Here is a 57,009-nt window from a genome sequence, read left to right as displayed (position 1 = left end):
CCCACGCGCGAGACCTCGCTGCTGGTGCTGGACCGTTTGGAAGACTACGTCCGCTACGACATCGAACCACCGGCGGCCTACAAGGAGGCCTACGCACAGCTCAGGCAGAACCGCCTGGAATCGCAGCGGCGCATCACCATTCAGCACACCGACCAGATTGTGCGCGAGTTCGAACAAAAGGTCGCCTGGTGGGAAAAGAGCTATCCGAAATCCGGTTTACCAAAACAGAGCGACTTCAAGGCGACCGGTGAAGTGTCGGCCGATGCTGCGCCAGAGTCGATCCGGGCCGCGCGCTCGGCGTACGCACCGCCTGCGCCTGCACCTATGCCGCTGGCGGCGCCCGCGTTAAGCTATGGACGAACGGACGCGCAACGCGCGGAAACCACCGCCAAGCCAAAGGCGGTCCCGGTCGGCGAAGCAAACACCGCCAGCATCCAGCTCAAGAAGTGGTCACCCAACGAGCCGTATCGCGCACGCATGAAATCCGCCAAGGCGGCCGACCTGTATGCAATCTACCTGGACGAGAAGCCGAACTACACCAACAGCAGCGCCTTCTTCCTCGACAGCGCCGACATGCTGATCGAACAAGGCCAGCGCGACCTGGCGCTGCGCGTGCTCTCGAACCTGGCCGAGATGAACCTGGAAAACCGCCAGGTCTTGCGCATCCTCGGCTACCGCCTGCTGCAGGCCGGTGAACCGGCGCTGGCGATCCCGGTCTTCCAGCAGGTGCTGCGGCTGGCCGAGGAAGAACCGCAATCGTATCGCGACCTCGGACTAGCCTACGCCGCCGCAGGCCAGGTGCAGCCAGCGGTCGACCAGCTTGCGGAGGTGCTCAATCGCCCGTGGGATGGCCGCTTCGCCGAAATCGAACTGGTGACGCTGGCGGAGCTCAACGCCATCGTCGCCAAGGCTACTGTCAAGCCAGATACCAGCCGCATCGATCGACGCCTGCTGCGCAACCTGCCGCTGGCCTTGCGGGCAGTGCTGACCTGGGACGCCGACAACACCGACATCGATTTATGGGTCACCGATCCGAATGGGGAGAAATGCTACTACGCCAACCGCTATACCTACCAGGGCGGCCGCATGTCGCGCGACTTCACCGGCGGCTACGGGCCGGAGGAATTCTCCTTACGGGTGGCCAAGCCGGGCAAGTACCGGGTGGAGGTCAATTCGTTCGGGCACCGGCAGCAGATCGTGGCGGGCGCCACCACCGTGCAGCTGCGTCTCAGCACCGGCTTCGGCACGCCGAAGCAGCGCGACCAGATGGTGACGCTGCGCCTGCGCGACACCGGCAGCACGGTACTGGTGGGGGAATTCGAGGTTAATTGATCGCGTCGAGCTGCTGCCGTAGTTCAGGCGGCACCTCGGCATCCGGATAGCGCATGCGGAACTTCAACCATTCCGCCTGCGCCTCTTTCGTTTGGCCGGCCTTCAGCATGTCCGTCATGCGCGCCAGCCAGGCCGGCGCAGACAAGGGCTCCGCCGCTGGCGCGCTCCGCATCGACACCGGCGCCGCAGCGGAATAGCCCAGCACCGTCTGAAGTGGTTTGGATGGTGGCGGCGCTGCCATTGCGCTATCCGCGATGGCGATATCGGCGACGGGGGCCGGCTGCATCACAGGCCTAACGACTGACCGCTTCACCTGCGCCAGCTTCGGCGCGGGCGGCGGTGGCGCAGATACGGTAGCGGAAGGCGCTTGCTCCTCCGGACTCGCGACTGCTATTTTTGCATCCTCCGGTGCAGCCTCCTGCGAGACCACCGCGCGTTCAACCTCCGGTCCGAACGCCTCCGGCATCAAACCGCGCACCACAAACAAGGCCAGCACCATGCTGGCGGCAAGGCCGAGTGGAACCCGAGCCCGCCGCAGATAATGGCGCGCCGGCGGTGCGGCAGGCGCAGCATCATGCGGCGCGTCGTTGGCCGACGCACCCGGCACGGCAGCAGCGCCCAGATCCGAGGCCGCCCGCGCCAGGATGGCGGCGGACAAAGCCTCCGGCACCTGCGGCTGCGGCAACTCCCGCAACTGACGCGCCAGATCCCCCTCGCCTTTGAGGAAGTCTTTAAACTCCGCGTCTTCAGTGTGATCATGTGGATTCATGCTCTCGCCTCTTCGGCCGCCGGCGCCAACTCCTGCCGCAATTTGCGCATCGCGTAACGCAGGCGGCTCTTTACGGTCTCCACCGGCGCCGCCACCAGTTCCGCGATTTCTTCCAGGCTCATGCCGTTGAACTGCTGTAGCACCAGCGCCTCGCGCTGGTCCACCGGCAGCAACCGTATCATCGCATGCAAACGGCTGGTCTGCTGCTTGCGTTCCAATTGGCCGTCGGGCGCGGGACTGTCCTGTGCGGCGTCGGCCACGTGATCGAACCAGTCGTCCTCGCCGCCGTCGCTGGCGAGCAGCACGCGCTCGTTCAAGCGTATCAGGTCGATCAGGCGGTTGCGGGCGATCTGAAAAAGATAGGTGCGGAAGCTGGCGCCCGGCTCGTAGCGCGCGCGGGCCTGGTGCAGATTGGCCCAGCTGTCCTGCATGATGTCGTTGACCCACTCCCGGCGCGGCGATCGCCATGCCAAAAACAGGTACAAACCCTGGCTGTGCCGCCGATACAGTTCCGCGAACGCCGCCAGATCGCCATCGCGATAGCTGAGCATCAGGACTTCATCGGATCGTGGCGCGGACATGGCGCAATGATAACGCAAGCGTCAGGCCACGAAAGTCGGCGTATTGTTACCAAATATTGCTGGTCCCGAAAGCCCGTTACATCGTCCAGGTGCGCATGCCGATCCAACCGATCGACCACGCATAAGCGGCGATGACCAGTATCCCCGCCGATGTGAGCCCGGCATGCCAACGCACCAGCCGGCTGGCATGCCTGGTCCTCACCGCATGCCACACGCCCGCCGCCGCCAGCAGCGGGAAGGTCACGCTGCACAACAAAATCGGCAGTGAAAGCAGGCTCGGCGCGGCGAGCATTGCCATGGTCCCTATGCCTCCGGATATGCCGATCAAGGGCAAGATGAAGGTGCCGCACAAGCTGCCAAAGGCCAGCAGCGGCATGACCCGCACCTTCCAGCCGCCCTTCGCCTGCAGGGTCTTGCGATACGCGGCTACGCCCCAGACAGGCAAAGCCAACAGGCCGAACACGCCGCCAAGCAGAGCCAGCGCAGCCACTACGGCATAACTGGCGATGCGCCACGTGGCTTCACGCTTGCGGTCGCCCAGACCGCCCGACAGCAGGTAGGTCTCTCCGTCTTGCACGGCGAAGGCCAGGCTGGCCGCTTCCCGGTCGGCGCGGCGGAAGGTGTGTTTGCCGGTCGGCAGATAAGGCTTGCCACCGATACGCAGGCCACCATCGACCAGGGTAACCCGCGACATGCCCAAGACTTCCGCATAGGGGCGCATCAGGTTCTTGGCCGGCGTTACATTGCGATAAAAGCCGGTCAGCGCCGCGAGTTCCCCTTGCTCGACGGCGAACAAGGGCGCTGGAGATGGCGCCTGCTTGCGGCTCAGGTAAGCCTGGATCAGGCCGGTCACAGGCGTCCGGAAATCGACGCCTTCGCCGCCATTGGCCAGCACCACATAGCCACTGCCTTGCGCAGCCGAATAGCCGTAGACGGAGGTAAAGGAATCGATCTCGCCGTTGTGCCCACGAAAGCCCTGCCCGGCCTCGCTCAGCGGGAAGTTGCCCAGGCCGTAGCCTTCGCCCAGCCCGGCTCGCGCGGCCAGCGAGGACTCGCCATGCTCGATGCGCGCGACTGCCTGCGGCGACAGAATCCGCTGTCCATCGACCGTGCCCCTGCCCACAAAGAACAGAACCAGGCGCGCTAACTCCCGCACACTGGTGGCCAACGATCCGGACGGCGGCATGATGATGTGCTGGTATGGCGTGGGCGCACCATCGGGCGCGTAGCTCTTGGCTAGCCTGGACGCCAGTTCGGGTGTCAGCGTGAAATCGGCGCTCGCCATGCCCATCGGCCGCAGCACGTGCTCACGCTCGTAGGCGGCGAAGTCCTGTCCCGCGACTTTTTCCAGCACATAGCCAGCCACCGCCGGGCCTGCATTCGTATAGACGGCGAACTGACCTGGCCGCCAGCGACTGACGTACTCCGGACTGGCGAACTCGACCCCGCGCCGTACCGACCAGCCGGGTCCGTTCTGCAGCTCGACGCGCGCACTGATGTCTGACCAGCCCGTTGTATGTTCGAGCAAGTGAACGAGCCGCACCGGGTCGCTTTGTTCCCATGGATTGTTGAAGCTGATTTCGGGCGTCAGGTCGGCCAGACGCGCGTCCAGTTTCAGTTTGCCGTTTTCGACCAGCTGCATGATGGCGATGCTGGTGAAGCTCTTGGAAATCGAGGCGGCGCGGAAAATCGTATCGGGCGTGACCTGTACGCCGCCGGCCTTGTCCGCCACGCCATAGCCCTTGAGCAGGACAACCTTGCCGTCCTCCACCACGGCGAGTGCCGCGCCCGGAATGCCGCGCTGCGCAAACATTTTCGCCAAGCGCTGGTCCAGCTCTTGCAGCGAGGATGGCGCGGGTTCTGCGGCGATGGCCGCCGTCGAGCTGGCCATCGCCAACAACAGCGCGCCGAGCAAACGGCAGGGTTTTGCACGGATAGTGCTGGGCAGGCCGTGATCTGGCGACGATGGCATCGGTGCTCCATTGATTTAGTGTAGTGTACTAGTGAAGTAGCACAGTATCGCAATCATAGAGCATCTTGGTTGAAATGCAAGCCAATTTTTAAGGTTCGTCGCAGATTGCCGGGATGAACTTATTCCCGCGCCATTGGCATGCTCAGGGCGGGTCCCGTTTTTTCGACTTTTACTAAAACGCGATAACCACTACTACCCAATGCTAACCACCGATATTTCGTGCGGGTTTGCGATATTTTCGGAACTAAACGCTGCTAAGTGGCTCTAACGAATATAGGTGGTAGAAATTAGTACCGCTTAGCGTTCGGCGAGGAAATTTTAGTAAGTGTTAGCGCACTGTAGTACTGGTCAGTAGTGGTTAGCAGCGCTTAGTAAGAACCGATTTTAGGGAGCCCCCCCACCATGTCCACGTATAGCCTCCATTTCCCGATCCGCGTGCCCGACGATGTGCTGGTCGAATTGGGCAAATTCACAGGTACTTTCTGGTCGGATTCCTTTGCCCAGGAGCCCTTCGTTATCGAGGCAATTCGCAACTATATCAACCCCGCGCCGCCGGCCCCGCAGCAGCCCGTTGAGGCGACCGAGGCGGGATACCAATGGAAGCAGGTTTTCCTTCCCGAGGGGACAAGGCTGCGCGCCAGCTTCGGCCGCCAGCCCTATTTCGCCACAGTAGTGGGGGCGGAAATCAAGTACGACGGGCACGCAGTATCGCCGTCTTGTTTTGCGAACCTCTACGGCAGCGGCAACCGCAATGCCTGGAAAGCCGTCTGGCTGCGCCTTCCCGGCAGTAACGAGTGGCTGCTGGCCGACGTCTGCCGCTCGGCGCGCAAAGCGGCGATAGCGCGTTTGCACGGGGATGGCGTGCAGGCAGACGGCCAGCGTTCACCGGCGCCAGAACGGCCATCGCACGACGTGGCAGGTATTGAGCGCGTCAGCATCCCACAGCGGTCGACGGTTCGCCAAACCGGGCCACGCCCAAGCGAAAGCCGCCCATCTAACGATCCGGCTGCGCCGCAAGACAATGGCACTCAACATAGGTCCGGCTCCGGACGAAGCGCCCGCCGCAGGAAGCGCCGTGCGGCGAAACAAATTCCCGGAAATCCGTGAAGTACCATTTTTAAGCCTTAGTAGATTTCGCGGCGCAGACGCTGCATTTGCTGTTCGTGACGTTCCACCCAGCGGCGGGCGTCGTCCAGCTGCCGCTCCAGTTGCCGGATATAGTCGATCAGATCGCGCCGCTCCTGCTCGCGGCGTGCGTCCTGTTTCCGTGTATCGTCGTTGACCACGCGGTCCTTGGCCTCCAGGTTCGAGCGGATCTCGCGCAGCAGCCGATCCAGTCGACGGTGCGCGTCATTCAGGCGTCCCGATATCTCGTTGGCGTCGTCAACCGCCTGGCGATGCTTGGCCGCGGCCACTTCATAATCCTGCCCGCTGACATAGGCGTGCTTTAGCTGGTTGCGCAATTCGACGCGGCAAACGTCGACCGCCATGCCGCTGTTGGTGCGGCCACGCTCGAAGGCATTCTCCGGCAAGCAGTATTTGGCGTTCTGCGCATCCCATGCGGCCGTGTACAGTTCGCGGGTCGCCGCGATAACGAACACGCCATTGCGGCCGGCATTGGCAATGCGGTCGTCCAGCATGAAGGGCTTGCCGTAGCCGTCGTCGGCGCCGGCCTGGCGCCAATAGTCGGTCAGGCGCGCTTCCCAAGCCTGGCGGTACTCGGATTCGAAAATCTTCAAGCCCTTGGCGCGAGCCTCCTTGCTGCGCGCGGCGAAGTCCGTGCCGCTAACTGCATCTTGCGTGCCGAGATTGCGCCAGTAGTTGACGATCTCCCCGTTCCAGGCGGCGCGGTAGGCTTCTTCCTGCACCTGCACGCCGGCGCTGCGGGCCTTGGCAGCACGGTCGCGGAAGGCGCTGTCCGGCGTGCCGTTGCGCGCGTCGGTGTAGCCGGCGTCCTGCCAGAAGGTGCGGTTGCCGATCTGCCAGCCATCGGTGTAGGCGGCTTCGTCGAAGCGCAGCTGCATGCCGGCGGCATTTGCGCGGGCTGCGTCCCTCTGGGTCGACAAGGGCTGACCGTCGGTGCCAGAGCGTTTGCCCAGCCCTTTCCAGTAATCGGAATTTCCGATCGTCCAACCGGCATCGTAGGCGGGACGGTTCAAAGGTGTCTTGTGTTTGCGGACCTCGTCGCTGGCGACGTGCGCGTCATATTGCGGCTGGAGTCCCTTGCCGCCATCCTGCTGGCCTAGCTGCGACCACAGGTCCCAGTTACCCTGCGCCCAACCGGCGATGTACTGCGCCTCGGCGCCGATGGCGGCGGGCTTCTTGTCATCGGCGTGATCGTCGCAGAAATCCTTGCGCTCGACGTAGTCGGACGGCTCGCCCGACACACCGTCCTTATGCCCGATGGCGGCCCAGTCGCCGACTTTGCAATCGGCGATGCGCTGCATGGTGGATTGGCAGCCGGCCAGCAGCAGCGGCACGGCGAGGAACAGCGGTCGAAAACGGGTCAGATAGTTCATGGCGGCTTTTGAGAGTTTCAGCGGCCCGATTATATGGCATAAATAACAAAGAAAATATACGTCACTCCCTTACATCGGCAAAGCTTACCGCGACCAGCAATCCCGGCCCATCCTTGCGATTGGCCAGCTGGATGCGCCCCTGGTTACGCGCGGCGGCGCGTTCCGCGATGGCCAGGCCCAAACCGCTGCCCGCCTGGTCCTGGTCCGGCAGACGGAAGAAACGTTCGAATACTTTGCGCTGCATTTCCGGCTCGATGCCCGGCCCCTGGTCGGCGACCGAGAGGACAATGCGGCCATCCGCCTGGACCACGGCCACCGTCACGCGGCCGCCTTCCGGCGAATATTTGACCGCGTTGCTGACCAGGTTATCGATCAGGGACGCCATGCTTTCAAGGTGCATAGCCAGTATGCAGCGCTCCGGCGCTTGCAATTCAATTTCGACATGGCGCGTCGCGGCGATCTGCCCGGCCAGCGCCAGCCGGTCCGCCACCAGTTCTACCAAGTCGCGCGGCACCAGGCTGGCGTGGTCCCGATCGCCGCCCGAGCGGGCCAACGCCAGCAACTGGTGCACCGTGTGTGTGGCGCGCTGCACGCCTGTACGCAAGCCCTGCCCCGCTTCCTCCAACCGCTGTGCGGTGCGTGTCGTGGTCAGTGTATCGGCGTTGATCTGGATGATGGACAGCGGCGTCTTGAGCTCGTGCGCCGCATCGACCAGGAATTCCCGCTCACGCTCCAGCCTTTCGGTCAGCCGCTCCATCAGGCGATTGACCGATCCGACCAGCGGCGACAACTCCAGGTACGGCGATGGCGCCAACGGCGACAGGTCGGTGGCCGAGCGTTCCTCGATTTCGCCGACGATGGACTTCAACGGCCGCAGCCCAACGCGAATGATGAACCACGCCGGCAGCAGCAGGAACGGTACGCTGAACAGCAGCGGCGCGAAATAGTAGCCGATGCTGGACACCTGCAGCATCCACTCGCCGATCACCTCCGTTGCCATGCGCACGGTGACGCCGGTGGCGGGATCATCTTCGACCGACACCACCCAGCCTTCCTTGAGCGGCTGCGCATGCGGACCGGCGGCGGCATCGGTGGGCGGCAGGCCCGCGTCCGGCGAGGCGTAGACCAGCTGCCCATGCCGCCACACCTGCGTTTGCAGCGCCGGGATGTACCAGCCCAGCTCCGTGTAGAGCGCGTAGTGCAGCTGCTCCATCTTGCGCACCAGCGGCTTGACCTGCTCCGGCGGACGCTCGCCCACGGTTTGCATCAGCACGATGATGCGCAAGGCGCTGGCGCGCAGTTCGCGTTGCATGTCGCGCCGTTTGCTGGTGCGGGTTTCATAGACGTCCAACGCCAAATTCGCCAGCCAGATCAGCATCATCACCGAGATGAAGCCAAACAGCAGGCGCTTGAACAGCGAACGATTGTGCATCGTCATTTGTCGACCACGTAGCCTACGCCGCGCACGGTGCGGATATAGCCCTCGCCGATTTTCTGCCGCAGGTGCGACATGTGGACATCGAGCGCCGCGCCCTCGCTGTGCGGCAGCGCGCGCGATTCCAGCTCGCGCCGGGTCAGCACGCGGTCCGGGTAGCGCATCAGCGCGTGCAGCAGCGCGAATTCGGTTTTCGACAGGATGACGTTGGCGCCGGCGCGAGTCAGCAGCATGCGCTTATCATCCAGCACCAGGTCCTTGACCTTCCACACCGGCTCACCGGATTCACTCCAGCCGGTGGCGCGCCGCATCACCGCGCGCAGCCGCGCCAGCAGTTCCGTGACGACGAATGGCTTGACCAGGTAATCGTCGGCGCCGCGATCCAGGCCATTCAAACGGTCTTCCAGGCTGTCGCGCGCGGTGATGACCAGGATGGGCAGCGTGTGGCCGGCCGAGCGCAGTTCGCGCAGCACGTCGATGCCGTTCCCGTCCGGCAGCCCAAGGTCCAGCAGCACGGCGTCGAACGGCTCGTTCTCCACCCAATGACGGGCGTCGCTGGCGCGGCGCACCCAGATCACTTCCTGTCCCGCATCCTGCAAGGCCGCTTGCAGGGCCTTGCCCAATTCCAGGTCGTCTTCGACCAGGCAAATCTTCATATGTGCCACCTTATTCGTGAAGCCCGTATCTACGCATCTTCCTGCCGAACTGTCAATCGTCTGCGCGCCACAACGTTAGGCAAACCTTAAGGTTCCTTTTGGATGGCGTTAAGGAAGACTGGGGACAATCTGCCCACACTAAAAACCAGGGAGACCAGATGGACAGCAACGCAGGGATCAAAACGACACTCACGCCTATCGCTACGGCGGTGGGATTGATGCTGGCATGCGCAGCCGCGCCGGCGATGGCGCAACAGCAGGTCGGCGACAGCGTCGCCCTTCCGCTCGAACAGGTGGTGGTCACCGGCATCCGCGCATCCCTGCAGCAGGCGCTGACCCGCAAGCGCAATAGCGATACGCTGTCCGAAGTGGTGTCCGCCGAGGACATCGGCAAGATGCCCGACAAGAACGTGGCCGACGCCATCCAGCGCGTACCGGGCGTGAACATCTCGTCCTCCGCCGGCGGCGAAGGCGGTTTCGCCGAAAATGACCGCGTCAGCATCCGCGGCACCAGCTCCAGCCTGACGCAGACGCAGGTCAACGGCCATGCGATCGGCACCGGCGACTGGTTCGTGCTCGACCAGGCCGGCGCCGTGGGACGCAGCGTCAGCTACGCGCTGCTGCCGTCGGAGATCGTCAGCGCCGTCACGGTGCAGAAAAGCCAGCAGGCCGACATGGTCGAAGGCGGCGTGGCCGGCTCGGTCAACATCGAGACCCGCAAGCCGCTCGATTTCAAAAAGCAGTTGACGATCGAAGGCACGGTGCAGGCCATCTACTCCGACCTGCCGAGCAAGACCGATCCGCAAATGAATGCGCTGATCGGCTGGAAGAACGACGCCAAGACCTTCGGCGTGCTGGTCCAGCTATTCTCTGAGAAGCGCCACGAACGCCGCGACGGCCAGGAGTTCTACGGTTACACCGCCATCGCCGCCGACAGCAACGCCGCCAAGGCGCACCCGGAACTGGCTGGCATCCTGGCGCCGGCCGGCATCAGCGCCTCGCTGTTCGAGCAGACCCGCAAGCGCACCGGCGGCGCCTTCGACCTGCAATTCAAGCCAAGCAAGGACCTGACCTTCGACATCAACGGCTTCAGCTCGCAGCTGGACGCGGCCAACTACAACCGCAGCTTCTACAACAACATCGCCGCCAACATCAACGCCACCAATCCGGATACCGGCGCTTCGGTCGGCGTGATCCCGTCGGCCTACACCATCAAGAGCGGCACGCTGGTGGCAGCCACCATACCGGCATCGCAATACCCCGCCGTCAGCGCCACCCAGACCTACAACTCCTCGCTGTACTCGGCCTTCGGCGACCAGATCTACCGCCCCGGCTCCTCGTCCTCGTCGGCCTACCTTGACCTGGATGGCAGCTACAAGGTCAATCAGGACCTGCGCATCAGCGGCAGCGTGGGCTACACGCGCGGCTCCGGCAAGACCCCGGCCGATATCGGCTACGAGGCAGGCCTGACCGGCGCCGGTTCCAGCTACACGCTGAACGGCATGTCGCCGGCCACCATGACCTTCCCCGGCGCGGACACGTCCAAGTTCACCAACTACGTCACCGCTTCGGCGTGGGGGTCGCACGTCATCACCAAGGACAGCGAAAAATACGCGCAGGCCGACGGCGAATTGCGGCTCGATCGCGGCGTCCTGGAATCGGCCAAGTTCGGCGTGCGCTTTGCCGAGCACCATCGCAGCGTGAGCCAGCCGGAGAACCGCGGTTGCAAGGCCTGCGACGGCACCACCTCGGCGCCGCAGCCGGCGTGGAACGGCGCCACCTACCCATCCAACTTCGGCAACGGCATCACCAACAGCGCAAACTTCCTGCGCAAAGTTTGGCAGATCAATCCGGGCGACATCGCCGCCTGGGCGGCCAAATACGACCTGGCAGGCGGACCGACCACCGAGAACTGGGCCGGCGAAATGGACGTCAAGGAGAAATCCAGCGCCATCTACGGCATGGTCAACCTGGCCGGCGACGGCTGGCGCGGCAACGTGGGCGCGCGCTATGTGCACACCAACCAGGCCACCATCACCAACATCCCCGGCGGCGACCATCCCATCGGCCAGGACAATGTGAACGGCGTCTACACGCCAACGCTGAACCAGACCGGTTACAACGACTTCCTGCCAAGCGCGAACTTCAAGTTCGACCTGTCGCCCAACCTGGTGGCGCGCACCGCCGTCGCCAAGACGATGGCGCGCCCCGACTTCAGCGCCATGGTTGGCGCGGTCACGCTGAATGACACCAACGTGACCGGCAGCAGCGGCAACCCTAACCTGAAGCCGGTCCGCTCGACCAACTACGACGTCGCGCTGGAATGGTACTTCGCGCCGAAAGCGCTGCTGTCGGCCGGCGTGTTCTACATGGACATGTCGTCCTACGTCACCTACGGCACGGCCAACCTCACCTACTTCAACAACTCGTTCAAGCGCTTCGACAGCTACGCCATCTCTTCGCCGACCAATATCAGCGCCAAGAACAAGGGCGTGGAGCTGGCCTACCAGCAGCACCTGTTCGGCGGCGTCGGCGTGCTGGCCAACTACACCTACACCGACGGCAGCGCGGCCGACGGCAAGCCGGTAGTCGGCAATTCCAAGAACACCTACAATGCCGAGACCTACTACGAGGACGACCGCTTGAGCGCCCGCCTGGCCTACACCTATCGCTCCAGCTTCTCCGGCGGCTTGTACAACAGCTTCCCGCAGGTGATGGCGGGAACCGGCAACCTGGCGGCGTCGATCAACTACAAGATCAACGAGAACCTGTCGGTCACCTTCGATGCGCTGAACCTCAACAACGCCGTGCTGCGCTACTACGGCGAGAACAAGGACCAGCCGATCGCCTCGTATTCGAACGGCCGCCAATACTACCTGGGACTACGTGGCAAACTCTAAACCCGCGCGGATACTGGCGATCGACGCCTTCCGCGGCATCACCATCCTGGTCATGATCTTCGTGAACACGCTGGCCGGCGTGCGCGGCATGCCGGCCTGGATGGAGCATGCGGCGGCGGACGCCGACGCCATGACCTTTCCGGACGTGGTGTTCCCTGCCTTCCTGTTCATCGTCGGCATGTCGATCCCGTTCGCCATGGCGCAGCGGCAGGCAGCCGGCGATACGGCGGCGCAGCGCTGGCGGCACGTGCTTGCGCGCGCCGCCGGGCTGCTGGTGTTGGGCGTGTTCATGGTCAACGCGGAGGATGGCTACAACGAAGCCGCGATGGGCATGTCCATCCATCTGTGGTCGCTGTTGTTCTACGGCTGCGCGATGCTGGTGTGGGCGGTCTACCGTTTCGAGAACAAGACCCTCGCCGTGGCCTTGCGCGCGGTGGGCGCGGCCGGCCTGCTGGCCCTGGCGCTGGCGTTCCGCGGCGGCCCAGATGGCAGCCTGCGCCTGGCGCCGCAATGGTGGGGCATCCTGGGACTGATAGGCTGGGCGTACCTGTACAGCACCGTGGCATGGTCGCTGACGCGGGCCCGCCTGCTGCCGCTCGGCGCATTGGTGCTGGCCTGTACAGGCCTGTACTGTGCGGCCCATACACCAGCACTACTATCGTCCGCACCGCTACTGGGTGCGCAGGCCGAGAACGCGGTACACACATCGATCGCGCTGTGCGGTTTGCTGACATCCTTGATCTTCTTCGGCCGGGGGCGGGACAAACCATTCCGCGACGCGCTGTTGCTGGCGCTGGCCTTGGCCGTGCTGGCTTACGTGCTGCGACCGTACTTCAGGATATCGAAGATCTACGCCACGCCAAGTTGGGCGCTGTACAGCGCCACCATCTGCGTGCTGCTGTTCGCGGCGCTGTATTGGGTGGTCGATGTGAGGCGGCTGAACGGCTGGACCGCGTTCTTTCGGCCGGCGGCGGCCAACCCGCTGCTGGTCTACATCATTCCCTACATCGTCTATGCGCTGATGCAGCTGCTGCACCTGGCCTTGCCGGACGTACTGGGCTCCGGCTTGCCGGGCTTCCTCTGGGCCCTCGCCTACGCCATGATCGTCATGGCGCTGGCGGCTGGCCTCAACCGCACGCATTTCACATTGCAGCTTTAAACTCTTAAACTATGCGTATCAATTCTATCGACGCGGTGCGCGGCCTGACGGTGGCCGCCATGCTGCTGGTGAACGACGCCGGCGACTGGTCGCACGTCTACCCCTGGCTGGACCACGCCGAATGGCATGGCTGCACGCCGCCGGACTTCATCTTCCCCATCTTCATGCTGATCGTGGGTGTCTCCATCAATCTGGCGATCGCCCCCCGCCTGGACGCGGGCGCGCAGGCCGCGCCGCTGGCGCGCTCGGTGCTGTGGCGCGCCCTGCGCATCGTGCTGCTGGGGATCGCGCTGCACGTGGTGGCCATGCTACTCCTGAACGGACGTGGCTTCCGCCTGTTCGGCGTATTGCAAAGGACGGGCATTTGCTTCGCGGCAGCCGGGCTGATGGCCGTCTACGTGCGCGGCGCCCGCGCGCAGTGGACGGCTTTCGCGGCGATCCTGCTCGGCTACTGGGCGTTGCTGGTGGCGGGCGGCTCGCTGGAGCCGGGACTGAACCTGTCCGACCGCATCGACAGCGCCCTCCTGGGCCACCTGGCCTACCAGTACGATGCGGCCACCGGCATCGGCCACGATCCCGAAGGCATCCTAGGCACGCTGCCGTCGCTGGCGACCGTGATCCTCGGATTGCGCGCCGGCGATTGGCTGCGGCGCGGCCAGATCCGCACGCTGGCCATGGCGGGCGCCGGGGCAATGCTGCTGGGCGGACTGTGGTCGCTGGCGCTGCCGCTGAACAAGCAGCTGTGGACCTCGTCGTTCGCGCTGTGGACCGGCGGCTTCGGCATGCTGCTGATCGCACTGGCCCACCAGCTGATCGATGTGCGCGGCTGGCCTGCGCTGGGCAGGGCCATGGGCATCAACGCCATCGCTGCCTACGCTGGCTCCTGGATCGCCACTTGCGTGATTGAAGGCAGCGGCCTGATGGGACCACTCTACACCCACGTTTTCAGCGGCCCGTTGACCCCGATATTCGGCCCCTGGCTTGCCTCGCTGGCGTTCGCCGCCACCTTCACGACGCTCTTCTGGCTGGCTATGGCGGGGGCTGAAAAACGTGGGTGGCGCATCACGATCTGAGGCACTTGCTTTTCTTTCGCAAGCGACGGTAGCGTTTCCATCGCTAGCACAGGCATTGCACAACGTTCAACTTACTTTACAAATTAAAAATATTCCATTTTAAATATTGTTCATTCATAATGCATTAAGAACAAGTTAATTGACCAAAATCAATCGACTTTCCACTCCGCCGGCGGCCGGGAGCCCGCTTGACATTCGAATTCTGGAGTTTTTACATGCGCATTAAATCGATTATGATGGCCCTGTCCGCCGCTGCCGCCCTGTGCGCAGGCGTGGCAAATGCCGCCGTTCCTGGCGAACTGATCGTCAACGGTGGTTTCGAAGTCGGCAACTACGGCCAAATCGGCTACGCCGGCCATACGGTTCAAGGCTGGACCAGCACCGGCTACAACTTCCTGTTCGGCGACACCAACGCCGACCACGGCGGCGTCGGCGGCAGCTACGGCAACCTGCAACTGTGGGGCGCCGGTAATGGCTCCGCCAACGGACTGAGCGCCAGCCCGGCCGGCGGCAACTTCATCGCCGCCGATGGCGCGTTTCAAATCGCCCCGGTGAGCCAGACCGTCAACGGCCTGGTCGCCGGCCAGCAATACAACCTGAGCTTCTACTGGGCTGGCGCGCAGCAATACGGCTTCAGCGGCGCCACCACCGAACAGTGGAAAGTGTCGCTGGGCGGCCAAACCATCTCGACGGCAGTGAAGAACAATGCCAACCACGGTTTCACCGGCTGGCAGAAGGAAACGTTCACCTTTACCGCCACCGGCGCCAGCGAAGTGCTGAGCTTCCTGGCGGTGGGTACGCCTGCCGGCGTGCCACCGTTCTCGCTGCTGGACGGCGTGTCGATGACCTCGGCCGTGCCTGAGCCGCAAACCTGGGGCATGCTGGGTCTGGGCCTGGGCCTGGTCGGCTTCGCCGCACGTCGCCGCAAAGCCAAGGCCGCCTAACTCACCGCCTGCTAGAATCGATGCCGGACGTTCGCGTCCGGCATTGTCGTTTCCGCCCTTTATTTAGCCATGACACCGATGAACCAACTGCTCGCCCACCTCCCTGTTTTTGCCGTCAACGTGGGACGGCTGTGCGTGTGGCTGGTGCTGCTGTCGCTGGTGTTCGTGCCGCTGGAGCGCTGGCTCGCGGTGCGCAAGGCGCAACTGCCGCGCCGCGCACTGGCCATCAACCTGGGCCTGTATTTCCTCAACAGCCTGCTGCCGGCCGCCATCCTGGGCGCGCTGATGTCCGTGGTCGCCGTGGCGGCGCAGGCGCTGCTGCCGGCCGCCGAGCCCGCCGCCGTGGGCGCCTTGCCGCTGCTGGTGAAATTGCCGCTGTCCTTGCTGATCGCGGAAATCGGCTTTTACTGGGGCCATCGCCTGAGCCACCAGCTGCCGTGGCTGTGGCATTTCCATTCGGTGCACCACCAGCCGGAGCACCTGTACTTCCTGATTAACACGCATGCGCATCCGCTCGACATGATCGTCACCCGGCTGTTCGGCATGACGCCGCTGTACGTGCTTGGCCTGGCCGGCGCCAGCGCGGGCGGCAGCGCCACGCCGGCGCTGGTGATCGTCATCGGCACGGTGTGGGGCTTCTTCATCCATTCCAACCTGCGGGTCCGGCTCGGCCCGCTGGAGTCGCTGATCGCCACGCCGGCCTTCCATCACTGGCACCACACCAGCGTGGCGCCGCTGGACCGCAACTTCGCGTCGACCCTGCCCTTCCTCGATCGCGTATTCGGCACCTGGCATTTGCCGCAAGGCTGGCCGCTGGCTTACGGCATCGGCGGTACTGCCGCCGGCGCCGCAGCGGATGCGGCGCGGGCGACTACTGAAGCTCGACAGGCGGACTGCGGGGACGGTAGTGCCGAAACGCGTCGCGTATGAGTTCGCGCAACTCTTTGTCTTGCCACGGCTTGGCAATGAACTTAAAGATTTCGCCGCGGTTGACACTTTCGGTCACCGTGACCAGATCCGTATAGCCGGTCAAGATCAGCCGCACGGTGTCGGGATACAAATTCTTCACGATGGACAGGAATTCCGTACCGGACGTGCCCGGCATGCGCTGATCGGTCACGACGACCTGTACGTAGTTCAACGCCAGCAATTCCAGCGCGTCCTCGGCATTGGTCGCGGTCAGGATGTGGTAACTATCCTGGCGCAACAGCCGTTTCAGCGCCGACAAAATATTCGCCTCGTCATCCACCAGCAGCACGGTGTCCGCACCGCCGCTCGCCTCGCGCGCCAGCGGCAGGCGGCGGTCGGTCCTCAGCATTTCCTCGAACGCTAGCGCCGGCACCGGCGGGCTGAAGAAATAGCCTTGTATCTCGTCGCAGCGCAGCTTGCGCAGGTACCGCAGCTGGGCTTCAGTTTCAACGCCCTCCGCCACGACCCGCATATTGAGGCTATGCGCCATCGCGATGACGGCGGTCGCAATCGCCGCATCCTCCCTGCTGCGGGTGATTTCGGTCACAAACGCGCGGTCGATTTTCACGATGTCGAATTCAAACCGCTTGAGATAGGCCAGCGACGAATAGCCGGTGCCGAAGTCATCCAGCGCCAGCGCACCGCCGATTTTCTTGAACGCCCTCAGGTTGATCGCCGCCTCCTCCGGATTGTCCATCAAGACCGATTCGGTCAGCTCAAATTCGACATACTCACGCTCCAGGCCATTATTTCGCAGCGCGTCTACGATCGTCGTCAATACCTGGTGCTTCTTGACTTGCATGGCGGACAAATTGATCGCCACCGGTACGATCTTTATCTGCCGCCGACGCCAGTCGGCCTGCTGCGCGCACACCGCATCGATCACCCATGCCCCGATCGGCAGGATAAGCCCGGACTCTTCCGCCAGTGGGATGAATTGGACCGGCGGCACCATGCCCCGTCCCGGGTGCTGCCAGCGTATCAACGCCTCGGCGCTGACGATGCGGCCACTGATCAGGTCGACCCGTGGCTGGTAATACAGCAGGAATTGCCGGGCGCTGACGGCCGTGCGCAAATCGTGCTCAAGCTGCAAGCGGACCGCGATCGAGGCGTTCATCTCGGCCGAATAGTAGAGGTAACGTTCGTTGCCTGACTTCGCCTTCTTCAATGCAGCTTCCGCATGTTTGAGCAGGCTCTCCGCATCGCCACCGTCTTGAGGATAAATGGCGATGCCGGCCCGGATGGAAAGATGGATGGACTTGTTCAGGATGCCGAAGGCCGGCTCCAGCGCCACGACCAGCTGTTCGTAGATCTCGACCAGATCCACCGCTTCCCGGACTTGCGGCATAAAGAGGGCGAACATGTCGCCACCGACCCGGGCCAGCCGGTTGGGCTCTTCCAGCACGGCCTTCAATCTCATGCTCAGTTCCCGCAGCACGGCATCGCCCACGTGCCGTCCATAGACGTCGTTTAAATTGGAAAACCGCACCAGATCGATGACCAGGACCCCGGCGTTGCTGGCCTCCGAATGGGCGTCGTTGACACACTGGGTCAGTCGCTCGTGGAACAACATTTTGTTTGGCAGACCGGTCAGCAGATCAAAGTAAGCGACATAGTTGAGGTGTTCCGCCTTGGCGATAAAGTCCATGCCAAACGCGACGTCGCCCGCCACCTCGTTGAGCAGCTTTATTTCATCGTTATCGAACAGGTTCACCTCGCCGCCAAACAATACCAGCACCGCCGCCGCGCTTTGATCGAGTATCAGCGGAAACGCAGCGACCGACAGATGGCCACGACGCAACAACTCATCCTTTAATGGCTGCAATGACGGTTCGATACGGATGTCATTGCAAATGATGGGGCGCCGTTCGCGCACGGCGAGACATGCCGGACGGTCGCTTTCCGGCAGCCCGGCGCGGGACGTCAGCCGGATCTTGGCCACATAGCCAGGTTGCCCGCCGCACCACGCGACCACGGCGCCATCTTGGGTGACGAGGTCGATCACGCCGACAAAAGCCATGCTGAAGCCACCTTCATCGACCGCGATGCGGCACACCTCGTGGAACAGGGCGTCACGATCCCGTATGCGCACGATCGCGGAGTTCACGCTGGAGAGCAGGACCGAGATGCGGTGCAGGCGTGCGATCTTGCGTTCCTGCTCCACATGGATGGTGATGTCATCGGCTATGCCGGCGATGCGCACGATCGCGCCGGTGCTGTCGGCGATCGGAAAGCCGCGCGCGCGTATCCAGCGTATCGCAGCGTCAGGGCGGACAATGCGGTAGACATAGTCAAACCGCCCGCTCGCCTGCTGTGCGGGCATGTTGTCCTGCATCGCTTCCAGGTCGTCTGGGTGGATCGCGTCCATCCATGACTGCGGCCGCGCGTACAGGCTGGCGCAACTGCGGCCCCAAATGCCCTCGTAGGCACAGCTGACGTAAAATATCTGTGCGCCGGACAGGTCGGTCAGGAAGAAGACTTGCTGGATATTTTCAGCCAGCTGGCGGAACCGCATTTCGCTCTTTTGCAGATCCGCCAACATGCGCATGCGCTCGGCGCTTTCTTGCTGAATCTCGGTCAACGCCGCCGCCAGCGCTGCGGTGCGCTCCGTCACGCGCTGCTCCAGGGTGGCGTTGGTGCGCCGGATTTCCTCGTGCGCGAGCGCCAGTTGTCGTTCGCCCGCGTGCTTGTGGACCGCGACTTCTATGTTCATCTGCAATTCGCGGTCCTCATAAGGCTTCAACAGAAAGGCGTATGGGGTGCTGGCGGTGGCGCGTTGCAGTGTCTGGTTGTCGGAATGGGCGCTGACCAGGATGACCGGGATGTCCAGCTCACGTCGCATCAGGCCGGCGGTTTCTATGCCATCCATCGGCCCTTGCAGTCGAATATCCATCAGCGCCAAATCGGGGTGGTGCTGGCGGGCCAGCTCGAGCGCTTCCTCACCGCTGGCCGCTATGCCGCACACCAGATAGCCGCGTTGTATCAAACTGCTCTTCAGATCTTCAGCGATCACCGCCTCGTCTTCCACCACCAATAAGGTGATCTTCCTGCCTGCCGCGCCCAGGCGCGACTGCTCCGCATCTTGTTTGGCCGCCAACTCGAAATTGAACTCGAGTTCCTGGCCGTGGTCGGACTTGGGAAGCAAGACATGGGGATCGCCGGCTTGGTCACCCTGAAGCGTCAGGTCGTCTACACTCCCACTGAGAAAGATTACCGGCACGTCCAGTTCGCGCCGCAGGATATCGGCGACCTGTACGCCATCGATGGTGCCTTGCAGCCGGATATCCATGAGCGCCAGGCCCGGACGGTGGACGCGCGCCAACGCCAATGCCTCCTCCGCGCTGGCGGCGATACCGCATATCTGGTAGCCGCGGCCTTTCAACGTCGTCTCCAGGTCGGCGGCGATGGCGGCCTGTTCTTCGACAATAAGCACCGACGTCGAAATCATGGCATGGTCCGATGCTTGCCCGCGCCAACTGGCATGTTCGCCACGGCGCGGGCTGGCAGCGTCAGGAAGAACGTGGCGCCGGCGCCGGGCTGGCTTTGCGCGCGCAGGGTGCCGCCATGGTGCTCAACGATACGCTTGACGATGGACAAGCCGACACCGGTACCGGAGAACTCGGCCGTGCTGTGAAAGCGTTGAAAGGGTTCGAACAATTTTTCCGCACCGGCGGCGTCGAAGCCGATACCGTTGTCGCGGACAAAGAGGGTATGCATCGCCTCCGCCGCCGGACCTGCCGTGCTGACGCCCACCGAGACCACAGGCTGATCCTGCCTGGACGTATATTTGATGGCGTTGCCCAACACATTGACAAACACTTGCCGCAGCATGGCTTCATCGGCCATGATCGTCGGCAGCGGCGCACAGGTGAACTGCACCGTTTTCGTTCCCGGCACCCCCGTCAGGCTGCGGAACACATCCCGCACCAGCGTGCCCAAGTCCACCGAGGTCACCGCCAGCCCTTGCCCGTGGCTCAGACCGAGAAAGCGCAGATAATCCTCCGTCATGCTGATCATTTCCCTTGCATTCCTTTGCACATGGTCCAGGAATATCTGCCCGGAGGAATCGAGATGCTTGCGGTGCTGTTTGGAGAGCAGATAGGTAAACCCGGCGATGGCATTCAAGGGGCCCCGCAGGTCATGGCTGACCGCGGCGGCGAACGCTTCGAGCTCGGCGGTGGCGGTGGCATTTCTCTGCTTCTCGGCCAGCAGGGTCTCCACCTGGCGCGCCAGCCCCTGCACCCGGCCCTGCACGGCATGGCGGTCGGTCGCATCGACAATCACCACGACCGCACCCAGGATTTTTCCAGTCTCGTCGGTGATTGGCGACGCACTGTCATCCACAAAGCGCTCTTCGCCGGTACGGGTCAACAACAGGGTATTGGGATCGATGCGGATGGTCAGTCCCTGCTGCAGCGCGCAGGTGGCCGGATCTTCCAGCGGCAGCCGGGTGGTGTGGTTGACCAGGCGCACGACGTCGGCGAACGGCTGGCCCACGGCCTGCTCCTGGGACCAGCCGGTCAGCTTTTCCGCCGCCGGATTCAGCAGGATGATCTTGGCCCTGGTATTGGTGGCGATCACCGCGTCGCCTATGCTGGTCAGCGTCGCGCTGAGCCAGCGCGCCACGCGCAGCGCCTTGCGCTCCATTTCGTGCCGGGCCGGCGCCATGTCGATCGCCACCCGCAACTGCGCATCGTCGAAGGGCTTGACGATATAGCCGGCCGGATCGGTCAGCCGGGCGCGCTGCAAGGTGGCCGCATCGCTGTGCGCGGTCAAGAAGATGACAGGAATGTCGAGCTGCCCCCGCAAATATTCAGCCGCTTCGATACCCTCGGCCTTGCCGTGCAACATAATGTCCATCAGGGCCACATCGGGCAAGGTCAGCGTCGCCAGGCGGATCGCATCGGCGGCCGTGTCCGCCGCCCCGGTCACCTCGTAGCCTTGTAACCGCAGGCGTTGTTGCAGGTCTTCCGAGACGACGATCTCGTCTTCCACGACCAGCACCCGGATTGCATTCTGATGGTATGCCATGTTCTAGGACGGCGTTTTGTCCGCCGTTTCCATAAAGTGGATGTCGAACGAGGTGTGCCCTGGCGCCGAGTGCAGGGCGATCTTCGCCCGCAACTGCGTGGCGAACATGCGCACCAGGCGCAGCCCCAGCGAGTTGACCTGGTCGAATTGAAAGTCCTTGGGTAGGCCGACGCCATCATCGTGCACCATCAGCGACAGCTGTCCGGTCGCCGACGAGCGCAACGCCACCTTCAGGCATCCCGGGCGGCCCTCGGGGAACGCATACTTGAGTGCATTGGTCACCAATTCGTTGAGCATCAGTCCCAGCGGCACGGCGGTGTCGATGCTGACGATCGCCGGATCGGTCTCGCACTCAAGCCGCACCTGGGTATTGGCGGCATACGAGCGCATCAGGATGCCCGTCAGCGAGCGCACATAGTCGGCCAGGTCCACCGCCGCCAAAGTCTCCGACTGGTAAAGCTTTTCGTGGATCAACGCCATCGAACGGATGCGTCCCTGGCTCTCCTGAAACTGCCTCAGCGTTTCCGGATCGCTGATGTAGCCCGATTGCAGCGACAACAAACTGGCGATGATTTGCAGGTTGTTCTTGACCCGATGGTGGATCTCCTGCAACAGCGCTTCCTTTTCCTTCAGCGACGTTCTGATCTGATGCTCGATGTGCTTGGTACGGGTGACATCGCGGATGGCGGCCGACACCAGCGCGCCTTCGTCGGTCTCCACCGGGCTTAGCAGTATCTCGGTGGCGAACTCGCTGCCGTCCTTGCGGCGCCCATATAATTCCAGGTCGGCGCCCATGGGGCGTACCCGCGGCTCGGCGGTGAAACGCAGCCGATGTTGCGGATGCTTGCTTCTGAAGCGCTCGGGCAACAGCACCTCGACCGTCTGACCCAGCAGTTCGCGGCGCCCGTAGCCGAACAATGCTTCTGTTTGGGCGTTCACCAACATGATGCGGCCGGCCCCGTCGACGATGACGATAGCGTCCGGCGCGGTTTCCAGCAGCGAACGGAAACGCTCTTCCAGGCGGCTGCGTTCCGCCATCTCCCCGGCCAGGTCATCCAGGATATTCAACACCGCTTTCTGCATTTCTTCCAGTCGGATCTTCTCTCCGGCGGAATCGTCCAGGATGTTGAGCACAGCCTTTTGCGTCAGTTCCAGCAGCGCTCTTTCCTCGGCGGCGTCCTCCAGAATGTTGATGACTGCGCGCTGCGTATCATGCAACTGCTCACGCTCCGCTGCGGAATCGTCCAGAATGTTGATGACCGCCTTGGCATAGTCCTCCTGACTGAACTTCTGCCCCAATTCCCGTCCGTAGGTGGCCGATTCAGGCATCGAACTCACCTCGCCTCGACGTTCTTGAGCTGCCCTATTGCCCGCTTGTGTTCTTCAATTTCTTTCTTCAGTTCGATCATCTTCAACTCGCGGCCCACGGTCAAACGCTGGAAGCGTTCGAGTTCGGCCAGCCGCTCCAGCTCCTTGGTGCGCTGTTCGGCGACCTCGGCCTCGGCCTTCTTCTGCGCCGTCACGTCGCGCGCCGCCGCGAACACGCCGAGCACATTGCCGGCGGTATCCTTGTACACCGAGGCGTTGTACAGCACATCGGTCAACTTGCTGTCGCGATGGCGGATGGTCAGGGGATAGTTGGACACCAAGCCCTTGTCGAACACCTGCTTGTAACCCTCACGCGCCTTCTCCGGTTCGGTGAAGTAATCGGAGAAGTCGGTGCCTATCAGTTTTTCGCGCGCCAGTCCGGTGATTTCCGCTGACGCCGCGTTGACGTCGGTGATCTTGCCTTCCGCGCTGATGGTGACCAGCGGGTCGAGCGATGCCTCGATCAAGCTGCGCGCATATTGCGAGGCCTGTTTCTGCACAGTGACGTCGCGCGCTGCGGCGAACACGCCGAGCACGTTGCCGCGCGCGTCCTTGTACACCGAGGCGTTGTACAGCACATCGGTCAGGCTGCCGTCCTTGCCCCGTATCGTCAACGGATAGTCAGTCACGAAGCCTTCGGCAAAGACCTGTTCGTAGCCCTCGCGGGCCCTGGCCGGTTCGGTGAAGTAGTCGGAAAAATCGGTGCCGATCAGCTTGCCGCGCGCGACGCCGGTGACCTTGATCGAGCCCTCGTTGACGTCGGTGATCTTGCCTTCCGGGCTGATGGTGACCAGCGGATCGAGCGAGGCTTCAATCAGGCTGCGCGCATATTGCGAGGCCTGCTTCTGCGCGGTGACGTCGCGGGCGGCGGCAAACACCCCCAGCACGCTGCCCTGGGCATCTTTGTACACCGACGCGTTGTACAGCACGTCGATCAGGCGGCCGTCCTTGTGTCGAATGGTCAGCGGGTAATCCGTGACCGCCCCTCTGGAAAATACCTGCTGATAGCCTTCGCGCGCCATTTCCGGCTCGGTGAAGTAGTCGGAGAAGTCGGTGCCGATCAGTTTTTCGCGGGGGACGCCGGTCACCTTGATCGAGCCTTCGTTGACGTCGGTGATCTTGCCTTCCGGGCTAATCGTAACCAGCGGGTCGAGCGAGGCCTCAATCAGGCTGCGCGCATAGAATTGCGTCGCCCTCAACTCCTCGGTCAGGCGGATCTCATCGGAAATATCCTTGGAGATCAACAGATAACCGATGGCCTTGCCGGTGCTGTCGCGCCGTGGCGTGATCACCACCCGCGCCGTGAAACGGGAACCGTTGTTGCGCACGCGTGTCAGCGTGCCTTCCCACTTGCCCTTCTCCATGGCCGCCGCCATGATTTGTTCAGGACGGCCGGCGGCGATATCCTCCGGCGTGTGCAACATGGACGAATTCGCCTTGCCGATGACGTCTTCCGGCTCATAGCCATATAGTCGGCGCGCGCCGGCATTCCACAGCTGGATCTTGCCCTTCAGGTCTTTGCCGATAATCGAGTATTCGGTCGACGACTCCAGTATGTTTTGTAGAAATTCAGATTGCTCGTTGGTGGTGGTCAGCGCGGCATCGCTGCTGGCCGCCTGGCTGATGCTGGAGGACATAGGTGCCCCTTCTCGATAAAGCATAGGATACGGGGAGTATTGACAACAATATCTCCAGACCGGCGTGCGATATCGAGCAGGCGAAAACGACCGGATGAATATTCAATTGCAAGTCGTTTAAGCAGTCCGCATATGGTGCGCTTTGGAATCCAGTGTACTCGCAGCAATCTGATTGGTCCATCAATTACTAAGCACCCACAAGCGGCAATGTGCAATTGGCTATAATTCATCGTCCTCTACATAACGAAGAAAGTCTCGGATGATCAAAAGTTTACGTATGGCCGGCGCGCTGCTGCTGGCCGGCCTGTCCGGCGCGGCCGTAGCCGACACCTTCGAGACCATCGAAACGGCGCCGCTGAAGGAAGTGTGGCTGAACGGCGGTTTCTACTCCTACCATTTCCAGCGCGACAAGGGCCTGAACGACAGCAATCCCGGCCTGGGCGGCGAGTACCGGTTTTCGACGGTGGCGTCGGCGACGGCGGGCCGCTTCTACAACAGCGACCGCGGCTATTCGAATTATGTGGGCGTGTATTACCAGCCGTGGAAGATCGGCCCGGTGCGTTTGGGCGCGGTGGCGGGCGGCTTCAGCGGCTACCCCAAGATGCGCGACGGTGGCTGGTTCCTGGCGGCCATTCCCACCGCCAGCTTCGACTACAAAAGCGTAGGCGTCAACGTCGCCATCGTGCCGACCTACAAGGACCGGCTCTATGGCGCCATTTCCGTTCAGCTCAAGCTGAAGGTCTTCGAATAAGCGCGGGGTCAAGTCTGACATTCGGACACGAGCTCGACCGTAATGACGTGCTACGGTCGAGCTCGTGTCCGAATGTCAGACTTGACCCCGGAGTTGCTTAGTGGCGGGCCTTGGACGAGGTCGCGATGTGGTCGAGGATGTGCTTCGGCACGGCGGCGTAGTGCTTGAACTCCATCGTGTACGTGGCCCGGCCCTGGGTCAGCGAACGCAGCGTGGTGGAGTAGCCGAACATCTCGGCCAGCGGCACCAGCGCGCGGATGATCTTGCCGCCGCCGCCGGGTATCTCGTCCATGCCCTGCACCATGCCGCGCCGCGCCGTCAGGTCGCCCATGGCGTTGCCCATGAACTCTTCCGGCGTTTCCACTTCCACCTGCATCATCGGCTCCAGCAGCACAGGATCGGCGCGCTTCATGCCGTCCTTGAAGGCCATCGAACCGGCCATGCGGAAGGCGTTCTCGTTCGAGTCGACATCATGATAGGAGCCGAAGGTCAGCGTCACCTTGACGTCGACCACCGGATAGCCCGCCAGCACGCCGCTGCGCAAGGTTTCCTGCACGCCCTTGTCGACTGCGGGAATGAACTCGCGCGGCACCACGCCGCCCTTGATGGCGTCGACAAACAGATAGCCCTTACCCGGCTCCATCGGCTCCAAGGTCAGCACCACGTGGCCGTACTGCCCGCGTCCGCCGGACTGCTTGACGAACTTGCCTTCGACATCGCTGGCCGTCTTCTGGATGGTCTCGCGATACGCCACCTGCGGCTTGCCCACCGTCGCTTCAACACCAAACTCGCGCCGCATGCGGTCCACCAGGATTTCAAGGTGCAGCTCGCCCATGCCGGACATGATGGTCTGGCCCGATTCCTCGTCGGTATGCACGCGGAACGACGGGTCTTCCTGCGCCAGCCGGTTCAGGGCGATGCCCATTTTTTCCTGGTCGACCTTGGTCTTCGGCTCGACCGCCTGCGAGATCACCGGTTCCGGGAAGATCATCTTTTCCAGCACGATCACATGGTCCGGCGAGCTCAGCGTATCGCCGGTGGTCACGCCCTTCAGGCCCACCGCCGCCGCGATATCGCCGGCGTAGACTTCCTTGATCTCCTTGCGCTCGTTGGCGTGCATCTGCAGGATGCGGCCCAGGCGCTCCTTCTGGCTCTTGGTCGGGTTGTAGACGGTGTCGCCGGAATTGACCACGCCCGAATACACGCGGAAGAAGGTCAGCTGGCCGACGAACGGATCGGTCATGATCTTGAACGCCAGCGCCGAGAACGGATCGCTGTCGCTCGGATGGCGCTCGATCGGATTGTCATCCTCGTCGTGACCGGCAATCGCCGGTACGTCCAGCGGCGACGGCAGATACTCGACCACCGCGTCCAGCATCGCCTGCACGCCGCGGTTCTTGAAGGCGCTGCCGGCCAGCATGGGCACGATCTCGTTGCGGATGGTGCGCTGGCGCAGGCCGGCCTTGATCTCTTCTTCGGTCAGCACGCCGCCGTCCAGGTATTTCTCCAGCAGCTCGGGCGAACCTTCGGCGGCAGCCTCGACCATTTTGTCGTGCCACTCCTGCGCCAGCGCCTGCAGATGCGCGGGGATGTCCTCGTAGCTGAACTTGACACCCAGGCTCTCGTCGTCCCAGTTAATCGCGCGCATCTTGACCAGGTCCACCACGCCGTGGAAGTTGTCCTCCGCACCCAGCGGAATCTGGATCGGAATGGCGACGCCCTTCAGCCGCGTGGCGATCTGCTCGCGCACGCGGAAGAAGTCGGCGCCGACGCGGTCCATCTTGTTGATGAAGGCGATGCGCGGCACGGCGTACTTGTTGGCCTGGCGCCAGACGGTCTCCGATTGCGGCTGCACGCCACCGACCGCGTCGTACACCATGACGGCGCCGTCCAGCACGCGCATGGACCGCTCGACCTCGATGGTGAAGTCGACGTGGCCGGGCGTGTCGATGATGTTGATGCGGTGCTCAGGGAAATTGCCCGCCATGCCTTTCCAGAAGGCGGTGGTGGCGGCCGAGGTGATGGTGATCCCGCGTTCCTGCTCCTGCTCCATCCAGTCCATCGTCGCGGCGCCATTGTGCACCTCGCCGATTTTGTGGTTGACGCCGGTATAAAACAGGATGCGCTCCGTGGTCGTGGTCTTGCCAGCGTCGATGTGCGCGCTGATGCCAATGTTGCGGTAACGCTCGATGGGGGTCTTGCGGGTCATCATTCTCTCCTTGATGCAACGTGAATGCAGGAAGTCTCAAGTGTAGCGATTAATGCAAATTTCAAGAGCCAGCTTATTTCTGGCGTGCGACATGACTAACGGCAATTAATATAGGCTGCAGTATAACTAGCAAGTTTAACTGAAAGTTCTCCATGACTGTTCCATTGAAACACGCCCTGCTTCTGTCCTTGAGCATGAGCCCGGCTCTGGCATTAGCCCAGTCCGCAACACCGCCGGCGGCCTCCGACCTGGAACTGCGCATCGAACGCTGTTCCGTGCTGGGCGACGCCAGCGCCCGCCTGGCTTGCTATGACGGTTTGGCCAAGGCCGGCCCAGCGCTCCAGGCATTAGGCGGCGCTGCGGTCGGCATCCCCGATCCCGGCAAGACCAGCAAACTGGCCGCCGCGCTGGCGCAGCCCTCGAGCACCCAGCTGGACGAGCCGCCCGCCGCGCCGGTGCTGCCGGCCAAAGTCGCCGCGATGACCACGATACCACCTGAAGACACGGTCTCACGCATGGTGCAGTGGTGGGAGCTGGACCGTTCGGCCAAGCGCGGCGTGTTCAATTTCCGCCCGCACCGCGACACCTATCTGCTGCTGGCCAATTACAGCACCAGCTCCAATGATGCGCCTTTTGAAGACTTCACGCCGGCCGGCATCAAGTCCCAGCATACGGAACTGACCTACCAGCTGAGTTTCAAAATGAAAATGGTCGAACAGGCGTTCAAGACGCCGATCGACCTGTGGTTCGGCTACACCCAGAACAGCTACTGGCAAGCCTACAACCGCGCCGCCTCCAGCCCCTTCCGCGAGACCAACTACCAGCCCGAGCTGATGCTGACCACGCCGCTGAACCTGAACCTGAACCTGAACCTGGGCCCGGCCCTCGACGTCCGCTACCTGACCGTGGGCGTGGTGCACCAGTCGAACGGACAGACCTCGACCTTGTCGCGCAGCTGGAACCGGGCATATGCGGAAGTGGGCGCCGAGCACGGCAAGCTGGGCGCGCAATTGCGCTTCTGGAAGCGCCTGGATAATGCCCGCTCGGACAACGACAACATCGACATCACCGATTATCTCGGCCATGGCGACCTGAACCTGAGCTACCGCAGCGACGGCCATACGTTCTCGCTGATGGCGCGCCGCAATTTCTCGACGCACCATGGCGCCTTGCAGGCGGGCTGGTCGTTCCCGGTGCTGGCCAACCTGAAAGGCTATGTGCAAGCCTTCAGCGGCTACGGCCAGAGCCTGATCGACTATAACTATTCGCAGAAATCGCTGGGCGGCGGTTTCCTGGTGGACTTCTAGGCCGGCTCAGCGGCCTGGCGAGCCGCGCAGGATGCGCGCCGGCAGCATGACCACGGCGCGCAGCAGTTCGAACACGCCTTCGACGCCGATGCCGATTAGGCGGAACGGCAAGGTGATCAGCCAGAACAGCGGATACAGCACCAGCGCCAGCAAGGCCAGCGGCCAGCACAGGAACAGCAAAACCAGCCACAGCAGAAATCCGAACATGAGATGCTCCCGATCCAGTTGATGCGTTGTCAATGCTGTCACTGTAGTGCGGCGCTCCCCGGCAGGCAATTGGCATGCGACCAACGGCGGAAAAACGCGATCAATCGCGCGAAACGGGGAATGAATGGGGATTATTGGCCGACGCAGATGATCTTGGTGATGTACTCGTGGGCGTTCGGCTTCTTCTTGGCCGCCCATTCGATCGCCTGGTTGGCTTGTTCGATGGTCAAGATCGAAGCTTTTTCCTTCGATTTGATGAAGGAGACGCCTTCAAACGCGCCTTCCTTGCTGCGCATGACTTTGGCAAAGACGGGTGGTTTCTGGTCGCCGTCGGCGATCTTGTTCTGCTGGATGAGGTAGCGTTGGTCGTTCTGTTCCATATATTTCTTTCTGCAAAAGACGAAATATACGCTTCAGAACGACCCGCGTGAAGAGCTTTTTAAGCGTAGGCCGGCACGTAGCTGGCCGGTTGCAGCGCCGCTTCGTACAGGATCTCGGCGCGCAGCGAGGCTTGCAGCGACGGAATCGAGCCGCCGGCGCGGTACTGGAAGCTCACTTGCAGCACATCGCCTTCGCGCGCCTTGACCGGGTTGGCCAACGGCAGCGTCATGTAGTGGTTGAGCCAGTCGATGGTGGTGGAACGCTCCGACACCACGGCCAGGATGTTCTTGGTGACGAAGCGCATCGCGTTGATCTCGCCGCTGCGCTCGACCACGAACTTGCCCTGCCATGCGTAGGTCAGGTCGTTCGGCTGGTTGAAGTCGATGATGCTGTAGACCGCAGGCTGCGCCACTTCCACGGTGCCAGGATAGATCACATTGGTTTCCTGGAACTGCACGATGGGCGCATAAAAGCCTTCGAAATCATATTCCTGCTGCAAGGGCTGGACCGCCATGATGACCGCTTCCGGCAGGAAAACCGGCAGCGGGCCGCCGAAACGCTCGATGTAACGGCGCTTGAAGGACTCGATCACTTCCACTTGCTTCTCGCGCAGCATGCCGACGTGGATCATCTCGCAGATCACCACATCGACCGGCTCCGGCGGCAGGTATTCAAAGGCGTCGGCATGGACCACTTCGACCTTTTCGCCGTTGGGGTTCAACGCCAGCATCTTGCGCGCTTCCTTGACCATGTCGGGATTGAATTCGACGCAATACACCTTGTCCGCCTTGGCCGCCGCGAACCACGACAGCACGCCGGTGCCGCCGCCAAGCTCCAGGACCTTGGCGCCAGGCTTGACGGCGTAGTCGATGGCCGACTTGAAGCCGTGCATGCGGTTTTGATCCATCAGCATGTTGTGATGGTAGTGGACTGGAATGAATTGCCCCAGATAGCAGCTTTCAATCTCGCGTTCGTTCAGCATGGATATCCTTGGTTAATGCGCATTGTGTCTGGAGGCAATGCACTGGACCCATTATCGTTAACATCCTTGACGAACCAAACCCGGAGATAAGCGCCAAAAACCCGCCAATTCAGGCCTTATCAATTCGGCACGCCCTTAGCGCTTGGCCTTCGCGGCCAGGTGGGCATTGATGGTTTGAGCGATCCACGGCTTGTCCGCGTGGGTCGCGAACTCGGCGGCGGTCTGGTGGAAGCCGCCGTCTTTCAGGGTGGCGTCGGCACCCTGCTCCAGCAGCAATTCGACGATTTTTTCCTGGCCCTCGCGGGCGGCGATCATCAGTGGCGTCATGCCGGATGGCGATTCGGCGTCGATGTAGGCGTGGTGCTCCAGCAGGATGTTGGTGATCTCGGTGCTGCCGGCTGCCGCCGCGTAGTGCAAGGCGGCCCAGCCCTTCTGATTCACCTGCGCGCCGCGCTTGAGCATGTCCAGCACGGTCGCCTTGCTTTGGCGGAAGGCCGCCATCATCAGCGCGGTGTTGCCGTTGGGCGCCTTGGCTTCCAGGTCGATGCCTGGTTGATCCATCAGCAAGGTCGCGACGCGGTAGGCTTCGTAGCGCATCGCAACGATCAATGCGGTCTCGCCGCCCGGCTCGCGCAGATTGGGGCTCAGTCCGCGCTCCAGCAGCTTTTTGACGCCGGAGACATTGTCCAGCTGGGCGGCGCGGAACAGATCGACTTCATCGTCGGTTTGCTCGGCGGCCAGCGAGGGCATCGTCAAAGTGGCGGCCAGGACGGCCAGCAGCAAGCGGCGCTTGGATAGATTCAGCATTAAGGAACTACGCTACCACGTTGAATAGTTTGAAGAAATTGGCTGTCGTCTGCTCGGCGACCTGCTCCACCGGCACGCCCTTGAGCTTGGCGATGTATTCGCCGACATGGGCCACGAAACCCGGCTCGTTCATCTTACCGCGGTGCGGCATCGGCGCCAGGTAGGGCGAATCGGTCTCGATCAGGATGCGTTCCAGCGGCACTTCCAGCGCCACCGCCTGCAAATCTTTGGCGCTCTTGAAGGTCACGATGCCGGAGAACGAGATGTAGAAGCCCATCTCGATCGCCGCGCGCGCCACTTCCAGCGATTCGGTAAAGCAATGCATCACGCCGGCCACGCCGCCCGCCTCCGTGCCTGCGCCTTCTTCGCGCATGATGCGGATGGTGTCCTCGCTGGCGTTGCGGGTGTGAATAATCAAAGGCTTGCGCGTGATTCTTGAGGCCTTGATGTGGGTGCGGAAGCGCTCGCGCTGCCATTCCAGGTCGCCTTGCAGGCGGAAGTAGTCCAGCCCGGTCTCACCGATGGCGATGATCTTCGGGTCGTTGGCCAGTTCCACCAACTGTTCGACGGTCGGTTCAGGCGTGTCCTCGTAATCCGGGTGCACGCCGACCGAGGCGTAGATGTGCGGATACTCATGGGCCAGGGCCAGCACCTGTGGGAAATCCGGCAAGTCGACCGACACGCACAGCGCATGGGTGACTTTGTTGTCGGCCATCTTGGCCAGGATCTCGGGCATGCGAGCAGCCAGCTCGGGGAAATTAATGTGGCAATGGGAATCGATAAACATGCCGTGATTGTAACCTAAGCACGCCTAGCCTAGAATCGGCGTTCCCATTCACTTCCGGAGTTTGCCTGATGTTCAGCCGCCTTCCGCTTGCCCTCGCCCTCGCCTTGCCTTTGGCCGCCACCGCCGCCGACGCGCCACCCCAGCAATTTGCCGACCTGGGCGATGTCCGGCTCGAAAGCGGCGCCGTCATCAAGGATTGCAAGCTCGGCTACCGCACCATCGGCACGCTGAACGCGGCACGCTCGAACGCCGTCGTGTTCCTGCCCTGGCACACCGGCAAGAGCAGCGAAGCGGTGTCGTTGCTGGGCCCCAAAGGCTTGTTCAACACGGCCGGACACTACGTGATCGTGGTCGATGCGATCGGCAATGGCGTGGCTTGCTCGCCGTCCAACAGCGCGGCGCAGCACGGCACGGCCTTCCCGGCCTTCAATGTGCGCGACATGGTCGAGTCTGAATACCGGCTGCTGAGCGAGAAGCTGGGCCTCAAGCGCGTCCACGCCATCGTCGGCTACTCGATGGGTGCCACGCAGGCTTTCCAGTGGATGGTCAGCCATCCCGGCTACATGGACGTGGCCGTGCCGATCGCCGGCACGCCGCGCCAGACCAGCTACGACCTGTTGTTCTGGCGCACCGAGGAGGCGGCCATGCTGGCCGATCCGCAATACGCCAACGGCGACTACAAGCAAAACCCCAAGCTGCCGCTGTACCACCAGATTTTTTCACTGAATTTCGATACGCCGGCCTACCGCGCGGCCAAGACCAAGCCGTCCGAAGTGGACAAATTCATCGCGGAGACGATCGAGGACGACCCGGATGCGGCCGACGCCAACGATATGCGCTGGCAAATGCGCGCCTTCCTGACGCAGGATATCGGCGACGACGCCGCCAAGAAGGTCAAAGCACGGGTCCACATCATCAACCCGCGCCAGGACTTGATCGTCAATCCGGCGCCGGCGCTGGCGTTCGCGCACCAGATCGGTGCCACCACCACGGTGCTGCAAGGCGATTGCGGTCACTCGGCGGTGGTCTGCGCAAGCGACCAGATCCGCGCGGCGGTGGACCGCGCGTTGAAATAAGGCTCAGTCGACGCGCTTGCCCAGGATGATCAGGTCGCGCTCGACGCCGTCCAGATTGGCCACCTTGGGCAGGTTGGCCCAGGTCTCGAAGCCGAATTTGGCGAACAGGCCCAGGCTGGGCTTGTTGTGGCCGAAGATAAAGCCCAGCAAGGTATGCACCTTGATCGCCGGCGCGTGCGCGATGGCCTGGGTGATGCAGTAGCCGCCCACGCCCTTGCCGCGCCAGGCCTCGGCGAGGTAGATCGAAATCTCCGACGTGCCCGAATACGCCGGGCGGCCGTAGAAGTTCGAGTACGACATCCAGCCCAGGATTTCCGGCTTGCCCGACGTATCGCCGGCTTGCTCGATGATCCACAGCGGCCGCTTCTCCGGTGTGTGCTCGTGGAACCAGCCCAGGCGCGATTCCACCGACACCGGCTCGGTATCGGCCGTGACCTCGCGCGAGGCGATGGTGGTGTTGTAGATGGCGACGATGGTAGGCAAGTCGTCGAGCGTGGCGAGGCGGTGGCGGAAAGCTGTGGTCATGTCGGAAAACGGTGAAGGAGTATGTTGAAACTAAAGCGTATGCGTGGCGCGCGAGGAACGCAGCGCCGCGCCGAGGATTTCTTCGATGCGCAGGCGGGCGCGCTGGCCGCTCTCGTCTTCCGGGAAGTGCACGCCTATGCCCTGCGCCTTGTTGTTGTGCGCGCCGGGCGGCGTGATCCAGGCCACCTTGCCGGCGATCGGGTATTTGTTGACGTCGTCCATCAGCGCCAGGATCAGGTAGATCTCGTCGCCGATTTTGTAGGGCTTCTGGGTCGGCACGAACATGCCGCCGTTCTTCAGGAAAGGCATATAGGCCGCATACAGCGCGGCCTTCTCCTTGATGGCCAGCGACAATACCGTAGGCCGTGCCACGGCGGGCACGGTGTTCGGGTCGAGAGGGCTGGCAGCAGACATTAATTCCCTTTCAGGCGCAGCAGGCGGCGTAATCGAGCAACATATCCTCCAGGAACAGTTTGGGCGACAGCGGATGGTCGGCCGTGGCGCGGCGCTCGTTGGCGCCTTTGATCGCGGCCAGCAGGCGGCTGACGTGGATCTTGGCGGCTAGGCTGGCCAGCTCCTTCTGGTAGCGAGGATAGTACCGGATGTTACCTGCCAGTTTGTAGGAAAACACATCATAAAGCCAGCGCTGCAACCATGAAACTTGTGCACTCAACGGCACTTTTTGCAGTTTGTCGGCAACTTTCAACGCGCCTTCCACACTGGGGTGTGCCAGCAGTTGCAGCAATACTTCCAGATCGTCACGGTTGCCGACTTCGGCCTGCGCCATGGCCGCCAGCGGCGCGCCGCCCTGCTCGCGCAGCCAGCTGTCGGCGTCCGGCACGCCCTGCGACTTTAGCCAGGCCAGCGCCTCGGCGTGGCTCGGCATCGGCAGCGCGAACTTGCGGCAGCGCGACAGGATGGTCGGCAGCAGCCGGTCCAGGCTGTTGGAGGCCAGCAGGAACACCGTGCCCGGAGGCGGTTCTTCCAGCGTCTTCAGCAGCGCGTTGGAGGCCGGCATGTTCAGCGCTTCGGCAGGATACAGCACCACCACCCGCAGCCCCTGGCGGTGGGTGGAAATGTTCATGAAGTCCGCCAGGTTGCGGATCTGCTCGATCTTGATCTCTTTGGACGGCGCCTTGGCCGACTTGGCGGTGGTTTTCTTGGCTTCGCCGTCGCCCTCTTCACCGTCACCGGTGGGTTCGTCTTCCAGCGCTTCCGGCCGCACGCGGCGGTAGTCCGGGTGGTTATGCTGCGAGAACCAGCCGCAGGACGCGCACTGGCCGCAGGCATGGCCATCCGGCAGCACGGCCTCGCACAGCAAGCCCTGGGCGAAGCGTTCGATGAAGTCGGATTTGCCTATCCCGGCGGCGCCATGAAACAGGATGGCGTGCGGCATGCGCTGGCGCAGCAGTTGCAACTGCTGCCAGGACGCTTCCTGCCACGGATATATGGAATTACTCATTGTTTGGTATTCTGTTTTAAAACAAGCGCTTATGCAATACTTTTAAAGTGCAAGCAATTCGTCGAGGATGGCGGCGATCCGGACCTGGATGTCCGCGATGGACTGGGTCGAGTCGATCACGCGGAAACGGGATGCGAACTGGGTGGCGCGGCGCAGGTACTCATTGCGGGTGGAGGCGAAGAAATCGGCCTTTTCCTGCTCGAACTTGTCCAGCGAACGGGTGGCGTCCAGCCGGGCGCGCGCCACTTCCAGCGGCACGTCGAACAGCAGCGTCAGGTCCGGCTGCAGATGCGGATGCACCCACTGCTCCAGCGCTTCCAGCTTGGCCAGGTCCATGCCGCGCCCGCCGCCCTGGTAGGCGAAGCTGGCGTCGGTGAAACGGTCGGAAATGGCCCAGGCGCCGCCATGCAGCGCCGGCTCGATCACTTGCGCGATGTGCTCGCGGCGGCTGGCGAACATCAGCAGCGCTTCGGTTTCCAGGTGCATTTTTTCGTGCAGCACCAGTTCGCGCAGCTTTTCGCCCAGCGGCGTGCCGCCCGGCTCGCGCGAGCTGACCAGGTCGACGCCACGCGCCTTCAGGTAGTCGCCGACGAAGGCGATGTGGGTCGATTTTCCGGCGCCGTCTATGCCTTCGAACGTGATGAATTTACCGCGGTGTTGAGTCATGAATTCTCTGAAGCTTATCTTTGAAACTTGTTCACTGCCCGATTGTGGTCGGTCAAATTATCGGAAAACTGGCTGCTGCCATTACCCTTGGAGACGAAATACAGCGCCGGCGTCTTGGCCGGCGCCAGCGCCGCCGCCAGCGATTGCACGCCAGGCAAGGCGATCGGGGTCGGCGGCAAACCGGCGCGAGTATAGGTATTGTAAGGGGTGTCGGTCTCCAGATCCGATTTATGGATCTTGCCGTCGTACTTGTTGCCCATGCCGTAGATCACGGTGGGGTCCGTTTGCAGCAGCATGCCCAGCTTCAGGCGGTTGACGAACACACCGGCGATCATGCCGCGCTCGGACTTTTGCCCGGTTTCCTTTTCGACAATGGAGGCCATGGTCAACGCCTCGTACGACGTCTTGTACGGCAGCGCCGGATCGCGCTTGTCCCAGGCGTCGTTCAGGCGGGTCAGCAGCATGGCGTGCGCCTGTTTGTAGATCTGCAAATCGCTGGCGCCCTTGGCGAACAGATAGGTATCCGGGAAGAACAATCCTTCCGGCAGCTTGTATTCCGAGCCGATGGCGCGCATCACTTCCTTGTCCGACATGGCGACGGTATCGTGCTTCATGCCCTTGTGGGCGGCGATGGCGGCCCGCATCTGGCGGAAGGTCCAGCCTTCGATGATGGTCAGCTGCTCCTGCGCGAACTCGCCGCGCACCAGCTGGTCGATCAGGCGCAGCGGCGTGGTGCCGGGCTTGAGTTCGTAGGCGCCGGCTTTCAGCTTGCCGCTCTTGTTGGTCACGCGCGCCAGCAGGTTGAACAGCAAGGGCTCGATCGGCACGCCCGCTTCGGCGATCTGCTGGCCTGCGGCATGGGCGCCGCTGCCGGGCGCGATGGTAAATTCAATGGCTTCGATCTCGTCGCCGATGATCGGGTGCTGGGACCAATAGATAAAGTAGCCGCCGCCGGCGATCGCCAGCATGATGCACAAGGTGATGATTTTTTTGATAAAAGCCATTGTTGAAGCCATAGGGTTGGAACAAGTCGCACAGCTTGCCACTTCTTGGCACAGTTCGCCAGTGCACGTTTTGCGCGGTATCCGACGCGATCCGTCCGACATCACTATAATGAGCCCGTAATGATAATGCTTTAATCGTCAAATTATTGGAAATTATGTCTTCTTGGAATGAACTTTTAGCTCAGCCAGCCCAGCCGCTGACCACCACCCAGCTTGCCGTGGGCTTTGTCGCGCCCATCAGCGACCAGGGCCTGATCGCGCTGGACGGCGAGGAATCGGCCAGTTTCCTGCACAATCAGCTGACCAACGACGTCGAGCACCTGGGCTTGGGCGAAGTCCGCCTGGCCGGCTACTGCTCGCCCAAGGGCCGCTTATTGGCCTCTTTCCTGATGTGGCGTAACGAAACCACCATCTTCCTGCAACTGCCGCGCGAGATCCAGGCGCCGGTGCAGAAGCGCCTGGCGATGTTCGTGCTGCGCGCCAAGACCAAGCTCAGCGATGCGAGCGAGTCGCCGGCCCATCAGGTGGTGCTGGGCCTGGGCGGCGGCATGGCGGAAGAAGCGCTGCAAAACTGGTTCGACCCGCTGCCGGCCAAACCGTTCAGCAAGGTCGACCATCCGCTGGGCACGCTGATCCGCGTGGCCGATGCGTTCGGCGCGCCACGCTACCAGTGGCTGATGTCGGCCGAAGTCGCGCAGACCGTGGCGCCGGAGCTGGCCGCCAAGCTGTCGGTCGGCCGCACCGACGCCTGGCATCTGTCGGAAATCCATGCCGGCATTCCGCAGATCACCAAGGCCACGCAGGAACAATTCGTTCCGCAGATGATCAATTTCGAGCTGCTGGGCGCGGTCAACTTCAAGAAGGGCTGCTATCCGGGCCAGGAAATCGTCGCCCGCAGCCAGTATCTGGGCAAGCTCAAGCGGCGCACCACGCTGGTCAGCATCGCCGATGCGGCGGCTGCGGCCGGCGTTGAAGTGTTCGCCACCGCCGATCCCGAGCAGCCATGCGGCATGGTCGTCAACGCCGCCCCCAACGGCAAGGGCGGCATCGACGCGCTGGTCGAAATGAAGCTGGCCGCCATCGAGGCGGCCTCGGTCCGTCTCGGCTCGGCCGGCGGCGCACCGCTGACCTTCCTCGACATGCCTTACGTGCTGGACCCACTCGATCTCTAGCATGGATCTCTACATTTACTATCAGGTCAAGGATGCCGATGCGGCCTCCTTGCTGGCGGCGGTCGTCCCGATGCAGGCGGCGCTGGGCGCGCGGCACGGCGTCGCGTGCCAGCTCAAGCGCCGTCCCGAAGCCAGGGACGGCAAGCAGACGTGGATGGAAGTGTATGCCGCCACGCCGGCCGGCTTCGCATCCGCGCTGGATGAAGCCGTCGCGCTGGCTGGCTTGTCCGCCTGGACCGACGGCCCGCGTCACACCGAATTGTTTATGGATTTAGTCACATGTGCCTGATCGTTTTTGCCTGGCGGGTCATACCTGCGGTACCGCTGGTGGCTGCCGCCAACCGGGATGAGTTCTACCAGCGCGCCACCGCGCCGGCGGCGCCATGGCCGGAACATCCACAGATTTTCGCCGGCCGCGACTTGCAGGCCGGTGGCAGCTGGATGGGCATCACGCAGCTGCCGGCCGGCAGCAAGGCCTCGCGCTTCGCCGCCATCACCAACATCCGCGCACCGTCCGAGCATCGGTTCAATGCGCCGTCGCGCGGCCATCTGGTGGCCGACTACCTGGCCGGCAGCATGACACCGCAGGAATACGTCGACGCCATCCGCGCCGATGCCGCCGCCTACAACGGCTTCAACCTGGTGCTGAGCGACGGCGACACGCTGATCTGGTTCTCCAATCGCGGCGACAACGACCCGCGCAACGGCAAGCCGCTGGAACCGGGCGTGTACGGCCTGTCGAACGCGCTGCTGGACGCGCCGTGGCCCAAGGTGTTGAAAACCAAAGCGCAGTTCGCCAGCCTGCTATGCCTGGGCGCGCCGGACGACGCCTACTTCGAAATGCTGGCCGACACCACACCCGCGCCCGACCAGCGCCTGCCGGAAACCGGCGTCCCGCTGGACCTGGAGCGCATGCTGTCGGCGGTGCGGATCGAGAGCCCGAGCTACGGCACCCGCACCTCCACCGTGGTCAAGCTCTACGCCGACGCCCCTGCGACCTTGCAAGAGATGCTGATACACTAGCAAGCAGACCTGTTCGCGCACGGCCACCCCGGCCGGCCGCAGGCTTCTCACTTGCTTAACGTCCATGCGTGGTTCGCCGTTGTTGTCCGTTCCGTTACTGATGCTGCTGGCCGGACAGGCCGCCGCTGCCTGCGCGCCGCTGCGTTTCGGTTACACCGACCAGGCAGTGCCGCCCTACTATCTCGGCGTCGGCGCGGACGAAGGCAAGCCAGCCGCCGGCGCACTGGCCGACCTGACCCGCGAAGCGGCCGCCAGCGCCGGCTGCACCACCGTGATGGTGCGCATGCCGCCGCCGCGCCTGCGGCTGAGCATGGAGAGCGGCCAGATCGACGCCACCTCGCTATTTTCTCCCGACGTGGTCGGCCCTTCGCCGAACATCGTCTATCCGCTCGACAAGCACGGCAAGCCTGATCCCGCCCGCGGCATGGCCTTGTACAGCGTGGTGTTCGTGCGCACCAGCGACGGCCTGGCCAAGCATGGCGACCCGGCGGTCCTCATGCGCGGACGCATCATCGGCCTGTCGCACGGCGCGCCCCACATCAAGGTCTTGCGCGAACGCGGCGTCGAGGTGGACCAGGGCGCGGCCAACCCGGACACCAATTTCGAAAAGCTGCGCCACCACCGCATCGACGGTTTCGCCGTATCGCTGGCGTCGAAGGACGACATGGACGCCACCGTGGCGGCGCGCTACGGCAAGGAATTCACGCGGCTCGACAAGCCCTTGTTTTCGACCACGGCCTGGCTGGCCCTCAACAAAAGCTACTACGAGCAAAACCGCCGGCAAGCCGAAGCCATCTGGCAATGGTACGGCACGCACGGACCTGCCCGCCTGAGTGCCCTGCTCAAAAAGTACGGCAACTAGCCGTCATGCAATCCGTTGGGTTAAAGCTGCTTCATGTAGGCGACCAGCTGGTCGAGCGCCTTGCCCCAGCCCTCCTGAAAGCCCATCTGCTTGTGCGCTTCGACAGTGGCCTCGTCCTTGTGGCGGGCGCAGGCGATGTAGCGCGTGCCGCCGTTGGGCAGCGGCTCCATCGTCACCACGCCGGTGATGAAGGCGTTGCCGGTCGGGCGAAAGCCGGGTCCGAGTGCATCGGTCCACGTCAGGCGGCGGTTTTCCACAACCTCCAGATAGCAGCCGCGATTGTCATGGCGCTCGCCGTTCGGTCCGGCCATCACGGAGCTGAACAAGCCGCCGGGACGCAGGTCGCAATGCGCCTCCAGCGTCTTCCACGGCGACGGCGTGAACCAGTTCACCAGATGTTCCGGCCTGGTCCAGGCGGCCCACACCAATTCCGGCGCGATATCGATGTCGCGCTCAAATACCAGGTCCAGCTTGGGATCGAAATTCTCTACGATGTGCGTCATGGCTGTGTTCCTTAAAAGGTGTACTGCATGTTGATGTGGGCGATGCCGGCCTCAAAGAATTCGTCGCCGTCGATGGCGAAACCGTGGCGCTCGTAGAACGGCGCGGCGTGCGATTGCGCGCTCAGCACCACTTGTTGGTCACCTCGTGCGCGCGCCTGCGCCATCAGCACCTGCAACAAGGCGCCGCCAACGCCGCTGCCGCGCGCGACCTGGCGCACCGCCATGCGGCCGATGTGGCCGTCCGGCAGCAGGCGGCCAGTGCCGACTGGCGTGCCGCTGGCGTCGTAGGCCACGGCGTGCAGGCAGACCGCGTCCATGTGGTCCATTTCCAGTTCGGCCGGGACTTTCTGTTCTTCGACGAAGACCTCAAAGCGTATCAGCTTGGCGTCGGTATTGAGGGCGGTCCAGTCTCCGGTGCGGATGTCGTGCTTGGCGGTGTTGGTCATCGGCGTGCAGGCTAGTTGGAGGAAGCAGGATTGTCGCATGCAAGGTGGCGCTCCAGGAAGTCCACGCACACGCGCACCTTGGCCGAACTGGCCAGCCGTTGTGGATACACCGCCCAGACGTTGGCGTCCTGCGTGTACTCGGGCAGTACCTGCACCAGGTCGCCGCGCATCAGATGTGGCTGAGCATCCCAGCGCGAGCGCAGCACAATGCCCGCGCCGGCCACCGCCCATTGCAGCGCAATCTCGCCGTGGTTGGACGACAGCGGCCCCGTCACCTTGACCGCGGTCTCCTCCCGCGCGCCGCTGCGTAAACGCCACACGCCGAACGGCATGTCGCGCTCCTTGATCGCCAGGCAGTCGTGGTCGGCCAATTCTTGAAGCGTGCCCGGCGTTCCGCGCCGTTCGAGATACGATGGCGCGGCGCACAGGATGCGGTGGTTGTCCATCAACCGGCGCGCGATCAGGTGCGGTGCGATGTCGTCGCCGACGCGGATGTCCAGGTCGAAACCCTCGCTGACGATGTCGACCAACCGGTCGAACACTTCCAGCCTGACCTCCAGCGCTGGATGGGCCTTGAGCAGCCCGGCAATCGCCGGCGCGACCACGTTGCGGCCAAAACCGAAGCTGCTGCTGACGCGCAGCAGTCCACGCGGCACACCCTTGCGCTCGGCGACGTCGTCGAACAGGCTGTCGAGGCTTTCCAGGATGGCCAGCGCGCGGACGTGGACCTGCTCACCATCATCACTGAGCACGACCCGGCGCGTGGTCCGGTGGAACAACCGCACACCCAGCGCGTCCTCCAGTACGCCGATACGCTTGCTGACATAGGCAGGCGACATGCCCAGCGCTTCCGCCGCGCCGGCAAAGCTGGATTTGCGCACCACCGCGACCAACACGCGCAAGTCGTCGTTTTCAATCCTATTATTCACAAATCGTGTTCCATGAGATCACATTTCAACACATTCTAAACGAAACGGATCGCGCTATTCTTCTCTTCAAGGAGAATCTTCATGAAAACACACAAAATCGCCGTCATCGCCGGAGACGGCATCGGCAAGGAAGTCATGCCCGAGGGCATACGGGTGGTGGAAGCAGCCGCCCGCCGCTTCAACATCAACATCGATGGACCACGTTCGAGTGGGCCAGCTGCGATTACTACGCCGCGCACGGCAAGATGATGCCGGACGACTGGTTCGAGCTGCTGCAAGACTACGAAGCCATCTTCTTCGGCGCGGTCGGCTGGCCGGCGCTGGTGCCCGACCATATTTCGCTGTGGGGTTCCTTGCTGAAGTTCCGCCGCCAGTTCGACCAGTACGTCAACTTGCGGCCGGTTCGCCTGATGCCCGGCGTGCCCTGCCCGCTGGCCAACAAACAGACGGGCGACATCGACTTCTACATCGTGCGCGAAAACACCGAGGGCGAATATTCGTCCGTCGGCGGCCGCATGTTTGAAGGCACGGAGCGCGAGTTTGTGCTGCAGGAGGCCATTTTCACCCGCACCGGCGTGGACCGCGTGCTGCAATATGCTTTCGACCTCGCGCAGAGCCGGCCGCGCAAGCATCTGACGTCGGCCACCAAATCGAACGGGATCTCGATCAGCATGTCGTACTGGGACGAGCGCGTGGCCGCGATGGCCAAGGACTACCCCGATGTACGCTGGGACCAGTACCACATCGACATCCTCGCTGCGCGTTTCGTGTTGTCGCCGGAGCGCTTTGATGTGGTGGTGGCGTCCAACCTGTTTGGCGACATCCTGTCCGACCTGGGTCCGGCCTGCACCGGCACCATCGGTATCGCGCCATCGGCCAATCTGAATCCGGGCCGGCAGTGGCCGTCGCTGTTCGAGCCGGTGCATGGCTCGGCGCCCGACATCTACGGCAAGAACATCGCCAACCCGGTGGCGATGATCTGGTCCGGCGCCATGATGCTGGACTTCCTCGGCAACGGCGACGCCAACTACCGCGCGGCGCACGACGCCGTCGTCGCCGCCATCGAAGCCTGGCTACTGGACGGCAATCGCACCCCGGACATGGGCGGCAGCGCCAGCACCACGGAAGCCGGGAGGGACATCGCAGCGAAACTGGGACCAGCCCTGGCACACTAGTTGGACGCGCATGCCGACGCCGGGGATGCCACGACACACCCGGTCAGCACATTATGGTTTTCTCGCGATGGGTCATTGCCGGGCAACCGCAACGGGCGCAAGCGGCGCTGTCTGGCGCCGCTTCCAGTTCAGGAAGATGCGCTCGGCTTGTGCTTCGGCATCGCTCTTCTGCTGTTCGCTCAGGTCTTTGGCCCAGATGTCCAGCAGTGCCTTAGGATAGATGCCTTCGCTGCTATTGATTGCGCCCAGCACCCTGTTGACCGCCATATGCTCCATGCACATGTCGGCCGAGGTCATGATCTTGCCCAACTCCGCGTAGCCGCTGGCGCCTAACAGCAAAGCATCGGGATATCCTTGTGCGATGCGCTCATCAAGGCGCCGTAGCGCGTCGGCGCGCCATTTGATAACGGCCGGATCGTCCGGCCGCTCCTTCAAGGCGGCCCGGTCACCCTCCGGTCCAGCGAAGATATAGCCCGCCAAGGCGCCGGGCACGCCCTTATCGGCGGCGTAATTCAGGAGATGGAAACGGTCCAATCTGGTTCTGCCGGACAAGCCCGCACAAATCCTGCGCAGCACTTGCAACGCAGGCTCCCCGGCCTTGTGCTTCACAGTCTCCATCGTGACGCCGGCATCCTGCCAAGTGAACTTGAAATCCACGTCATTGACGATTTCCTTGTCCTTCTCCAGGGTCAGGCACTCTTCAATCTTATTGAAGGCTTCAAATGATTTTCCTGGATCTCCGGCGGCAACGCGAACCATGTCTTCGACGTGGTCTTCGGCTTGCGCCGGCGATGTAGTATGTCCTGTCGCGACCGTGGCCGTGGCCGCGGCCGCCAGCGCGACTTGGGCGTGATGACCCGTTGGGTTCGCACCGGAAAGTGGAGCGGCCTGGTATTGCGGCCGGGTCAACCAATCGCCTCCCTTCCAGATAGCCGCGGCAGCAAGCAAAACGGCAAATATCAAAAACAGTCTTTTTGCGATAAACATAGGAGGCGCGATAGTAAGCTTGTCATTAGCTTAACACGGCATGGCTACACCAAAATACACGCATTGTTGCCACAATCACCGCTCAGGCGGCGGGCGGCCTGCGCAATGTCGTCAAAGACGGGCTTGCGCTGGAAGGCCTCCACGCGCAGCTGTTGCAAGATCAGCCCAGCTTCATCTTGGCCCGCAGCGCTTCGCGCACATGCGGCGTGGCGGCGTAAGGATCGCCAGGGTTGGTACCGGCGACGATGTGCTCCATGCGCTCCTGCACGCCGGCCAGCGCGCCCGGATGCGAGTAGATGTAGAAGTCGCCGTTGGCGACGGCCTTGAAGGTGGTCTCCGCCACGTCCTGCGCCGACACCTTGCCGGACGATACCGCCTTGTCCGTCATCGCTTGCGCTGCCAGCTGGCTGGCGGTCGGGCCCTGCGTCATGCGCACGTCCTCGGGACGGTTGCGGTGCGACTGGCTGATACCGGTCGGCACAAAGTACGGACACAACACCGACGCCCCGATCGGCGCGCCGACCAGTTGCAGATCCTGATACAAGGTCTCCGACAGCGACACCACCGCATGCTTGGAGACGTTGTACACGCCCATCGCCGGCGCGTTCAGCAAGCCCGCCATCGACGCAGTGTTGACGATGTGGCCTTCGAACGACGGATCATCCTTGGCCGCATCCAGCATCAGCCTGGTGAAGATGCGCACGCCGTGGATCACGCCCCACACGTTCACGCCCATCACCCACTCCCAGTCGGCCTCGGTATTCTCCCAGATCAGGCCACCCGAGCCGACGCCGGCGTTGTTGAACAGCAGATGCACGGCGCCGAACTCGGCCATGGCCGCGTCTGCCAGCGCCTGCACCTGCTCGCCCTTGCGCACGTCGCACAGGCGCGAGATCACGCTGGCGCCCTGCGCCTTCAGCTCATCGACGGCGCGCTGCAGCGCATCAACCTGCACGTCGGCCAGCACCAGCTTCATGCCCTCGCGCGCCGCCACGTTGGCGAACTCGCGGCCCAAACCACTCGCGCCACCGGTGATGACGACGACCTTGTCTCTGAATGTTTTCATTTTTTTTAGAAAAGCTTCACTAGTTGTTTGCCGAAGTTCTGCCCTTGCAGCAGGCCCATGAATGCTTGCGGCGCGGCTGCGAGGCCTTCCGCTACCGATTCGCGGTATTTGATCTGGTGATTGGCGACCAGCACGGCCAGCTCCTGCAAGCCCTGCTGCCAAAACTCCATATGCTCGGTGACGATGAAGCCGCGCAGCATCAAGCGGTTGATCAGCAGCAGGCGCGAATTCTTGATCGGCATCTCCTGGCCGTTGAAGCCGGCGATCAGTCCGCACAAGGCCACGCGGGCGAAGGGGTTGGTGCGCGCCAGCGCCGCGTCCAGGCAGGCGCCGCCGACGTTTTCAAAGATCGCGTCGACGCCGTCCGGCGTGGCGGCGGCCAGTTCGGCGTCCAGATTGCCGGCCTTGTAGTCGACGCAGGCATCGAAGCCCAGCTGCTTGACCACGTACTCGCATTTCTCCGGTCCGCCGGCGATGCCGACCACATGGCAGCCACGCAGCCGCGCCAGTTGCCCGACCACGCTGCCGACCGCGCCGCTGGCGGCCGACACCACCACCGTGTCACCGGCGCCCGCTTCCAGGATTTGATGGAAGCCGTACCACGCCGCCATGCCCGGCATGCCGACCACGCCCAGATAGGCCGACAGCGGAATGCGCGTCGTGTCGAGCTTGCGCAGCAGCACGCCGTCGGACACGCCCATCTCCGCCCAACCCAGCATGCCGCCGACCGCGTCGCCGGCCTTGAAGTAGGCGTTGCGCGACGCCAGCACCTGGCCCACCGTGCCGCCTATCATGGTCTCGTCCAGCGCTTGCGAGGTGGCATAGCTCTTGGCCGCGCTCATGCGCCCGCGCATGTACGGGTCCAGCGACAGGTAGTGATTGCGGATCAGCACCTCGCCGTCGGCCAGCTCGGGCACGTCGACCGTCTCCAGCCGGAAGTTCTCCGCCGCCACCGGGCCGCGCGGACGCGCCGCCAGCACGATGCGCCGGTAAGTCTTGGGGATATCGGTCATCGTCAGACCGCCGACACGCCGCCGTCCACCGCCAGGATCTGGCCGGTGATGTGCTTGCCTGCGTCGGAAGCGAACAGCACCGCCGCGCCTTTCAAGTCTTCGTCGTCGCCCAGGCGGCCCAGCGGCGCGTCCTTGGACAGCTCGTCCGGTCCCAGCTTCTCCAGCAAGCCCTTGGTCATCTTCGACGGGAAGAAGCCCGGCGCCAGCGCGTTGACGGTGATGCCATGACGGCCCCACTCGCCCGCCAGCGTGCGAGTGAAGTTGACCAGCGCGCCTTTCGAGGTGTTGTAGGCGATGGTCTGCATGGTGCCCGGCGGATTGCCGGCCAGGCCGGCGATCGACGCGATGTTGATGATGCGGCCGTAGCCGCGTGGGATCATCGAGCGCTTGCCCACCAGTTGCGACACCACGAAGATGCTGCGGATGTTCAGGTTCATCACCTTGTCCCACGCCTCGAGCGGATGGTCTTCGGCCGGCGCGCCCCAGCTGGCGCCGGCGTTGTTGATCAGGATGTCGATATGGCCGAGGTGGGCCAGCGCAGCCGTCACCAGCGCGTCCGCGTGCGCATCCTGCGACAGGTCGGCGGCGACCGCGTGGGCGTCGACGCCGTGTCCGGTCAGGAAGGCCACCGCTTCATCCAGGTCGGCCTGCTTGCGCGAGGAGATGACGATTTTGGCACCCTGCTCGCCCAGCGCCAGCGCCATTTGCAGGCCCAGCCCGCGCGAGCCGCCGGTGATCAGGGCGGTCTTGCCGGCCAGGGAAAACAATTCTTGAGTTGTACGCATTGCGGGTGTCCTTAACTGTTAGATTTCGTAATCCATGCACTGGCGCGCATCGCGCACCGCGCCGAAGAAAGGTTTCATGGCCACGTGGTCGGGATGGTTCTGGTATTCGTCCAGCGCGGCCTTGTCGGTGAATTCGGAGTACAGCATCACGTCATAGGTCGCTTCCAGGCCGGGTTGGGCCACGACGGCCTCCAGCTTCAGCAGGCCGGGCACCAGGCCGATGCAGCCGTCCAGCAGCGCCTTCATCTTGGCCGCGTTGGTGGCGCGGTCGGCGCCTTCGGCATGGTCCTTCAGTTTCCACATCACGATGTGCTTGATCATCTTCTCTCGCTTGAGTAATTGCTTGTTCAGAACCACGCGTCGCGCATGTCGAGCGTGGTGGTGTCTATGCTGGCCAGCAGTTCCAGCTGCTGTTCGACTTTCGGCAGTTCCCAGTGGAAGAAGTAGCGGCAGGCTTGCAGCTTGCCACGGTAGAAATCGGCGTCGCCGGTTTCCAAGGCGGCGGCGGCCAGCAAGGCTTGCTGCAGCCAGATCCAGGCGACCACCACGTGGCCGACCGCTTCCAGGTACAGGCTGGCGTTGGCCAGGGTTTTGTTCAGGTCGCCGGCAGCATACAGCTTTTGAGTGACGAGTTCCACTGCCTGCCACGCGCCATCGAGCGCATCGGCGTGCGCCAGCAGTTCCTTGCTGATGCCCGCCAGCCCAGACGATACAACATCCGGCGCACCGACGCTGCCGCGCACCTTGCGTACCGTCTTGCGCAGCTCGGCGCCGAAGGCCTTGAACAGTGCGCCGTCCTGCATGCTGGCCTTGCGGCCCAGCAGGTCGAGGCCGTGGATGCCGTGCGTGCCTTCGTGGATGGCGTTCAGGCGGTTGTCGCGGTAGAACTGCTCGACATTGTATTCCCGCGTGTAGCCGTAGCCGCCGTGCACCTGGATCGCCAGGCTGTTGGCCTCCACGCACCATTGCGACGGCCACGATTTGGTGATCGGCGTCAGGAAGTCGAGCAAGCGGCCCGCATGTTCGCGCGCTTCCGGCGTTTCGGCGCTGTTCTGCTCGTCGACCAGGCGGGCGCTGTACAGCACCAGGCCGAGGCCGCCCTCCACGTAGGCCTTCTGCGCCAGCAGCATGCGCCGCACATCGGTGTGTTCGATGATCGGCAGTTGCGGCTGGGCCGGATCTTTTTGCGCCGGATGGCGGCCCTGCGGCCGGTTGCGCGCATAGTCCAGCGCGTGCAGGTAGCCGGTATAGCCCAACACCGCAGCGCCCAGGCCGACGGCGATGCGTGCCTCGTTCATCATGTGGAACATATTGGCCAGGCCCTGGTGCGGCTGGCCGACCAGGTGGCCGATGGCGCCGCCCTTGCCTTGCGGCTGGAACTTGCCTTCGCCGAAGTTGAGCAGGCAGTTGCTGGTGCCGCGATTGCCCATCTTGTGGTTCAGGCCGGCCAGCACGACATCGTTGCGCTCGCCGAGGCTGCCGTCGTCGTTGACCAGGAACTTGGGCACGATGAACAGCGAGATGCCTTTGACGCCGGGAATCAGCTTGCCGTCCGGGCCGGGGATCTTGGCCAGCACCAGGTGCACGATGTTGTCCGACAGCTGGTGCTCGCCGGCCGAGATCCACATCTTGTTGCCGCTCAGGCGGAACTGGCGCTCGCCTTCCGGGCCGGGCTGCGGATCGGGCACGGCGCGGCTGACGATGTCGGACAGGCTGGAACCGGCCTGCGGCTCCGACAGGCACATGGTGCCGAAGAAGCGCCCGGCGAACATCGGTCCGGCGTAGCGGCGCACCTGTTCCGGCGTGCCGCTCTTGAGCAGGGTGTTGGCCGCGCTCATGGTCAGGAAGGTGTAGGCGCTGGTCGAGACGTTGGCCGCGGTGAAGTACGCGGACAGCGCCTTCTGCATCACCACGGGCAGCTGCATGCCGCCGTGCTCGTAGTCCTGTCCGGCCGCCATCAAGCCGGCGGCGCAGAAGGCGTCGAGCGCCGTCTTCACCTCCGGGATCAGTTCGACGCTGAGGCAACGTTCGCCCTGGACGGCGCGCGCCTCCTCGCTGTCGCCCTTCTTGTTGTGCGGCGCGAACAGCTCGGTGGCGAGCTGCTCGGCCGTATCGATGGCGGCATCGAAGGTTTCGCGGTTGTGGTCGCTGAAGCGGGCGCGCCGGGTCAGCGCCTCCGCGTCCAGCCATTCGTACAGCATGAAGGCGATGTCGCGGCGCGACAGCAGAAGGGACGGCATGGCTTACACCACTTCGAACAGGCCCGCCGCTCCCTGGCCGCCACCGATGCACATGGTGACGACCACATATTTGACGCCCCGGCGCTTGCCTTCCAGCAGCGCATGGCCGGTCAGGCGCGCGCCCGACACGCCGTACGGGTGGCCGACGGCGATCGCGCCGCCGTTCACGTTGAGGCGGTCCATCGGGATGCCGAGCGTGTCGGCGCAGTACAGCACCTGCACGGCAAAGGCTTCGTTCAGTTCCCACAGGCCGATATCCTCGACCTTCAGGCCGGCCTTCTTCAGCAGCTTGGGAATCGCGAACACCGGGCCGATGCCCATCTCGTCCGGTTCGCAACCGGCGACGGCGAAGCCGCGGAAGATGCCCAGTGGCTGCAAGCCCTTGGCGGCGGCAGTCTGCGCGCTCATGACGATGGACATCGAGGCGCCGTCCGAAAACTGGCTGGCATTGCCGGCGCTGATGACGCCGCCCGGCACCGCGCTGCGGATTTTCGACACCGCTTCATAGGTCGTGTCGGCGCGGATGCCTTCGTCGGCCGAGATCGTCACTTCCCTGGTCAGCAGCATGCCGCTGGCCTTGTCGGCCACGCCCATGGTGGTGGTCATCGGCACGATCTCGGCGTCGAAACGGCCGGCCGCCTGGGCGGCGGCGGCGCGCTGCTGGCTCTGCACGCCGTATTCATCCTGGCGCTCGCGGCTGATGTTGTAGCGCTTGGCCACGGTTTCCGCCGTCTGCAGCATCGGCCAGTAGATTTCCGGCTTGTACTGCGACAGCCAGACTTCCTTGTACATATGCATATTCATTTCCTGCTGCACGCAGGAGATCGATTCCACGCCGCCGGCGGCGTAGATGTCGCCTTCGCCGGCGACGATGCGCTGGGCGGCGGTGGCGATGGTCTGCAGGCCGGACGAACAGAAACGGTTGATGGTCATGCCGCCGGTGGTCACCGGGCAGCCACCGCGGATGGCGATCTGGCGCGCGATGTTGCCGCCGGTGGCGCCCTCGGGGTTGGCGCAGCCGATCAGCACGTCTTCCACCTCTCCTGCTTCAATGCCGGCACGGCTGATCGCCGCTTGCAGTGCATGGCCGCCCAGGGTGGCGCCATGCGTCATGTTGAACGCGCCTTTCCACGACTTGGCCAAACCAGTGCGGGCGGTTGAAACAATGACGGCGTCGATCATGAAAGTCTCCTATGAGTGGGTGTTTTTAGTGAAACCAGAATAGCATATTTTAGTACGGTCGTTCGCAAATATTTATGTAAGGTTCGCGTAAGTTTGGAGCAAGCTTTGTGTAAGGTTCGCGGGGCACACTGCGCTCAAGCTGACGAAAATGTAACTATCTCGGCTGGGGAAATTCAAAAAATTACAGGAGACAAAAATGACGACAACATCAGGCACTGCCGATCCGCGCAACCTGCCCAAGTCCGGCGCCATTACGCCGGAAGAACGCAAGGTGATCTTTGCGTCCTCGCTGGGGACGATTTTCGAGTGGTACGATTTCTATCTGTACGGCTCGCTTGCTCCGATCATCGCCAAGCAGTTCTTCATCGGCGATCCGACCACCACCTTTATTTTCGCGCTGCTGGCATTCGCGGCGGGCTTTATTGTGCGCCCATTCGGCGCGCTGGTGTTCGGCCGCCTCGGCGACATGATCGGCCGTAAATACACCTTCCTGATCACCATCCTGATCATGGGCGCCTCGACCTTCATTGTCGGCCTGCTACCCGGTCATGAGGCGATCGGCATCGCCGCCCCTATCATCCTGGTCTCGCTGCGCATCCTGCAGGGCCTGGCGCTGGGCGGCGAATACGGCGGCGCAGCCACCTACGTGGCCGAGCACGCGCCGAACGGCAAGCGCGGTTCGTTCACCGCCTGGATCCAGACCACGGCAACGCTGGGCCTGTTCCTGTCGCTGCTGGTGATCCTGGGTACCCGCACCGCCATCGGCGAAAAAGAGTTCGCGGCCTGGGGCTGGCGCGTGCCGTTCCTGGTGTCGGTGCTGCTGCTGGGCGTATCGGTGTGGATTCGCCTGTCGATGAATGAGTCGCCGGCGTTCGCCAAGATGAAGGCCGAAGGCCGCACCTCGAAAGCACCGCTGAGCGAAGCATTCGGCCAATGGCGCAACCTGAAAGTGGTGATCCTGGCGCTGGTCGGCCTGACGATGGGCCAGGCGGTGGTGTGGTACACCGGCCAGTTCTACGCCCTGTTCTTCATGACGCAAGTGCTGAAGGTCGACGGCGCCAACGCCAACATCCTGACCGCCATTTCGCTGGCGCTGGCCACCCCGTTCTTCATCTTCTTCGGCATGCTGTCCGATAAGGTGGGCCGCAAATGGATCATCCTGGGCGGCTGCGTGCTGGCCGCGGCCACCTACTTCCCGCTGTTCGGCGCACTGACCCACTACGGCAATCCGGCGCTGGAAACCGCGCTGCAGAACTCGCCGGTGGTGGTGATCGCCGACCAGGAATCGTGCCACTTCCAGTTCAACCTGACCGGCCAGAAGAAATTCCCTTCGTCGTGCGATATCGCGACCGGCATGTTGTCGCTGGCCTCGGTCAACTACACCACGCAGGCCGGCCCGGCGGGCAGCGTCGCCAAGATCAAGATCGGCGACAAGGAAATCACTTCCTTCAACGCGACCATGACGCCCGACGGCCTGAACTTCGACAAGTCCAGCAAGGAAACCGAAGCCGCATTGAAGAAGGAAGTTGGCGCCGCCATCAAGGGCGCGGGCTACCCGGCCAAGGCGGATGAGTCGCAAATGAACAAGCCGATGATGGTGGCGGTGCTGTTCATCCTGGTGCTGTACGTGACCATGGTGTACGGCCCGATCGCCGCGATGCTGGTGGAGATGTTCCCTACCCGCATCCGCTACACCTCGATGTCCCTGCCCTACCACATCGGCAACGGCTGGTTCGGCGGCCTGCTGCCCACCATCTCGTTCGCGCTGGTGGCGTTCAAGGGCGACATCTACTACGGCCTGTGGTATCCGATCATCATCGCCCTGATCACGGCCGTGATCGGCGCGCTGTTCGTCTCGGAAACCAAGGACAACAACATCTACGCCAACGACTAAGCTTTTTGCTTAGCCTGCAATAGCCGCCAGCGATGGCGGCTATTTTTTTAAGCGGCCATAAAAAAGCCGCCAAATATGGCGGCCGAGGCGCTTAAACGGGAAAGCGTGAATCTTTCGAATTTGGTATGAAGCATCGACGCCAAACTGCCCACTCACGTTGCAACTCGAACCGTTTTTTAGGGCTTCGAAGGTTTGTTTGATGCCATATGGAAAGTATAGTCCGTTTTTTTGAAAATACTCACACCCCGGCAAATTTATCTGGGGGTGTGAGTTTTTCCCCACATCAACTATTAAAGCCCTTGCCCTCTTCGGCCAGCTTGACCAGCAGCGGCGCCGGCTTCCAGGCGCTGCCCTGGTGGCCCTGGGCGTACTTGTTGATCGCCGCCAACACGTTCGGCAGGCCCACCGTGTCTGCGTAGAACATCGGGCCGCCGCGGAACAGCGGGAAGCCGTAGCCGGTCAGGTAGACCATGTCGATGTCCGAGGCGCGCAGCGCGATGCCCTCTTCCAGGATGTGGGCCGCTTCGTTGACCATCGAATACACCAGGCGCTCGATGATCTCCTGGTCGCTGATCTTGCGGCGCGCCACGCCGATATCGGCCGAGTGCTGCACGATCATGGCGTTGACCTGCTCGTTCGGATAGGCCTTGCGGTCGCCCGCCTTGTAGTCGTACCAGCCGGCGCCGGTTTTCTGGCCGTAGCGGCCCATCTCGCACAGCAGGTCGGCGGTCTTGGAGTAGCTGATTTCCGGCTTCTCCACGTAGCGGCGCTTGCGGATGGCCCAGCCGATGTCGTTGCCGGCCAGGTCGCCCATGCGGAACGGCCCCATGGCGAAGCCGAACTTCTCGACCGCCTTGTCGACCTGCTCCGGCAAGGCGCCCTCTTCCAGCAGGAAGCCGGCCTGGCGGCTGTACTGCTCGATCATGCGGTTGCCGATGAAGCCGTCGCACACGCCCGACACCACGCCGGTCTTCTTGAGTTTTTTCGACAGCGCCAACGCGGTCGCCAGCACATCCTTGCCGGTCTGCGCGCCGCGCACGATTTCCAGCAGCTTCATGACGTTGGCGGGGCTGAAGAAGTGGGTGCCGATCACGTCCTGCGGACGCTTGGTGAAGCCGGCGATCTGGTTCAGGTCCAGGGTCGAGGTGTTGGAGGCCAGGATGGCGCCCGGCTTCATCACTTCGTCCAGCTTGCGGAACACGGCTTCCTTGACGCCCATTTCCTCGAACACGGCTTCGACCACGATGTCGGCCTGGCCGATGTCTTCATACGCCAGCGTGCCGCTGACCAGGGCCATGCGCTGGTCGAACTTTTCCTGCGTCAGCTTGCCCTTCTTCATGGTGTTTTCGTAGTTCTTGCGGATCGTGGCCAGACCCTTGTCCAGCGCTTCCTGTTTGGTCTCCAGCATGACCACCGGAATGCCGGCGTTGAGGAAGTTCATGGCGATGCCGCCGCCCATGGTGCCGGCGCCGATCACGGCGGCCTGCTTGATGGCGCGCACCGGCGTATCGGGCGGTACGTCCGGCACCTTGCTGGCGACGCGCTCGGCGAAGAAGGCGTGGCGCAGCGCCTTCGATTCGGTGGTCTGGATCAGGTGCAGGAAGCGTTCGCGTTCGAACTTCATGCCGTCCTCGAACTTCATCGTGACCGAGGCGGCCACCGTTTCCACGCACTCCAGCGGCGCCGGGAACGGGCCGGACATGGCCTTGACGGTGTTGCGCGAGAATTGCAGGAAGGCCTCGTGGTTCGGGTAGTCGACTTTGCGGTCGCGCACTTTCGGCAGCGGACGCGCATCGGCGATGGTTTCGGCGAAGGCCACGGCCGAGCTGACCAGGTCGGCGTCGGCGGCGAACACGGCGTCGAACAGCGCGGTGTTGGCCAGCTTGTCGGACAGTACCGGCGTGCCGGAGACGATCATGTTCAACGCCATTTCCAGGCCCAGCACGCGCGGCAGGCGCTGCGTGCCGCCGGCGCCCGGCAGCACGCCCAGCTTGACTTCCGGCAGCGCGATCTGCGCGCCCGGCATCGCCACGCGGTAGTGGCAACCCAGCGACAGCTCCAGCCCGCCACCCATGCAGATGGTGTGGATGGCGGCCACCACCGGCTTGGTCGAACCTTCGGCGGTGGCGATCAGCGTGTGCAGGCTGGGCTCGGCCAGCGCTTTCGGCGAATTGAATTCTTTGATGTCGGCACCGCCCGAGAAGGCCTTGCCGGCGCCGGTGATGACGATGGCCTTGACGGCGTCGTCCGCCAGCGCCTGCTGGATACCCTTGACCGCCGCCGTGCGGGTGGCCAGGCCCAGGCCGTTGACCGGCGGATTGTTCAGCGTGATGACGGCAACCGTGCCGCGGACTTCATATTCAGCAGTCATGTCTCTTCCTTATGTTTTAGTGGAGCTTTAATAAGATCGTCAGCCCACTCACTATACCGCATAAAAGAACGGTCGTATTATTTTTTTTATTGACCTCATGGCGTGGTACAGGATGGGGTGGCAGCATACGTGGCGCTAGGTTAAAGTAGCGCCATGCCGGCAGCCGCCGGCCATGCCACTATGAGGTCTGCCATGTCTATTTCCCGCCGCGCCGCCGCCCTGCTGCTCCCCTTGACGCTGGCCGCGGCCAGCGCCTATGCGCTGTCGCTGGCCGATCTGAGCAACCAGGACGCCACGGGCGGACTGAAGGCGGCGCTGGACAAGGGCTCGTCGCTGGCGGTGGCCAAGCTGGGAGCGGAGCACGGTTTCCTCAACAATGAGAAGGTGCGCATCCCGCTGCCGAAAATCCTGGAACAGGCGCGTCCGCTGCTGAAGATGACCGGCAAGGGCCAGCAGCTCGACGACCTGGTGGTGCAGATGAACCACGCGGCCGAGGCGGCCGTGCCGATGGCCAAGCCGCTGCTGGTGGACGCCGTCAAGTCCATGAGCATCACCGACGCCAAGAACATCCTGACCGGCGGCGACACCTCGGTGACCGATTTCTTCCGCGAGAAGACCTCGCCGAAACTGGCGGTGCAGTTCCTGCCGATCGTGAAGAAGGTCACCGACCGCTCCGACCTGGCCAACAAGTACAACACCGCGATGGCGATGGCACCCAAGCTGGGCGTGCTGGCCAAGGAACAGACCACGGTCGAGGGCTACGTCACCCAGCGCGCGCTGGACGGCCTGTACACGATGATAGGCGAAGAAGAAAAAGCCATCCGCGCCGATCCGCTCGGCGCCGGCAGCAAATTGATCGGCAAGGTGTTCGGCGCCCTCAAGTAACAGCAAGTCTCCTCCCTCAGCCCGGTTCGCCGGGCTTTTTTTTTGCCGCCGGAGTTAGCCGAGTATCAGTAGGTGTAGAACATGCGCTGGATTTCCTTGCTGTCGCTGGTCTTGGTCAGGGCCAGCATCAGCAGGATGCGCGCTTTTTGCGGGTTCAGCGTGTCGGAGACCACGAAGTCCAGCTCATCGTCGTTGGCTTCGCCGTTGCGCGCCACGATGCCCTGGCCTACGCGGGCCGAGCGCACGATCAGCACGCCTTGCTTGCGGGCCGCGGTCAGCGAAGGCAATACCTTGGACGCCAGGCTGCCGTCGCCGACACCGGCGTGGATGATGCCCTTGGCGCCGGCCGCCACCACCGCGTTCAGCGCCACCGGGCTGACGTTGGCGTAGCCGTAGACGATGTCGACCTGCGGCAGCGCGTCCAGCTTGCTGATGTCGAACTCGGTGTCGAGCGTGTGCTTGCGGGTCGACACATGGTAGAAGTAAGGCTTGTTGCCCTGGAAGTAGCCCAGCATGCCCAGTTCCGGCGTCTTGAAGCTGTCCGGGGTCGAGGTGTTGGTCTTGGTGACGTCGCGGGCGCCGTGGATCTGGTCGTTCATCGCGACCAGCACGCCCTTGCCGACGGCTTCCTGGCTGGCGGCCAGCAGCACGGCGTTGTACAGGTTGATCGGGCCGTCCGCCGACAATGCGGTGCCAGGACGCATGGCGCCGACCAGCACGACCGGCTTCTTGCTCTTGACGACCAGGTCCAGGAAATAGGCGGTCTCTTCCAGCGTGTCGGTGCCGTGGGTGATCACGATGCCATCGACATCCGGCTGGGCCAGCAGCACGTTGACGCGCTTGGCCAGCGTCAGCCAATGCGCGTTGCTCATGTTTTCGCTGGCGATCTGGAACACTTGCTCGCCCTTGACTTGCGCCACCTTGGCCAATTCCGGCACAGCCTGGATCAGGCGCTCGACACCGACCGTGGCGGCGGTGTAGCCGACCGTGGTGGTGCTGGTGGCGCCGCTGCCGGCGATGGTGCCGCCGGTGGCCAGGATGGTCACATGGGCCGATGGCGCGGCGTCAGCGGCGCGCACCGCTGGAACGGCCCCGGCCAGCAGCGCCAGGGCGCACAGCGCGGACAACAGACGGGAGGAAATAGGAACGTACATAAAGTCTCCAAGAAAGATAAGGGGATGGAATAGGGTCTGGTCCCGAAAGGGCTCAAACCCCGGTGGTGCTTTGTGGGTTTTATTCGCCGGGATGTCAGAACTTATGCCGGATACCGACCGCCAGTGCTCGCGATCCATCTCCAGCAGCCGGCGCGCTGCCGCCGCTCGATGCATCGCCCACCACATTGGTGGCGGCCAGCTCGTTGCGGATGGTGCCGAATGAACTGTAGAGGTTGGTGCGTTTGGAAAGCGCGTAGGTATAGCCGACCGCAAGCTGTCTGCCGCCCCGCTGGGTCGCGGAACGGTCCTGCTTTTTAACATACGAGGCCAGCAGCTTGCCCTGTCCGAGTGGCACCGAGGCGCCCAGCAGGAAGTCGCGGAAATCGCCGCCGACGTCGTTCTTTTCGGTTTCATACGCGGCGTGTACGGTCGCGGGGCCGAAGTTGTAGCTGGCACCCAGCAGGACCTCTTTCAGCGTATTGAAAGACGTGACCTTCAGGCTGTCATATGCCAAGGTTCCCACCAACGGGCCCGCAGCGTAGTCGATGGAAAAAGCGACGGTACGCCCCAAAGAGCTATCGCCGGCCTGTTCGCCCAAACCATACATCACGGTGGCGGACAGTCCATTCAGCTTGGGCGATGCATAGCTGATGGTGTTATTGGTGCGTGCCGTGCCGATGCTCATCAGATTGGTGGCGGCACCGGTAAAGCCGGTTTCAAAGGGGTCGATGCCGTCCAGCGCGATGAAGATCGGGTTGCATTGACGGCCCAGGTTGACGGTACCGGCGCTGGTGGTCAAGCCGACATAGGCAT

At 63.1% G+C, this 57,009-nt stretch carries 50 protein-coding genes and 1 pseudogene (2 of these 51 running past the window's edge); 17 read left to right on the top strand and 34 right to left on the bottom strand.

From position 1 onward, the window contains the following. Positions 1 to 1,332: the end of a DUF2135 domain-containing protein gene (locus KVP70_RS25705; protein WP_217945259.1), read on the top strand. 1,560 nt of this gene lie to the left of the window's left edge; only the last 1,332 of its 2,892 coding nucleotides appear in the window; the start codon falls outside the window, past its left edge; it ends in the stop codon at positions 1,330 to 1,332. On the opposite strand, the gene KVP70_RS25700 is transcribed toward KVP70_RS25705, so the two are convergent. The 3 genes from KVP70_RS25700 to KVP70_RS25690 form a co-directional block, all read right to left on the bottom strand. Next, positions 1,325 to 2,101 carry a hypothetical protein gene (locus tag KVP70_RS25700; protein WP_217945258.1) on the bottom strand — a complete coding sequence of 259 codons (777 nt, stop codon included), beginning with the start codon at positions 2,099 to 2,101 and terminating at the stop codon, positions 1,325 to 1,327. The genes KVP70_RS25705 and KVP70_RS25700 overlap by 8 nt on opposite strands. Then, positions 2,098 to 2,682, bottom strand: coding sequence for a sigma-70 family RNA polymerase sigma factor (locus tag KVP70_RS25695; protein WP_229225088.1), 585 nt, complete (start codon positions 2,680 to 2,682; stop codon positions 2,098 to 2,100). The genes KVP70_RS25700 and KVP70_RS25695 overlap by 4 nt, the downstream gene beginning before the upstream one ends. A gap of 76 nt (positions 2,683 to 2,758) precedes the next feature. After that, the gene (locus tag KVP70_RS25690; RefSeq protein WP_229225087.1) at positions 2,759 to 4,654 is read right to left on the bottom strand and encodes a serine hydrolase domain-containing protein; all 1,896 of its coding nucleotides are present in this window, start codon (positions 4,652 to 4,654) and stop codon (positions 2,759 to 2,761) included. A gap of 402 nt (positions 4,655 to 5,056) precedes the next feature. Between KVP70_RS25690 and KVP70_RS25685 the strand changes: the two genes are divergently transcribed. After that, complete coding sequence (locus KVP70_RS25685; protein ID WP_217945257.1) at positions 5,057 to 5,761, top strand: hypothetical protein; 705 nt, start codon at positions 5,057 to 5,059, stop codon at positions 5,759 to 5,761. A 17-nt stretch (positions 5,762 to 5,778) separates the two neighbouring features. Here KVP70_RS25685 and KVP70_RS25680 read toward each other — a convergent pair whose 3' ends face one another. From KVP70_RS25680 to KVP70_RS25670, 3 genes are all read right to left on the bottom strand, one after another. Further along, entirely contained in the window at positions 5,779 to 7,173 is a 1,395-nt protein-coding gene (locus KVP70_RS25680) for a DUF2799 domain-containing protein (RefSeq protein ID WP_217945256.1), read from the bottom strand. A 61-nt stretch (positions 7,174 to 7,234) separates the two neighbouring features. Beyond that, positions 7,235 to 8,611 (bottom strand): sensor histidine kinase, encoded by a 1,377-nt coding sequence (locus KVP70_RS25675; RefSeq protein WP_217945255.1) that lies wholly within the window; start codon positions 8,609 to 8,611, stop codon positions 7,235 to 7,237. Next, positions 8,608 to 9,264 carry a response regulator transcription factor gene (locus tag KVP70_RS25670; RefSeq protein ID WP_217945254.1) on the bottom strand — a complete coding sequence of 219 codons (657 nt, stop codon included), beginning with the start codon at positions 9,262 to 9,264 and terminating at the stop codon, positions 8,608 to 8,610. The genes KVP70_RS25675 and KVP70_RS25670 overlap by 4 nt, the downstream gene beginning before the upstream one ends. Positions 9,265 to 9,422: 158 nt before the next feature. On the opposite strand from KVP70_RS25670, the gene KVP70_RS25665 reads away from it, so the two are divergent. From KVP70_RS25665 to KVP70_RS25645, 5 genes are all read left to right on the top strand, one after another. Next, positions 9,423 to 12,164, top strand: a complete 2,742-nt coding sequence (locus KVP70_RS25665) for a TonB-dependent receptor (RefSeq protein WP_217945253.1) — start codon at positions 9,423 to 9,425, stop codon at positions 12,162 to 12,164. Further along, positions 12,151 to 13,323, top strand: a complete 1,173-nt coding sequence (locus tag KVP70_RS25660) for a DUF5009 domain-containing protein (RefSeq protein ID WP_217945252.1) — start codon at positions 12,151 to 12,153, stop codon at positions 13,321 to 13,323. The genes KVP70_RS25665 and KVP70_RS25660 overlap by 14 nt, the downstream gene beginning before the upstream one ends. A gap of 11 nt (positions 13,324 to 13,334) precedes the next feature. After that, positions 13,335 to 14,396 carry an acyltransferase family protein gene (locus KVP70_RS25655; protein WP_217945251.1) on the top strand — a complete coding sequence of 354 codons (1,062 nt, stop codon included), beginning with the start codon at positions 13,335 to 13,337 and terminating at the stop codon, positions 14,394 to 14,396. A gap of 215 nt (positions 14,397 to 14,611) precedes the next feature. Next, a complete protein-coding gene (locus KVP70_RS25650; RefSeq protein WP_229225086.1) occupies positions 14,612 to 15,340 on the top strand; it encodes a PEP-CTERM sorting domain-containing protein in 729 nt (242 codons plus the stop codon). A 78-nt stretch (positions 15,341 to 15,418) separates the two neighbouring features. Beyond that, entirely contained in the window at positions 15,419 to 16,270 is an 852-nt protein-coding gene (locus tag KVP70_RS25645; protein WP_229225085.1) for a sterol desaturase family protein, read from the top strand. Here the strand turns inward: KVP70_RS25645 and KVP70_RS25640 are convergent. From KVP70_RS25640 to KVP70_RS25625, 4 genes are read right to left on the bottom strand one after another with little or no spacing between them, the layout of a single operon-like run. Next, on the bottom strand, positions 16,212 to 19,757 hold the full coding sequence (locus KVP70_RS25640) for an EAL domain-containing protein (RefSeq protein WP_217945250.1): 3,546 nt from the start codon (positions 19,755 to 19,757) through the stop codon (positions 16,212 to 16,214). The two genes, KVP70_RS25645 and KVP70_RS25640, sit on opposite strands and share 59 nt — an antisense overlap. Beyond that, complete coding sequence (locus KVP70_RS25635; RefSeq protein ID WP_217945249.1) at positions 19,754 to 21,340, bottom strand: sensor histidine kinase; 1,587 nt, start codon at positions 21,338 to 21,340, stop codon at positions 19,754 to 19,756. The genes KVP70_RS25640 and KVP70_RS25635 overlap by 4 nt, the downstream gene beginning before the upstream one ends. A 3-nt stretch (positions 21,341 to 21,343) precedes the next feature. Then, on the bottom strand, positions 21,344 to 22,669 hold the full coding sequence (locus tag KVP70_RS25630; RefSeq protein ID WP_217945248.1) for a sensor histidine kinase: 1,326 nt from the start codon (positions 22,667 to 22,669) through the stop codon (positions 21,344 to 21,346). Between the two features lie 5 nt (positions 22,670 to 22,674). Next, positions 22,675 to 24,345 (bottom strand): PAS domain-containing protein, encoded by a 1,671-nt coding sequence (locus KVP70_RS25625; protein WP_217945247.1) that lies wholly within the window; start codon positions 24,343 to 24,345, stop codon positions 22,675 to 22,677. Between the two features lie 259 nt (positions 24,346 to 24,604). Here KVP70_RS25625 and KVP70_RS25620 point away from each other — a divergent pair, with 259 nt between their 5' ends. Then, positions 24,605 to 25,096, top strand: a complete 492-nt coding sequence (locus tag KVP70_RS25620; protein ID WP_217945246.1) for a hypothetical protein — start codon at positions 24,605 to 24,607, stop codon at positions 25,094 to 25,096. Positions 25,097 to 25,193: 97 nt separating this feature from the next. On the opposite strand, the gene fusA is transcribed toward KVP70_RS25620, so the two are convergent. Further along, complete coding sequence (gene fusA, locus KVP70_RS25615; RefSeq protein ID WP_217945245.1) at positions 25,194 to 27,305, bottom strand: elongation factor G; 2,112 nt, start codon at positions 27,303 to 27,305, stop codon at positions 25,194 to 25,196. Positions 27,306 to 27,499: 194 nt separating this feature from the next. Here fusA and KVP70_RS25610 point away from each other — a divergent pair, with 194 nt between their 5' ends. Continuing rightward, positions 27,500 to 28,612 (top strand): phospholipase A, encoded by a 1,113-nt coding sequence (locus KVP70_RS25610; RefSeq protein ID WP_217945308.1) that lies wholly within the window; start codon positions 27,500 to 27,502, stop codon positions 28,610 to 28,612. 6 nt (positions 28,613 to 28,618) lie between these two features. Here KVP70_RS25610 and KVP70_RS25605 read toward each other — a convergent pair whose 3' ends face one another. From KVP70_RS25605 to KVP70_RS25585, 5 genes are all read right to left on the bottom strand, one after another. Further along, entirely contained in the window at positions 28,619 to 28,819 is a 201-nt protein-coding gene (locus KVP70_RS25605; RefSeq protein ID WP_020703231.1) for a hypothetical protein, read from the bottom strand. A 131-nt stretch (positions 28,820 to 28,950) separates the two neighbouring features. Continuing rightward, on the bottom strand, positions 28,951 to 29,199 hold the full coding sequence (locus tag KVP70_RS25600; protein ID WP_217945244.1) for a hypothetical protein: 249 nt from the start codon (positions 29,197 to 29,199) through the stop codon (positions 28,951 to 28,953). Between the two features lie 59 nt (positions 29,200 to 29,258). Beyond that, entirely contained in the window at positions 29,259 to 30,182 is a 924-nt protein-coding gene (locus KVP70_RS25595; RefSeq protein ID WP_020703233.1) for a class I SAM-dependent methyltransferase, read from the bottom strand. A 135-nt stretch (positions 30,183 to 30,317) separates the two neighbouring features. Then, entirely contained in the window at positions 30,318 to 30,989 is a 672-nt protein-coding gene (locus KVP70_RS25590) for an ankyrin repeat domain-containing protein (RefSeq protein WP_217945243.1), read from the bottom strand. A 7-nt stretch (positions 30,990 to 30,996) separates the two neighbouring features. Beyond that, positions 30,997 to 31,776, bottom strand: coding sequence for a TatD family hydrolase (locus KVP70_RS25585; RefSeq protein WP_217945242.1), 780 nt, complete (start codon positions 31,774 to 31,776; stop codon positions 30,997 to 30,999). 68 nt (positions 31,777 to 31,844) lie between these two features. Between KVP70_RS25585 and KVP70_RS25580 the strand changes: the two genes are divergently transcribed. Continuing rightward, positions 31,845 to 32,852, top strand: a complete 1,008-nt coding sequence (locus KVP70_RS25580) for an alpha/beta fold hydrolase (protein WP_217945241.1) — start codon at positions 31,845 to 31,847, stop codon at positions 32,850 to 32,852. Positions 32,853 to 32,855: 3 nt separating this feature from the next. Here the strand turns inward: KVP70_RS25580 and KVP70_RS25575 are convergent, their stop codons facing one another. The 5 genes from KVP70_RS25575 to mltG are packed head-to-tail and all read right to left on the bottom strand — an operon-like array spanning position 32,856 to position 36,509. Further along, on the bottom strand, positions 32,856 to 33,377 hold the full coding sequence (locus tag KVP70_RS25575) for a GNAT family N-acetyltransferase (RefSeq protein ID WP_217945240.1): 522 nt from the start codon (positions 33,375 to 33,377) through the stop codon (positions 32,856 to 32,858). A 30-nt stretch (positions 33,378 to 33,407) separates the two neighbouring features. After that, complete coding sequence (locus KVP70_RS25570) at positions 33,408 to 33,791, bottom strand: PilZ domain-containing protein (RefSeq protein ID WP_036622204.1); 384 nt, start codon at positions 33,789 to 33,791, stop codon at positions 33,408 to 33,410. Between the two features lie 10 nt (positions 33,792 to 33,801). Next, positions 33,802 to 34,839, bottom strand: a complete 1,038-nt coding sequence (locus KVP70_RS25565; protein ID WP_217945239.1) for a DNA polymerase III subunit delta' — start codon at positions 34,837 to 34,839, stop codon at positions 33,802 to 33,804. Between the two features lie 42 nt (positions 34,840 to 34,881). Next, positions 34,882 to 35,505, bottom strand: coding sequence for a dTMP kinase (gene tmk, locus KVP70_RS25560; RefSeq protein WP_217945238.1), 624 nt, complete (start codon positions 35,503 to 35,505; stop codon positions 34,882 to 34,884). A 14-nt stretch (positions 35,506 to 35,519) separates the two neighbouring features. Then, a complete protein-coding gene (gene mltG / locus KVP70_RS25555) occupies positions 35,520 to 36,509 on the bottom strand; it encodes an endolytic transglycosylase MltG (protein WP_217945237.1) in 990 nt (329 codons plus the stop codon). A 155-nt stretch (positions 36,510 to 36,664) separates the two neighbouring features. On the opposite strand from mltG, the gene ygfZ reads away from it, so the two are divergent. From ygfZ to KVP70_RS25535, 4 genes are all read left to right on the top strand, one after another. Next, positions 36,665 to 37,681: a CAF17-like 4Fe-4S cluster assembly/insertion protein YgfZ gene (gene ygfZ, locus KVP70_RS25550; RefSeq protein ID WP_217945236.1), complete on the top strand. Its 1,017-nt coding sequence runs from the start codon at positions 36,665 to 36,667 to the stop codon at positions 37,679 to 37,681. A 1-nt stretch (position 37,682) separates the two neighbouring features. Beyond that, a complete protein-coding gene (locus tag KVP70_RS25545; protein ID WP_217945235.1) occupies positions 37,683 to 37,970 on the top strand; it encodes a DUF4936 family protein in 288 nt (95 codons plus the stop codon). Continuing rightward, on the top strand, positions 37,961 to 38,704 hold the full coding sequence (locus KVP70_RS25540) for an NRDE family protein (RefSeq protein WP_217945234.1): 744 nt from the start codon (positions 37,961 to 37,963) through the stop codon (positions 38,702 to 38,704). Before KVP70_RS25545 ends, KVP70_RS25540 begins: the two co-directional genes overlap by 10 nt. An 82-nt stretch (positions 38,705 to 38,786) precedes the next feature. Then, positions 38,787 to 39,566, top strand: a complete 780-nt coding sequence (locus KVP70_RS25535; RefSeq protein ID WP_217945233.1) for a transporter substrate-binding domain-containing protein — start codon at positions 38,787 to 38,789, stop codon at positions 39,564 to 39,566. Between the two features lie 20 nt (positions 39,567 to 39,586). Here KVP70_RS25535 and KVP70_RS25530 read toward each other — a convergent pair whose 3' ends face one another. The 3 genes from KVP70_RS25530 to KVP70_RS25520 are packed head-to-tail and all read right to left on the bottom strand — an operon-like array spanning position 39,587 to position 41,444. After that, complete coding sequence (locus KVP70_RS25530; protein WP_217945232.1) at positions 39,587 to 40,069, bottom strand: SRPBCC family protein; 483 nt, start codon at positions 40,067 to 40,069, stop codon at positions 39,587 to 39,589. 11 nt (positions 40,070 to 40,080) lie between these two features. Next, positions 40,081 to 40,515, bottom strand: a complete 435-nt coding sequence (locus KVP70_RS25525) for a GNAT family N-acetyltransferase (RefSeq protein ID WP_217945307.1) — start codon at positions 40,513 to 40,515, stop codon at positions 40,081 to 40,083. 11 nt (positions 40,516 to 40,526) lie between these two features. Continuing rightward, on the bottom strand, positions 40,527 to 41,444 hold the full coding sequence (locus KVP70_RS25520) for a LysR substrate-binding domain-containing protein (protein WP_217945231.1): 918 nt from the start codon (positions 41,442 to 41,444) through the stop codon (positions 40,527 to 40,529). A gap of 81 nt (positions 41,445 to 41,525) precedes the next feature. Here KVP70_RS25520 and KVP70_RS25515 point away from each other — a divergent pair. Continuing rightward, a pseudogene (locus KVP70_RS25515) lies at positions 41,526 to 42,619 on the top strand (tartrate dehydrogenase). Between the two features lie 72 nt (positions 42,620 to 42,691). Here the strand turns inward: KVP70_RS25515 and KVP70_RS25510 are convergent. The 7 genes from KVP70_RS25510 to KVP70_RS25480 all read right to left on the bottom strand — a co-directional run bounded on the left by KVP70_RS25510 (position 42,692) and on the right by KVP70_RS25480 (position 49,892). Continuing rightward, positions 42,692 to 43,606, bottom strand: a complete 915-nt coding sequence (locus tag KVP70_RS25510; RefSeq protein WP_217945230.1) for a hypothetical protein — start codon at positions 43,604 to 43,606, stop codon at positions 42,692 to 42,694. A gap of 160 nt (positions 43,607 to 43,766) precedes the next feature. Continuing rightward, positions 43,767 to 44,672 (bottom strand): SDR family oxidoreductase, encoded by a 906-nt coding sequence (locus KVP70_RS25505; protein ID WP_217945229.1) that lies wholly within the window; start codon positions 44,670 to 44,672, stop codon positions 43,767 to 43,769. 5 nt (positions 44,673 to 44,677) lie between these two features. Continuing rightward, positions 44,678 to 45,685 (bottom strand): NADP-dependent oxidoreductase, encoded by a 1,008-nt coding sequence (locus KVP70_RS25500; protein ID WP_217945228.1) that lies wholly within the window; start codon positions 45,683 to 45,685, stop codon positions 44,678 to 44,680. Between the two features lie 2 nt (positions 45,686 to 45,687). After that, on the bottom strand, positions 45,688 to 46,470 hold the full coding sequence (locus tag KVP70_RS25495; RefSeq protein WP_217945227.1) for an SDR family oxidoreductase: 783 nt from the start codon (positions 46,468 to 46,470) through the stop codon (positions 45,688 to 45,690). A gap of 18 nt (positions 46,471 to 46,488) precedes the next feature. Next, positions 46,489 to 46,791, bottom strand: coding sequence for a Dabb family protein (locus KVP70_RS25490; protein ID WP_116990695.1), 303 nt, complete (start codon positions 46,789 to 46,791; stop codon positions 46,489 to 46,491). A 26-nt stretch (positions 46,792 to 46,817) separates the two neighbouring features. Continuing rightward, the gene (locus KVP70_RS25485) at positions 46,818 to 48,710 is read right to left on the bottom strand and encodes an acyl-CoA dehydrogenase (protein ID WP_217945226.1); all 1,893 of its coding nucleotides are present in this window, start codon (positions 48,708 to 48,710) and stop codon (positions 46,818 to 46,820) included. A gap of 3 nt (positions 48,711 to 48,713) precedes the next feature. Then, positions 48,714 to 49,892 (bottom strand): acetyl-CoA C-acyltransferase, encoded by a 1,179-nt coding sequence (locus tag KVP70_RS25480; protein ID WP_217945225.1) that lies wholly within the window; start codon positions 49,890 to 49,892, stop codon positions 48,714 to 48,716. A 196-nt stretch (positions 49,893 to 50,088) separates the two neighbouring features. On the opposite strand from KVP70_RS25480, the gene KVP70_RS25475 reads away from it, so the two are divergent. Continuing rightward, positions 50,089 to 51,786: an MFS transporter gene (locus KVP70_RS25475; protein WP_217945224.1), complete on the top strand. Its 1,698-nt coding sequence runs from the start codon at positions 50,089 to 50,091 to the stop codon at positions 51,784 to 51,786. A 283-nt stretch (positions 51,787 to 52,069) separates the two neighbouring features. Here the strand turns inward: KVP70_RS25475 and KVP70_RS25470 are convergent, their stop codons facing one another. After that, positions 52,070 to 54,157: a 3-hydroxyacyl-CoA dehydrogenase NAD-binding domain-containing protein gene (locus KVP70_RS25470; RefSeq protein WP_217945223.1), complete on the bottom strand. Its 2,088-nt coding sequence runs from the start codon at positions 54,155 to 54,157 to the stop codon at positions 52,070 to 52,072. 192 nt (positions 54,158 to 54,349) lie between these two features. On the opposite strand from KVP70_RS25470, the gene KVP70_RS25465 reads away from it, so the two are divergent. Then, complete coding sequence (locus tag KVP70_RS25465) at positions 54,350 to 55,042, top strand: DUF4197 domain-containing protein (RefSeq protein ID WP_217945222.1); 693 nt, start codon at positions 54,350 to 54,352, stop codon at positions 55,040 to 55,042. Between the two features lie 65 nt (positions 55,043 to 55,107). On the opposite strand, the gene KVP70_RS25460 is transcribed toward KVP70_RS25465, so the two are convergent. Continuing rightward, complete coding sequence (locus tag KVP70_RS25460; RefSeq protein ID WP_217945221.1) at positions 55,108 to 56,196, bottom strand: type II asparaginase; 1,089 nt, start codon at positions 56,194 to 56,196, stop codon at positions 55,108 to 55,110. A gap of 94 nt (positions 56,197 to 56,290) precedes the next feature. Beyond that, a protein-coding gene (locus KVP70_RS25455; RefSeq protein ID WP_217945220.1) for a porin crosses the window boundary here: on the bottom strand, positions 56,291 to 57,009 show its 3' portion. 289 nt of this gene lie beyond the right edge of the window; 719 of the gene's 1,008 nt are visible here — the last part of the coding sequence; the start codon falls outside the window, past its right edge; it ends in the stop codon at positions 56,291 to 56,293.

This window comes from Duganella violaceipulchra (genome assembly GCF_019166075.1).
GTDB lineage: Bacteria > Pseudomonadota > Gammaproteobacteria > Burkholderiales > Burkholderiaceae_D > Rugamonas > Rugamonas violaceipulchra.
Note: the sequence above shows the minus strand (reverse complement) of the source record. Positions and strands in the feature narration are given on the sequence as shown.

Excerpts from the sequence above, each read along its gene's own strand:
- KVP70_RS25700 (WP_217945258.1), bottom strand. The coding sequence starts at position 2,101 with ATGAATCCACATGATCACACTGAAGACGCGGAGTTTAAAGACTTCCTC.
- KVP70_RS25695 (WP_229225088.1), bottom strand. The coding sequence starts at position 2,682 with ATGTCCGCGCCACGATCCGATGAAGTCCTGATGCTCAGCTATCGCGAT.
- KVP70_RS25690 (WP_229225087.1), bottom strand. The coding sequence starts at position 4,654 with ATGCCATCGTCGCCAGATCACGGCCTGCCCAGCACTATCCGTGCAAAA.
- KVP70_RS25685 (WP_217945257.1), top strand. The coding sequence starts at position 5,057 with ATGTCCACGTATAGCCTCCATTTCCCGATCCGCGTGCCCGACGATGTG.
- KVP70_RS25680 (WP_217945256.1), bottom strand. The coding sequence starts at position 7,173 with ATGAACTATCTGACCCGTTTTCGACCGCTGTTCCTCGCCGTGCCGCTG.
- KVP70_RS25675 (WP_217945255.1), bottom strand. The coding sequence starts at position 8,611 with ATGACGATGCACAATCGTTCGCTGTTCAAGCGCCTGCTGTTTGGCTTC.
- KVP70_RS25670 (WP_217945254.1), bottom strand. The coding sequence starts at position 9,264 with ATGAAGATTTGCCTGGTCGAAGACGACCTGGAATTGGGCAAGGCCCTG.
- KVP70_RS25665 (WP_217945253.1), top strand. The coding sequence starts at position 9,423 with ATGGACAGCAACGCAGGGATCAAAACGACACTCACGCCTATCGCTACG.
- KVP70_RS25655 (WP_217945251.1), top strand. The coding sequence starts at position 13,335 with ATGCGTATCAATTCTATCGACGCGGTGCGCGGCCTGACGGTGGCCGCC.
- KVP70_RS25650 (WP_229225086.1), top strand. The coding sequence starts at position 14,612 with ATGCGCATTAAATCGATTATGATGGCCCTGTCCGCCGCTGCCGCCCTG.
- KVP70_RS25645 (WP_229225085.1), top strand. The coding sequence starts at position 15,419 with ATGAACCAACTGCTCGCCCACCTCCCTGTTTTTGCCGTCAACGTGGGA.
- KVP70_RS25640 (WP_217945250.1), bottom strand. The coding sequence starts at position 19,757 with ATGATTTCGACGTCGGTGCTTATTGTCGAAGAACAGGCCGCCATCGCC.
- KVP70_RS25635 (WP_217945249.1), bottom strand. The coding sequence starts at position 21,340 with ATGGCATACCATCAGAATGCAATCCGGGTGCTGGTCGTGGAAGACGAG.
- KVP70_RS25630 (WP_217945248.1), bottom strand. The coding sequence starts at position 22,669 with ATGCCTGAATCGGCCACCTACGGACGGGAATTGGGGCAGAAGTTCAGT.
- KVP70_RS25625 (WP_217945247.1), bottom strand. The coding sequence starts at position 24,345 with ATGTCCTCCAGCATCAGCCAGGCGGCCAGCAGCGATGCCGCGCTGACC.
- KVP70_RS25620 (WP_217945246.1), top strand. The coding sequence starts at position 24,605 with ATGATCAAAAGTTTACGTATGGCCGGCGCGCTGCTGCTGGCCGGCCTG.
- fusA (WP_217945245.1), bottom strand. The coding sequence starts at position 27,305 with ATGACCCGCAAGACCCCCATCGAGCGTTACCGCAACATTGGCATCAGC.
- KVP70_RS25610 (WP_217945308.1), top strand. The coding sequence starts at position 27,500 with ATGAGCCCGGCTCTGGCATTAGCCCAGTCCGCAACACCGCCGGCGGCC.
- KVP70_RS25605 (WP_020703231.1), bottom strand. The coding sequence starts at position 28,819 with ATGTTCGGATTTCTGCTGTGGCTGGTTTTGCTGTTCCTGTGCTGGCCG.
- KVP70_RS25600 (WP_217945244.1), bottom strand. The coding sequence starts at position 29,199 with ATGGAACAGAACGACCAACGCTACCTCATCCAGCAGAACAAGATCGCC.
- KVP70_RS25595 (WP_020703233.1), bottom strand. The coding sequence starts at position 30,182 with ATGCTGAACGAACGCGAGATTGAAAGCTGCTATCTGGGGCAATTCATT.
- KVP70_RS25590 (WP_217945243.1), bottom strand. The coding sequence starts at position 30,989 with ATGCTGAATCTATCCAAGCGCCGCTTGCTGCTGGCCGTCCTGGCCGCC.
- KVP70_RS25585 (WP_217945242.1), bottom strand. The coding sequence starts at position 31,776 with ATGTTTATCGATTCCCATTGCCACATTAATTTCCCCGAGCTGGCTGCT.
- KVP70_RS25580 (WP_217945241.1), top strand. The coding sequence starts at position 31,845 with ATGTTCAGCCGCCTTCCGCTTGCCCTCGCCCTCGCCTTGCCTTTGGCC.
- KVP70_RS25575 (WP_217945240.1), bottom strand. The coding sequence starts at position 33,377 with ATGACCACAGCTTTCCGCCACCGCCTCGCCACGCTCGACGACTTGCCT.
- KVP70_RS25570 (WP_036622204.1), bottom strand. The coding sequence starts at position 33,791 with ATGTCTGCTGCCAGCCCTCTCGACCCGAACACCGTGCCCGCCGTGGCA.
- KVP70_RS25565 (WP_217945239.1), bottom strand. The coding sequence starts at position 34,839 with ATGAGTAATTCCATATATCCGTGGCAGGAAGCGTCCTGGCAGCAGTTG.
- tmk (WP_217945238.1), bottom strand. The coding sequence starts at position 35,505 with ATGACTCAACACCGCGGTAAATTCATCACGTTCGAAGGCATAGACGGC.
- mltG (WP_217945237.1), bottom strand. The coding sequence starts at position 36,509 with ATGGCTTTTATCAAAAAAATCATCACCTTGTGCATCATGCTGGCGATC.
- ygfZ (WP_217945236.1), top strand. The coding sequence starts at position 36,665 with ATGTCTTCTTGGAATGAACTTTTAGCTCAGCCAGCCCAGCCGCTGACC.
- KVP70_RS25545 (WP_217945235.1), top strand. The coding sequence starts at position 37,683 with ATGGATCTCTACATTTACTATCAGGTCAAGGATGCCGATGCGGCCTCC.
- KVP70_RS25540 (WP_217945234.1), top strand. The coding sequence starts at position 37,961 with ATGTGCCTGATCGTTTTTGCCTGGCGGGTCATACCTGCGGTACCGCTG.
- KVP70_RS25530 (WP_217945232.1), bottom strand. The coding sequence starts at position 40,069 with ATGACGCACATCGTAGAGAATTTCGATCCCAAGCTGGACCTGGTATTT.
- KVP70_RS25525 (WP_217945307.1), bottom strand. The coding sequence starts at position 40,515 with ATGACCAACACCGCCAAGCACGACATCCGCACCGGAGACTGGACCGCC.
- KVP70_RS25510 (WP_217945230.1), bottom strand. The coding sequence starts at position 43,606 with ATGTTTATCGCAAAAAGACTGTTTTTGATATTTGCCGTTTTGCTTGCT.
- KVP70_RS25505 (WP_217945229.1), bottom strand. The coding sequence starts at position 44,672 with ATGAAAACATTCAGAGACAAGGTCGTCGTCATCACCGGTGGCGCGAGT.
- KVP70_RS25500 (WP_217945228.1), bottom strand. The coding sequence starts at position 45,685 with ATGACCGATATCCCCAAGACTTACCGGCGCATCGTGCTGGCGGCGCGT.
- KVP70_RS25495 (WP_217945227.1), bottom strand. The coding sequence starts at position 46,470 with ATGCGTACAACTCAAGAATTGTTTTCCCTGGCCGGCAAGACCGCCCTG.
- KVP70_RS25490 (WP_116990695.1), bottom strand. The coding sequence starts at position 46,791 with ATGATCAAGCACATCGTGATGTGGAAACTGAAGGACCATGCCGAAGGC.
- KVP70_RS25485 (WP_217945226.1), bottom strand. The coding sequence starts at position 48,710 with ATGCCGTCCCTTCTGCTGTCGCGCCGCGACATCGCCTTCATGCTGTAC.
- KVP70_RS25480 (WP_217945225.1), bottom strand. The coding sequence starts at position 49,892 with ATGATCGACGCCGTCATTGTTTCAACCGCCCGCACTGGTTTGGCCAAG.
- KVP70_RS25475 (WP_217945224.1), top strand. The coding sequence starts at position 50,089 with ATGACGACAACATCAGGCACTGCCGATCCGCGCAACCTGCCCAAGTCC.
- KVP70_RS25470 (WP_217945223.1), bottom strand. The coding sequence starts at position 54,157 with ATGACTGCTGAATATGAAGTCCGCGGCACGGTTGCCGTCATCACGCTG.
- KVP70_RS25465 (WP_217945222.1), top strand. The coding sequence starts at position 54,350 with ATGTCTATTTCCCGCCGCGCCGCCGCCCTGCTGCTCCCCTTGACGCTG.
- KVP70_RS25460 (WP_217945221.1), bottom strand. The coding sequence starts at position 56,196 with ATGTACGTTCCTATTTCCTCCCGTCTGTTGTCCGCGCTGTGCGCCCTG.